Origin of the sequence: Lysinibacillus sp. NPDC059133, assembly GCF_042755925.1 — a bacterium.
GTDB lineage: Bacteria > Bacillota > Bacilli > Bacillales_A > Planococcaceae > Lysinibacillus.
Window position 1 is genome coordinate 34,107 of sequence record NZ_JBHZDH010000015.1, and the last position, 57,671, is coordinate 91,777.

Annotated in this window: 52 protein-coding genes (1 of these 52 only partly in view); 17 read left to right on the forward strand and 35 right to left on the reverse strand. The window is 37.8% G+C overall.

What is annotated here, in order from left to right; all coding sequences use genetic code 11:
- Positions 1-690: 690 nt before the first annotated feature.
- From ACFXN8_RS10410 to ACFXN8_RS10420, 3 genes are all read right to left on the reverse strand, one after another.
- On the reverse strand, positions 691-906 hold the full coding sequence (locus ACFXN8_RS10410; RefSeq protein WP_376074369.1) for a hypothetical protein: 216 nt from the start codon (positions 904-906) through the stop codon (positions 691-693).
- A gap of 867 nt (positions 907-1,773) precedes the next feature.
- The gene (locus tag ACFXN8_RS10415; protein ID WP_386844859.1) at positions 1,774-2,808 is read right to left on the reverse strand and encodes a DUF4179 domain-containing protein; all 1,035 of its coding nucleotides are present in this window, start codon (positions 2,806-2,808) and stop codon (positions 1,774-1,776) included.
- Positions 2,805-3,371 carry a sigma-70 family RNA polymerase sigma factor gene (locus ACFXN8_RS10420; RefSeq protein ID WP_386844861.1) on the reverse strand — a complete coding sequence of 189 codons (567 nt, stop codon included), beginning with the start codon at positions 3,369-3,371 and terminating at the stop codon, positions 2,805-2,807. Before ACFXN8_RS10420 ends, ACFXN8_RS10415 begins: the two co-directional genes overlap by 4 nt.
- Positions 3,372-3,986: 615 nt before the next feature.
- Here ACFXN8_RS10420 and ACFXN8_RS10425 point away from each other — a divergent pair.
- Together ACFXN8_RS10425 and ACFXN8_RS10430 are read left to right on the forward strand one after the other, a co-directional pair.
- Complete coding sequence (locus ACFXN8_RS10425) at positions 3,987-4,709, forward strand: response regulator transcription factor (RefSeq protein WP_386844863.1); 723 nt, start codon at positions 3,987-3,989, stop codon at positions 4,707-4,709.
- Positions 4,706-6,097: a sensor histidine kinase gene (locus ACFXN8_RS10430; RefSeq protein WP_376074373.1), complete on the forward strand. Its 1,392-nt coding sequence runs from the start codon at positions 4,706-4,708 to the stop codon at positions 6,095-6,097. The genes ACFXN8_RS10425 and ACFXN8_RS10430 overlap by 4 nt, the downstream gene beginning before the upstream one ends.
- 27 nt (positions 6,098-6,124) lie before the next feature.
- On the opposite strand, the gene ACFXN8_RS10435 is transcribed toward ACFXN8_RS10430, so the two are convergent.
- The 7 genes from ACFXN8_RS10435 to ACFXN8_RS10465 all read right to left on the reverse strand — a co-directional run bounded on the left by ACFXN8_RS10435 (position 6,125) and on the right by ACFXN8_RS10465 (position 13,086).
- The gene (locus tag ACFXN8_RS10435) at positions 6,125-6,487 is read right to left on the reverse strand and encodes a YxeA family protein (RefSeq protein ID WP_370045445.1); all 363 of its coding nucleotides are present in this window, start codon (positions 6,485-6,487) and stop codon (positions 6,125-6,127) included.
- A 1-nt stretch (position 6,488) separates the two neighbouring features.
- Complete coding sequence (locus ACFXN8_RS10440) at positions 6,489-8,357, reverse strand: FtsX-like permease family protein (protein WP_386844866.1); 1,869 nt, start codon at positions 8,355-8,357, stop codon at positions 6,489-6,491.
- Positions 8,344-9,111: an ABC transporter ATP-binding protein gene (locus tag ACFXN8_RS10445; RefSeq protein ID WP_376074376.1), complete on the reverse strand. Its 768-nt coding sequence runs from the start codon at positions 9,109-9,111 to the stop codon at positions 8,344-8,346. The genes ACFXN8_RS10440 and ACFXN8_RS10445 overlap by 14 nt, the downstream gene beginning before the upstream one ends.
- Before the next feature lie 422 nt (positions 9,112-9,533).
- Entirely contained in the window at positions 9,534-10,007 is a 474-nt protein-coding gene (locus ACFXN8_RS10450) for a glutathione peroxidase (protein WP_386844869.1), read from the reverse strand.
- Between the two features lie 18 nt (positions 10,008-10,025).
- Positions 10,026-11,360 carry an FAD-dependent oxidoreductase gene (locus tag ACFXN8_RS10455; protein WP_386844871.1) on the reverse strand — a complete coding sequence of 445 codons (1,335 nt, stop codon included), beginning with the start codon at positions 11,358-11,360 and terminating at the stop codon, positions 10,026-10,028.
- A gap of 13 nt (positions 11,361-11,373) precedes the next feature.
- Positions 11,374-12,519 carry a VanZ family protein gene (locus ACFXN8_RS10460; RefSeq protein ID WP_376074379.1) on the reverse strand — a complete coding sequence of 382 codons (1,146 nt, stop codon included), beginning with the start codon at positions 12,517-12,519 and terminating at the stop codon, positions 11,374-11,376.
- A 279-nt stretch (positions 12,520-12,798) separates the two neighbouring features.
- Entirely contained in the window at positions 12,799-13,086 is a 288-nt protein-coding gene (locus tag ACFXN8_RS10465) for a DUF6509 family protein (RefSeq protein ID WP_376074380.1), read from the reverse strand.
- A 167-nt stretch (positions 13,087-13,253) separates the two neighbouring features.
- On the opposite strand from ACFXN8_RS10465, the gene ACFXN8_RS10470 reads away from it, so the two are divergent.
- From ACFXN8_RS10470 to tatC, 5 genes are all read left to right on the forward strand, one after another.
- A complete protein-coding gene (locus tag ACFXN8_RS10470) occupies positions 13,254-14,438 on the forward strand; it encodes an alanyl-tRNA editing protein (RefSeq protein WP_386844874.1) in 1,185 nt (394 codons plus the stop codon).
- 299 nt (positions 14,439-14,737) lie between these two features.
- Positions 14,738-15,484 carry a gluconate 2-dehydrogenase subunit 3 family protein gene (locus ACFXN8_RS10475; protein ID WP_386844876.1) on the forward strand — a complete coding sequence of 249 codons (747 nt, stop codon included), beginning with the start codon at positions 14,738-14,740 and terminating at the stop codon, positions 15,482-15,484.
- A gap of 18 nt (positions 15,485-15,502) precedes the next feature.
- Entirely contained in the window at positions 15,503-17,215 is a 1,713-nt protein-coding gene (locus tag ACFXN8_RS10480; protein WP_386844878.1) for a GMC family oxidoreductase, read from the forward strand.
- Positions 17,216-17,551: 336 nt separating this feature from the next.
- On the forward strand, positions 17,552-17,755 hold the full coding sequence (tatA, locus tag ACFXN8_RS10485) for a twin-arginine translocase TatA/TatE family subunit (RefSeq protein WP_376074384.1): 204 nt from the start codon (positions 17,552-17,554) through the stop codon (positions 17,753-17,755).
- Between the two features lie 11 nt (positions 17,756-17,766).
- On the forward strand, positions 17,767-18,612 hold the full coding sequence (tatC, locus tag ACFXN8_RS10490; RefSeq protein WP_386844880.1) for a twin-arginine translocase subunit TatC: 846 nt from the start codon (positions 17,767-17,769) through the stop codon (positions 18,610-18,612).
- 14 nt (positions 18,613-18,626) lie between these two features.
- Here the strand turns inward: tatC and ACFXN8_RS10495 are convergent, their stop codons facing one another.
- The 9 genes from ACFXN8_RS10495 to ACFXN8_RS10540 all read right to left on the reverse strand — a co-directional run bounded on the left by ACFXN8_RS10495 (position 18,627) and on the right by ACFXN8_RS10540 (position 29,333).
- Positions 18,627-19,442 carry a metallophosphoesterase gene (locus ACFXN8_RS10495; RefSeq protein ID WP_386844882.1) on the reverse strand — a complete coding sequence of 272 codons (816 nt, stop codon included), beginning with the start codon at positions 19,440-19,442 and terminating at the stop codon, positions 18,627-18,629.
- Positions 19,443-19,928: 486 nt separating this feature from the next.
- Positions 19,929-20,651 (reverse strand): amino acid ABC transporter ATP-binding protein, encoded by a 723-nt coding sequence (locus tag ACFXN8_RS10500; protein WP_386844884.1) that lies wholly within the window; start codon positions 20,649-20,651, stop codon positions 19,929-19,931.
- Positions 20,644-21,303: an amino acid ABC transporter permease gene (locus ACFXN8_RS10505; RefSeq protein WP_376074388.1), complete on the reverse strand. Its 660-nt coding sequence runs from the start codon at positions 21,301-21,303 to the stop codon at positions 20,644-20,646. Before ACFXN8_RS10505 ends, ACFXN8_RS10500 begins: the two co-directional genes overlap by 8 nt.
- A gap of 85 nt (positions 21,304-21,388) precedes the next feature.
- Positions 21,389-22,186: a transporter substrate-binding domain-containing protein gene (locus tag ACFXN8_RS10510; RefSeq protein ID WP_386844887.1), complete on the reverse strand. Its 798-nt coding sequence runs from the start codon at positions 22,184-22,186 to the stop codon at positions 21,389-21,391.
- A 596-nt stretch (positions 22,187-22,782) separates the two neighbouring features.
- On the reverse strand, positions 22,783-23,790 hold the full coding sequence (locus ACFXN8_RS10520) for an asparaginase (RefSeq protein ID WP_376074390.1): 1,008 nt from the start codon (positions 23,788-23,790) through the stop codon (positions 22,783-22,785).
- A 117-nt stretch (positions 23,791-23,907) separates the two neighbouring features.
- Positions 23,908-25,347, reverse strand: coding sequence for a M20 family metallopeptidase (locus ACFXN8_RS10525; RefSeq protein ID WP_376074391.1), 1,440 nt, complete (start codon positions 25,345-25,347; stop codon positions 23,908-23,910).
- Positions 25,348-25,363: 16 nt separating this feature from the next.
- A complete protein-coding gene (locus ACFXN8_RS10530; protein ID WP_386844890.1) occupies positions 25,364-26,587 on the reverse strand; it encodes an MFS transporter in 1,224 nt (407 codons plus the stop codon).
- A 100-nt stretch (positions 26,588-26,687) separates the two neighbouring features.
- A complete protein-coding gene (locus tag ACFXN8_RS10535; RefSeq protein WP_386844892.1) occupies positions 26,688-28,652 on the reverse strand; it encodes a helix-turn-helix domain-containing protein in 1,965 nt (654 codons plus the stop codon).
- Positions 28,653-29,183: 531 nt separating this feature from the next.
- Entirely contained in the window at positions 29,184-29,333 is a 150-nt protein-coding gene (locus ACFXN8_RS10540; RefSeq protein ID WP_386844894.1) for an epipeptide YydF family RiPP, read from the reverse strand.
- A 161-nt stretch (positions 29,334-29,494) separates the two neighbouring features.
- On the opposite strand from ACFXN8_RS10540, the gene ACFXN8_RS10545 reads away from it, so the two are divergent.
- Positions 29,495-29,662: a helix-turn-helix transcriptional regulator gene (locus ACFXN8_RS10545; protein ID WP_386844896.1), complete on the forward strand. Its 168-nt coding sequence runs from the start codon at positions 29,495-29,497 to the stop codon at positions 29,660-29,662.
- A gap of 572 nt (positions 29,663-30,234) precedes the next feature.
- On the opposite strand, the gene ACFXN8_RS10550 is transcribed toward ACFXN8_RS10545, so the two are convergent.
- The 7 genes from ACFXN8_RS10550 to ACFXN8_RS10580 are packed head-to-tail and all read right to left on the reverse strand — an operon-like array spanning position 30,235 to position 36,001.
- Positions 30,235-30,594 (reverse strand): Na+/H+ antiporter subunit G, encoded by a 360-nt coding sequence (locus tag ACFXN8_RS10550; RefSeq protein ID WP_079562765.1) that lies wholly within the window; start codon positions 30,592-30,594, stop codon positions 30,235-30,237.
- Positions 30,572-30,856: a Na(+)/H(+) antiporter subunit F1 gene (locus ACFXN8_RS10555; RefSeq protein ID WP_079562764.1), complete on the reverse strand. Its 285-nt coding sequence runs from the start codon at positions 30,854-30,856 to the stop codon at positions 30,572-30,574. The genes ACFXN8_RS10550 and ACFXN8_RS10555 overlap by 23 nt, the downstream gene beginning before the upstream one ends.
- Entirely contained in the window at positions 30,856-31,338 is a 483-nt protein-coding gene (locus tag ACFXN8_RS10560; protein ID WP_386844898.1) for a Na+/H+ antiporter subunit E, read from the reverse strand. The genes ACFXN8_RS10555 and ACFXN8_RS10560 overlap by 1 nt, the downstream gene beginning before the upstream one ends.
- Positions 31,338-32,843 (reverse strand): Na+/H+ antiporter subunit D, encoded by a 1,506-nt coding sequence (locus ACFXN8_RS10565; RefSeq protein WP_386844900.1) that lies wholly within the window; start codon positions 32,841-32,843, stop codon positions 31,338-31,340. The genes ACFXN8_RS10560 and ACFXN8_RS10565 overlap by 1 nt, the downstream gene beginning before the upstream one ends.
- On the reverse strand, positions 32,836-33,174 hold the full coding sequence (locus ACFXN8_RS10570) for a Na(+)/H(+) antiporter subunit C (protein WP_370045412.1): 339 nt from the start codon (positions 33,172-33,174) through the stop codon (positions 32,836-32,838). The genes ACFXN8_RS10565 and ACFXN8_RS10570 overlap by 8 nt, the downstream gene beginning before the upstream one ends.
- 3 nt (positions 33,175-33,177) lie before the next feature.
- Positions 33,178-33,600, reverse strand: coding sequence for a Na(+)/H(+) antiporter subunit B (locus ACFXN8_RS10575; protein ID WP_376074399.1), 423 nt, complete (start codon positions 33,598-33,600; stop codon positions 33,178-33,180).
- Positions 33,587-36,001, reverse strand: a complete 2,415-nt coding sequence (locus ACFXN8_RS10580; protein ID WP_386844902.1) for a Na+/H+ antiporter subunit A — start codon at positions 35,999-36,001, stop codon at positions 33,587-33,589. The genes ACFXN8_RS10575 and ACFXN8_RS10580 overlap by 14 nt, the downstream gene beginning before the upstream one ends.
- 954 nt (positions 36,002-36,955) lie before the next feature.
- On the opposite strand from ACFXN8_RS10580, the gene ACFXN8_RS10585 reads away from it, so the two are divergent.
- Entirely contained in the window at positions 36,956-37,642 is a 687-nt protein-coding gene (locus ACFXN8_RS10585) for a histidine kinase (RefSeq protein WP_376074401.1), read from the forward strand.
- A gap of 53 nt (positions 37,643-37,695) precedes the next feature.
- Here the strand turns inward: ACFXN8_RS10585 and ACFXN8_RS10590 are convergent, their stop codons facing one another.
- Positions 37,696-38,901 (reverse strand): MFS transporter, encoded by a 1,206-nt coding sequence (locus ACFXN8_RS10590; protein ID WP_386844905.1) that lies wholly within the window; start codon positions 38,899-38,901, stop codon positions 37,696-37,698.
- A gap of 118 nt (positions 38,902-39,019) precedes the next feature.
- Here ACFXN8_RS10590 and ACFXN8_RS10595 point away from each other — a divergent pair, with 118 nt between their 5' ends.
- Positions 39,020-39,745, forward strand: a complete 726-nt coding sequence (locus tag ACFXN8_RS10595; RefSeq protein WP_376074403.1) for a DUF421 domain-containing protein — start codon at positions 39,020-39,022, stop codon at positions 39,743-39,745.
- A gap of 232 nt (positions 39,746-39,977) precedes the next feature.
- Here the strand turns inward: ACFXN8_RS10595 and ACFXN8_RS10600 are convergent, their stop codons facing one another.
- The 5 genes from ACFXN8_RS10600 to ACFXN8_RS10620 all read right to left on the reverse strand — a co-directional run bounded on the left by ACFXN8_RS10600 (position 39,978) and on the right by ACFXN8_RS10620 (position 43,650).
- Positions 39,978-40,760 carry an ABC transporter permease gene (locus ACFXN8_RS10600; RefSeq protein ID WP_386844907.1) on the reverse strand — a complete coding sequence of 261 codons (783 nt, stop codon included), beginning with the start codon at positions 40,758-40,760 and terminating at the stop codon, positions 39,978-39,980.
- Positions 40,757-41,650: an ABC transporter ATP-binding protein gene (locus tag ACFXN8_RS10605; RefSeq protein WP_386844909.1), complete on the reverse strand. Its 894-nt coding sequence runs from the start codon at positions 41,648-41,650 to the stop codon at positions 40,757-40,759. The genes ACFXN8_RS10600 and ACFXN8_RS10605 overlap by 4 nt, the downstream gene beginning before the upstream one ends.
- Complete coding sequence (locus ACFXN8_RS10610; RefSeq protein ID WP_376074406.1) at positions 41,647-41,850, reverse strand: PLDc N-terminal domain-containing protein; 204 nt, start codon at positions 41,848-41,850, stop codon at positions 41,647-41,649. The genes ACFXN8_RS10605 and ACFXN8_RS10610 overlap by 4 nt, the downstream gene beginning before the upstream one ends.
- Before the next feature lie 399 nt (positions 41,851-42,249).
- Positions 42,250-42,681, reverse strand: coding sequence for a protein-tyrosine phosphatase family protein (locus tag ACFXN8_RS10615; RefSeq protein WP_386844912.1), 432 nt, complete (start codon positions 42,679-42,681; stop codon positions 42,250-42,252).
- Between the two features lie 21 nt (positions 42,682-42,702).
- The gene (locus tag ACFXN8_RS10620) at positions 42,703-43,650 is read right to left on the reverse strand and encodes a carbohydrate kinase family protein (RefSeq protein ID WP_386844914.1); all 948 of its coding nucleotides are present in this window, start codon (positions 43,648-43,650) and stop codon (positions 42,703-42,705) included.
- A 253-nt stretch (positions 43,651-43,903) separates the two neighbouring features.
- Between ACFXN8_RS10620 and ACFXN8_RS10625 the strand changes: the two genes are divergently transcribed.
- Together ACFXN8_RS10625 and ACFXN8_RS10630 are read left to right on the forward strand one after the other, a co-directional pair.
- On the forward strand, positions 43,904-44,467 hold the full coding sequence (locus ACFXN8_RS10625; protein WP_386844916.1) for a GNAT family N-acetyltransferase: 564 nt from the start codon (positions 43,904-43,906) through the stop codon (positions 44,465-44,467).
- A 17-nt stretch (positions 44,468-44,484) separates the two neighbouring features.
- Entirely contained in the window at positions 44,485-45,402 is a 918-nt protein-coding gene (locus ACFXN8_RS10630) for an EamA family transporter (protein WP_376074410.1), read from the forward strand.
- A 73-nt stretch (positions 45,403-45,475) separates the two neighbouring features.
- Here the strand turns inward: ACFXN8_RS10630 and ACFXN8_RS10635 are convergent, their stop codons facing one another.
- Positions 45,476-48,076 (reverse strand): InlB B-repeat-containing protein, encoded by a 2,601-nt coding sequence (locus ACFXN8_RS10635; RefSeq protein ID WP_386844918.1) that lies wholly within the window; start codon positions 48,074-48,076, stop codon positions 45,476-45,478.
- Positions 48,077-48,804: 728 nt separating this feature from the next.
- On the opposite strand from ACFXN8_RS10635, the gene ACFXN8_RS10640 reads away from it, so the two are divergent.
- The 5 genes from ACFXN8_RS10640 to ACFXN8_RS10660 all read left to right on the forward strand — a co-directional run bounded on the left by ACFXN8_RS10640 (position 48,805) and on the right by ACFXN8_RS10660 (position 55,301).
- Positions 48,805-49,896: an extracellular solute-binding protein gene (locus tag ACFXN8_RS10640; RefSeq protein WP_386844920.1), complete on the forward strand. Its 1,092-nt coding sequence runs from the start codon at positions 48,805-48,807 to the stop codon at positions 49,894-49,896.
- 114 nt (positions 49,897-50,010) lie between these two features.
- Positions 50,011-51,081, forward strand: coding sequence for an ABC transporter ATP-binding protein (locus ACFXN8_RS10645; RefSeq protein WP_386844922.1), 1,071 nt, complete (start codon positions 50,011-50,013; stop codon positions 51,079-51,081).
- Positions 51,082-51,093: 12 nt separating this feature from the next.
- Positions 51,094-52,815 carry an ABC transporter permease gene (locus ACFXN8_RS10650; RefSeq protein WP_386844924.1) on the forward strand — a complete coding sequence of 574 codons (1,722 nt, stop codon included), beginning with the start codon at positions 51,094-51,096 and terminating at the stop codon, positions 52,813-52,815.
- A 27-nt stretch (positions 52,816-52,842) separates the two neighbouring features.
- Entirely contained in the window at positions 52,843-54,357 is a 1,515-nt protein-coding gene (argH, locus tag ACFXN8_RS10655) for an argininosuccinate lyase (protein ID WP_386844926.1), read from the forward strand.
- Positions 54,354-55,301: an N-acetylglucosamine kinase gene (locus tag ACFXN8_RS10660; RefSeq protein ID WP_386844928.1), complete on the forward strand. Its 948-nt coding sequence runs from the start codon at positions 54,354-54,356 to the stop codon at positions 55,299-55,301. The genes argH and ACFXN8_RS10660 overlap by 4 nt, the downstream gene beginning before the upstream one ends.
- Positions 55,302-55,509: 208 nt before the next feature.
- Here ACFXN8_RS10660 and ACFXN8_RS10665 read toward each other — a convergent pair whose 3' ends face one another.
- Together ACFXN8_RS10665 and ACFXN8_RS10670 are read right to left on the reverse strand one after the other, a co-directional pair.
- Positions 55,510-56,805, reverse strand: coding sequence for a transglutaminase domain-containing protein (locus tag ACFXN8_RS10665; protein ID WP_386844930.1), 1,296 nt, complete (start codon positions 56,803-56,805; stop codon positions 55,510-55,512).
- Positions 56,806-56,918: 113 nt separating this feature from the next.
- On the reverse strand, positions 56,919-57,671 hold the 3' portion of the coding sequence (locus tag ACFXN8_RS10670) for a transglutaminase domain-containing protein (protein WP_376078637.1). The gene runs 402 nt beyond the window's last position; only the last 753 of its 1,155 coding nucleotides appear in the window; its start codon lies beyond the right edge, outside the window; the stop codon is at positions 56,919-56,921.

The following is a 57,671-nucleotide window of genomic DNA, read 5'->3' on the forward strand; positions in this document are numbered from 1 at the left end:
TTTTCTCTCTCGACTTTTTTTTTTTTTTTTTTTTTTTTGTTTTTTTATAATTTTCTATGGTTATTATTTGCGCCGTATTAGGTTTTTGTTCTTGCACAAAGCCGATTCTGTGACATCCGCCGGAGGCTTTGGGCCAACGTGATGTTGGTCACTCAGTCGCGTATTGTTGTTGTTGTTGTTGTTGTTGTTGTTGTTGTTGTTGCTGTCGCTTCGCTTTCGCACAGATAAAACCGTGTTGCTGTTGCTTCGCTTTCGCACAGATAAATTGCCACAGGACGTGGCGTTCTTAGACTGAGTTCCTCTTTCTCAGCGGGTGTTTGGACACCTGTACCTGTCGCTACGCTTTCGGTACAAAAGAAATTTGCTGAAAGAAGTTAAATTTGATTTCAACGCTTGATATATCTCTTTGTAGTAAATTGCCGCTTGTAAAACTTAATTTCGACATCAAGTTCGATAATTCCTTCCATTTCGAGGAAAATGTCACTAATCGTATGTATTGAATAATTACAGTAGCGTTGAAATCTTTTTTCTTCGTGTATGATTTTCATCCAGTAGAATTGTTATAGAACATATGGAAAATTATGACGTTCATTTTATATATTTTCAACCATTTATACATAAAAAAGCACAGACTCGTACAAATGCAATGTAAAAGTCTGTGCTTTTATTGTGTAATAAACACAAGCATCTTCATTTCTTTTTAGGTGTAGGCAGTTTTAGTACTATGAAAATGAGTATAGTTAATAATAATAGAGCTAGAGCAATATTGATTGTATTAGATGGACCAAGAACTCTGTAAAGTAATTGAGCAAAAGTTGGTATCCCTAACCACTTGAGTATACCAGGAAGCACCAATATTCCAGATAAGAGTCCTAAAATCATCGGTGTCCAATACTTCCGAGCCAATACTTTCATCCCCTTTTGGTTATTTGATATCATCGACTAATTTACTTAAATTAGTTAGACAATATTTTTGAAGTCATTTATCAATAAACAAAATATTCTGTTTATTATTTATTCTACATCACAATTCCAGCTATTTCAAGAATTTTGCTATTATGTATTGGGTAATAAAAACGCTCCAGCGATCAGTAGTCAAACACTGGAGCTAGTTAGTGCTAATTTCCAGGATGAATTGTGGTGCTAATCCAACAAGAAATGTTAAAAACAAGATCATCATTGACAAATATATAAAAATTTTTATTCGCAAATAATACCGCCCCCTTCTTTACCAATATGTAAAGTATAAAAGTTGAATACTAATTTACATAAATAGCTTATACAAAATCAAACCTTAACATGATTAATGTTAAGGTTTGATTTCACAATAATTATACCAAACGTGTTATTTATTTATAGTTCTCGTCACATCGAACAAACCATTCCTTACCCGTTTTGGAATCGTAGCCAAATTAGGCAGGGCATCCCTTAAAGTAGCAACAACTTGTATGCTTTGAACAAAATGGAACATAAGTAATTATTTTTCCTGCAAAGGTATTTACGGGTTACTACCTTAAGAATTTTAATTCAAGTAATGAATGTATCCACCTTTTTTGAAATAATAAAGAAATGGTTATCGCGCCACTACTAAACATATAGCTATACGCTATTCTTAAAACTCTAGTGACGATTTACAATAAAAAGGGTCTTTGTGCTTGTTGATTGCACAAAAACCCTTTCGTTATCTTCCCTAGGTTATTATTTTTTGTGGATATTTAATCTCTTAGTGCGAATTTCACATGGTTGGTCTTCACACGCTTTCCACGGGTACTGTTATTTTAATGGAATTGTCACAGGATCCATCTCTTTTAATTCCGTGCCTTTTCCTGAGCCCAAGGAGAAATAAATAACAGGGACAAATGTAATGGATGTAGCAGTTGGATTGATAGCCTGGACAGTAGCACTTGATTTATAAGAAATACCACCGTCGCGACTTGAAGCACCATTTCCATTTACCACATACGTATTGCCTAAATTATCTCGTAGTTCTTCAAATTGAACTGTAACTTCCGGCCACTTTTTTATCACTTCTGGGTTTGCTTCATAATCAAAATTAATAACAGTAGACATATCATTTTTTTCAAGGGCTGTAAATCGAGCTGTGACATCATAGTTTGAAACAGTTTCATTGACTAGCTGTAGCTCACCTGCTAGCTTAGAGACCTTAAAATTAAATGCCCAATCCCCCTCCACTTTTGTATCGTTATCCGTGTTGAGAAAAGCTTCTGGTTTCCACGTCATTTCTAATTCATCTGGAGCTTCTTTATCAAAATCAGGTGTTATTTTTGCTAATCCAACATATTTATTATCACTTATCTTTTCCAGTCGACTACTTCCTACCGCACCTACAGCATCCTTAATATCAATGAACTCACCTTCTATAAATGGAAAAGTGCCTAAATCTATATCTGTTTCAAGTGCATAAGAAATTGTCAGTGATGTACCGTCATACACAGCATTTTCTATCATCATAGATAAGCCATTACTAGAGTGAACCTGTCCAATTTCCGTTGCGTAACTATCAAAGTCCTCAAACATTGTGTTTTTATTATCAAAATAGCTAGCAATGTTTTTCATAAACGGAATTTGTGAAGCAAGTGTAGGAAAAGTAATACTTACGGTCGTTACCATACTGATGCCAATTATTGCGGCCGCTGCTATATGACGCACCCATTTTGGCATACGCTTTCTCGTTGCTTTCTTTTTTAAAATCGTTTGTTTAAGGTTCATTTTTCGCTGTGCAGATAATTCAATTGGGTCAATTTGATCCACATCCAAGTCCAGCCACTCTTTATAACTTTTCGTCATATAAATACCTCCTTCAACTGTATTGTTGATGCTAGTTTCTTCTTCCCTCGATAAATTCGGTTTTCTACGGCTGCTTTTGATAAATGCAGTGCTTCTGCTATCTCAGCATTCGTTAAATGCAAATAATACCGCATCATGAAAATATCTCGATCTATATTTTCTAAGTGACTAATGGCTAATAGTAAATCGTTTCGTTGCTCCTTTTTTAAAAGCTCCTGCTGTATATCTTTTATATCAGGCTTTTGCAAGAGCTCCTCGTCTCCTTTTTCTCTTTGCTGTTGTTTTTCAAGCTTACGGAATAAATCTATGGCTTTATATTTTGTCAGCATCCCTATCCATTTTTTGAAATCCTCTGATTCGCCCTTAAATTGCTTTGCATTTTGCCAAATGGCTAGGAATACATCATTAACACAGTCATCAATAGAATCTTTATTAATACCGGAAAGAATTTTATATGCTATCGCATGTACGAAGCCAGAATAATGTTCAATTACATACTCAAGCGCATCTTCTTTTTGGCTTTGTAAACGGCTTATGAAGTTTTTAGATGTGCATCTCACCATTTCGCCCCCTTTATGTTTATTTGAAAAAGCTTCTTCACTAACTATATCGAAGCTCACTCACTAAAACTCTCAACTATTTCTGTGAAGAATGATGATTTCTTAAAAAACCTTCAGTAATGTTTCAATCTCCTCTTTCAAGCAAGTTTCATTTATAATGAGTCACATAAGAAACTTCAATCTGTTTGAAGATCCCAAGCTAAGATGGCCACTTCTTAAGGAAATTTATCACCCACGACTCTATTCTGATTAGTTAGATCAAACTTCTTTAGGACTCATCACAAAAAATCAGGGATGAAATTTGTTAAAACATGTACCATCTATATGAGTTGATTGGAGTGAAGACTTGGCGACCAGTGTCACAAATGAGATCCTGGAGCGAGCAAGTAGAGGAACGAAGGCTAAGAAGATTACGTCCTGTGATAACGCCTTCGTGACCAACATCTTTTTGATCCAAGTGCTCAGTCGGAACGGTAATCAACTCCACGGTATATTGAAGAATCTTTTTAGGGTTATAAGGAATTGTTTATCGCGCTACTGCTAAACTTATTAGCTATACACTATTCTTAAAATTCTAATGACGATTTACAATAATAAAAAAGAAAGGACGTGTGAACGATGCAAGAGCCAACTATTCTAGTGGTGGATGATGAGGCTGATTTAGCAAACCTTCTAAAAGTCAGCCTGCAAAAAGAAGGTTATAAACAAATTCATACAGCTGGCTCCATTCAAGAAGCCTGGATGAACTTTCAACAAACACAACCCGATATTGTACTTCTTGATGTAATGCTTCCTGATGGCGAAGGTTACGATTTATGTCGTCGTATTCGAGAGGTGTCGCATGTACCAGTGCTTTTCATGTCAGCGAAAAATGAGGAAATTGATAAAATTTTAGGACTTGCTATCGGAGGAGACGATTATATTACGAAGCCTTTTAGCCCTAAAGAGGTTGCCTATCGTGTGAAAGCACAGCTTCGTAGAGCGGGCTATCAAACGCTGGAAGCAGCGCCAGTAGCTTCCGAGAAGTCGATTCAAGTTGGTCCATTCTTGCTTAATGGGGATGAAACGGAAGTACATAAGGACGGCGTTTTATTGGAGCTAACGGCGAAAGAGATCGGCTTGATGGCTTGCTTTATGAATAATCCTAATCGAATTTTAAGTAAAGAAACGCTGTTTGAACGTGTATGGGGAGAGGACTTTTTCGGCTCAGACAATACCGTAATGGTACATATTCGACGTCTGCGTGAAAAGGTTGAAAAAGATGCATCGAAGCCTGTGTATATTACAACTGTAAAAGGGCTTGGCTATAAATTTGTCGTTCCAAAAGAGGCGCAAGTATGAAATGGAAATTAACAGCTAGATTCCTTCTTTCTGTGCTGTCGATTGTTATTATTGTTATTTTCTTGAATACAGCCATTTTAATTGGGTTTTTCATTTTTCAACAGGTAAAAGATTACGATCATACAACTTCGTATTCAGAGGAAAACTTCGTGCGCGAGTTCCAGCAATATATTGATATAAGTAATGGAACGCCAGCAATAAGCAAGGATGGACTTCAACAATTGCATCAGCGAAATGCCTGGATTCAATTACTTGATAGTAATGGACAGGTCGTTGAAGCCCATTTTGCTCCAGATAAAGCTCCTTCACACTATGCGCCGATTGACTTAATTCAAGTTTATAAATATAAAGAATTCGATGTGGATACTACCGTGTATGTGGGAAGTAAAGAAAGTATTAGTTATCTTATCGGCATCGAGGAAAGTGGCGTTACTAGATATGTCACTCATTTTTCTGGCTCATCAGTCTTACAGTTTATTGGCAAGTTTGGTTTGCTTATTGTCATTGCTGATTTATTAGTAGCTACACTCGTTGGGTGGCTTTTCGGTCGAACATTGACCAAACCTCTACATGCAATGATTGAACGTATTCGTCATTTAAAGAATCATGAGCATGTGACTAGTAAAGTGCCAGGTGGTGTGTACAAACCTGTTTTCGAGAATTTAAATGAGGTATCAAGAGAACTAGCTGCACACGAGCAGGAACGCAAACGACTTGAGATGATGCGTGAGGAATGGATTAGCAATGTATCACACGATATGAAAACACCACTTGCCTCGATTCGTGGGTATGCGGAGCTACTGAATGATGGAAAATTAACTACTGATGAACAAACAGAATACGTTCAGATTATCGAAAAACAATCATTGCATATGCAAGATTTACTGGATGATTTAAATTTAACTATGCGATTAAGACATCAGCAGCTGCCACTCAGCTTAACCGAAGTAAATATGGTGCAATTTATTCGTGAAATCGTTATTGATACACTCAATACTCCTCAATATGAGCAGGCCAATATTGAATTTAATGCAACTAAAGATGTCATCAAGCATCTCATTGACGAGCACTTTATGCGACGAGCGGTAATGAATTTTTTACACAATGCATTGCTTCATAATCCTTCCGACGTATCAGTTAATATTCTTGTTGAAGATCATTCAATTACGATTTCTGATAACGGTAATGGCATTTCTGCCGAAGATCTTGAACATATTTTCGAGCGCTATTATCGAGGGACAAATACTGAGCAAACACATGGTACCGGTTTAGGTACTGCTATTGCTAGAGATATTATTGAAGCGCACGGAGGAACTGTAACGATTACCTCTGAAGAACAACAAGGTACAACTGTCAGCATTCAATTACAAGAAGAAAAAAAGGAGTAGCCAGATACTAGGGACTACTCCTTCATCTTATTTCTTAAATTGATCTTGTACTTTTTTAGGTAGCTCATGGAATTTTACTTCATCATATGATGTAACTTCCGTTTCTTTTTTTACATAAAGCTTCATGTATGCATCGTGGCGTAAATTTTTCTGAGCTGAAAACTTTAATGTTTGCTCTTCACCATTTTTGTCATAAGCAGGTACCTCATACCAATATGACTTCCATATTTCGCCGTTACTTGCCTTGAATTCCTCTACTTCACCATCAGTAGTGATATGAACATAGTATGCTTCTTTATTTAAACGGTTAAAATCTACGGTCATCAGAACAACAAGTCCTGCTACGAACAATAAAAACAATGCTCCTATACCTAAGAAGACTTTTTTCATATTAATTCCCCTGTCTAACAATTTTATAGAATGAACGAACTGTAAAGATATAATATACGCCGTAAATTGCAGAATAAGCAATCATCCACAGTATTACTGGTTTCGTTATATCCATACCAAATAGTTGTGAAAAGGCTAGCAGCGCAAATGCACTATGTGCGATACCAACAACAAGTGGTGCACTAAAGATAACGGCAACCTGCCCTGCAACTGTTTTTAATATCTGTTTTTTATTAACACCGATTTTATTTAAAATCGCATATTTAGACTGATCTTCCTCTGCCTCAGTTAAAATTTTGAAGTAAATAATACTTCCTGTCGCTGCTAAAAATACTAATCCTAAAAAGCTTCCTACAAACAATAGTGATCCTACAGTAGCTAAACTAGCCTCATAACTTTGTGGAACACTTGAGAATCCTTCCTGCTGTTCAGTAGCTAGTTGATTGGAAATCTCCTTTGAAATAGCTTGTTGCTTCAAGTCATTATCCATACCAACTACCTGCATTTTAACACTTTCTGCATTTGTTGCAGCGAATACTTTATCATTAACAACGAGCACTGTACCAGCTGCAATAAAGTTTAATACACTCTCTGTATACATTTTATCAACATGGAATGATTCCCCGTTCTCCAATTTAAACCCTTCACCCGTAAAATCATGTGAAAAACGTTCATCGAAGCTTGCATCAAGTAAAACGGTTGAACCATTTGCAATGTGCAGTTCTTCATCTTTCCCCTGCAATTTTGCTAAATGATTATAGTCAGATTCCTTTAATAATGTATATTCAAAAAACGAAAATTCATTATCCACGCGTAAATTTTTCACAGAAAGCGATTCGTTGTACAAGACGTCTTCTTGAGAAAATTTTACCGTATCGCCCTTCCACATAAATGTGTTAGGTAGCATATGGCGTACGCTGGCTTCTGCATTGTAATACATTCCGAAAACGCCGCCGCCAGCTGTGATTGTTGTCGCACTTAAAATAGCGATGATCGAAAGCGATTTAGCATTTGCTCGAATACGGTACAATAATTGTGATACACCAATTAAATTCAAGCCTTTCCATGACCAAGAAGTTGCTTTTTTCAACGCCGTTAATACAAATACGCTAACACTATGAAATAATAGATATGTCCCTGCAATCGTTACACCTATAACCATTAGTGGAGTACCTAGCACTGTGAAAAATCGCCAAATATTGCTCGTAAATATATCTTCAGAGGCTGTATAATATCCAAATGCAATTAGCGCTGTCCCAAGAATAGCTGCTAAGAATGATGCACGTGGAATTTTCTCTCCTTGCTTCTCAGCATGGAACAGGTCAATCAATTTAAATTGATAGATGACACGATAGCCCTGTAAAGATGTGAATAAAAATAGTAGTGTAAAAATTCCTGCTGTATTTACTAGAGCCTCAGTAGAAAATGTTAAACTTCCTACAACATCATAGCCCATCAAACGTACCAAAATCATTAATAAACCTTGTGACATAAAGAATCCAAGAACAATTCCTAGTACTAGAGAGACAAGCCCAATCACTAAATTCTCGAAAAAGAGCATTAAGCCAATTTTTTGCTTACGCACACCAAGTAGCGAGTAAAGTGCTACTTCCTTTTTTCGTCTCTTCATAAAAAACGAATTAGAATACGCCATAAAGATGATAATAAAGAATAATAGCACAACAGATGATGCACTCATCAATCCTTTAATTTGCTGCGATGATTGTTTTAAGGCTGAAAGATCATCATTATATTTCAATGTCACAAACGTAAAGTAGATGACGATACTAAAGACCATCGAAGCGATATACAAAAAGTAATTCGACAAATTGCGCTGAATATTTTTACGCGCTAAACTAAATAACGTCATTTACTCCACCTCCGATGCCAGCAAGCACCTGTAATATCTCTTGGAAGAATTGCTTTCTTGTTTGAGTACCACGATGAATTTCCTTAGAAAGCTGTCCATCCTGAATGAATAGAATACGCTGGCAGAAGCTTGCTGCAAATGCATCATGCGTAACCATCATAATCGTGGCAGCTTGTGAATTATTTAAATCACTTAAACTTTCAAGCAAGTCTGTTGCTGATTTTGAATCAAGAGCACCAGTCGGCTCATCCGCAAAAATTAATTTCGGCTCTGTAACTAACGCACGTGATGAGGCTGTACGTTGCTTTTGCCCACCAGAAATTTGATATGGGTATTTATCGAGTAACTCTTTTATCCCGAACAGTGTAGCTATACGTTCTACCCTTGCGTTAATTGCCTTTGTTGGCACTTTTGCAATCGCAAGAGGCAGTACGATATTTTCACGAACTGTTAAAGAATCGAGTAAGTTATAGTCTTGGAAGATAAAACCTAGATTGTCGCGACGGAAATCTGCTAACTCCGCATCCTTCATGCGCGCTAAGTTTGTATCACCAATAATAATTTCACCAGTCGTTGGCGTATCAATTGTGGCTAACACATTAAGTAGCGTCGATTTCCCAGCCCCTGAAGGCCCCATTACACCAACAAACTCTCCTTTTTCTACTTCAAATGATATATTCGATAGCGCTGTAAATGTATTTGCGCCTTTGCCGTAAGTTTTTTCTACATTTTGTACCTTTAATAATGGCGTCATAAACGCTCACCTCTTCTTTCTGACTTTAGTATACGCCCTCAAACTTACAGCAAATTTGTCGCAAGCTTACAACAACCTTAAATCAAAGGCATAATGAGGGGTTGATTTCCGTTTCGACTGAAGTCGCCCAGTCTCCGCTCCAATCAACCTATCCACATGACATACGTTTTAACAAAATGTCATCCAACTTTTGAGTCTTATCGGAACACTTTTGGGATTTATCACCCAACTTTTGAATTTTATCTACCAACTTTTGAATTTTATCTACCAACTTTCACGTTTTATCTACCAACTTTTGAATTTTATCTACTAACTTTCATGTTTTATCCCCCAACTTCTGAATTTTATCGACATCTTCACCTTTCAAAGAGCAAAAAAAGATTCACACACAAACTTGTGCGTGAATCCTTCCTCTATCTTTTTTATGCTAATACTTTTTTAATATCATCCTCAAAGCTACTTGGTTTATCAGCTGATCCATAGCGGCCAACGACTTCACCATTACGATTCACAAGGAATTTTGTGAAATTCCACTTTACACTGTTGCCGAGAAAGCCTTTTGAATGCGATGTCAAATGCTCAAAAATAGAGTGTGCATCCTTCCCATTGACCTTCACTATTTCATGCATAGGGAACGTCACCCCATATTCCAAACGACATTGTGATGCCGCTTCCTCAGCAGTTGCTACCTCTTGCTTAAACTGATTTGATGGGAAGCCAAGAACAACAAGGCCATCATCCTGGTATTTTTTATATAGACCTTCTAATTCTTCAAACTGGGGTGTAAAACCACATTTTGAAGCCGTATTAACAATTAACATTGCCTTGCCCTTATAACGATCTAAGCTATATTCAGTACCATCTTCTAGAGCAACCTGAATGTCATAAATGCTCATTTTTAATAACCCCCTATGTTATAAACGCGCATTTATTCTGGCAACCTGCTGTAGCGGATCCCAAACACCATTGAATGGAGGCGCGTAGGCTAAATCTAAATCTAGTAAATCTGGTAACGTCATTTTATTGTATAAGGCTGTCGCAAACACATCGATCCGTTTATCAACACCTGCCGGACCAATAATTTGTACGCCTAAAAGCTGTTGATCTCGTTTACGAACAACAATTTTAATAAACATCCGTTGGGCACCTGGATAATATCCTGCAATATGACGCGCAGACAATTTAAATGCCTCATATTCAAAACCTAGCTCTTTAGCATTGCGCTCATTAATACCAGTCGTGGCAATCGTTAAATTGAAAAACTTTAAAATCGAAGTACCTACAATCCCACGAAACGGCGCAAACTTGCCCGACATATTGAGTCCCGCTAAACGACCTTGCTTATTAGCTGTCGTTCCAAGAGGTATATAATCTAAACGTTCTTTCACCATATTAAAATGCGTTGCACAATCGCCCGCAGCATAAATATTTTCAACAGATGTCTCTAAATGTCGATTGACGATGACTGCGCCATTTTTAGCTAGTGCTATGCCTGTACTCTCTAAAAATTGCGTATTCGGTTTAATCCCCACAGCCATAATGACTAAATCTGTATCAAAGACGCCATTGTCCGTCATCACACGCTCAACACGGTGATTCCCCTCAAACGCCTCTACTTTTGTATTTAGAACAAGTTCGATATCATTCTTTTTCGCTTCCTCATGAACATGTTGTGCAAGCTCTTCATCTAGAATCCTAGCTACATAGCTACCTCGTTGAATTAATCTCACTTTTTTGCCGCAAGCATGAATCGTCTCAGCCATCTCTAGTCCAATATAGCCTGCACCTATAATTGTTACATTTTCTATATCTGGCGTTAAATCGGCTAGTAAATCCTCTAGCTGAGGTATTGTTTTCACCGTGTGTATCCCAGTTAAATCTGAGCCCTTTTCCACTGGCATAATAGGATCCGCGCCTGTTGCAATCAGTAGCTTATCATAAGGAATTTCAAATGATTCCCCAGACGACTGTGTTCCAAAAACAAGCTTCTTGTCTACATCAATTCCGTTAACCTCATGACCAACACGGGCATCAATACCGTACTTATCACGAAACGTTTCTACATCTCTTGCTATAAGACGCTTTGTCGATGAAATACGCCCATCTACAACATAGGGCAAGCCACACTGCCCATATGAATAAATAAATCCACGTTCTACAGATGTAATCTCTGCTCCTGGTACATTTCGATAAATTTCCATTGCTGCTGACATTCCGGCAGCATCTCCTCCGATGATTACGTATTTCATCCAACAATCCCCCTTATTTTTTTCTCGTTGCTAGTAAGCCTGCATAATAGTCCATATAAAAACGGCGTTTACCTCCACTTACAATGACACGTATTACATGAATAGCAATAACCATTGTTAGAACAAAGTTCGCTATAAAGGCTAACAATGTAATGACAATTTGTAGTACATAAAATGGTGAATCCATATCTAATTTTATATGGCCTATCATTGTTATAATCTCCGAAGTACAGACTACCACGAGAATAGCAACACAACGGCGCCAAGATTGACTTACAATACTTTTGCCGTTTTCACTTATCATTGTAAATCGCATAAACTTCATCCCTAATGTTGCACCTTTTGTAAAGCTTGGAACAACACCAAAGAGCAACATATACAAAGCAATTTTTACTAAAAACTCGAAAATGCCATTATAACCGGTTACGACACTAACGAAGAACAAAATAACTTGCGCTATAAATAAATCTATTGCTAGTGCCAACAAAATAGATAATGGTTTGACAATATCTTTCTCGACCATTTCTGCTGTTTTAGCCGTCACCTCTTCATGAGATGGAAACAGCGCCCACACAACAGGGGCTAAGAAGAACCCTAATAGTGCACCAACACTGTTAAGTATTAAATCATCCACATCAAAAATTCGATACGCACAATTAAAGATGCCATAAATCCCTGTATATTGGGTTACCTCATAAAACAATGTTAGCAAAAAGCTAAATAGAAATGCACGCTTCCAGTACTCTCTTTTTTTAAGAAAATAACGCAAGTACACGCCAAACGGCATGAGCAGTAAGAAATTATAAAATGCCTGATAAAAAGCAGGCTGCTTTGGGATATAAATCCATGTTGATGGATTCGTCAAAACAATCCCACTACCCTTTAAAATATCAGTGACAAATTGAAAAGGATGTAAATTATAATGCACTGTATCTGGAGCTTGCAGAGAGCAAGTATCACGTGTTTCTGGGAAAGGCAATAAGACTAAACATAAAGCCGATAAGAAGTAAAAAATAAATGAGAACGTAATAATCGTTTTGGATACAGATAAGTAGCCATATTTCCGATACGTATAAATTAGCCAAGGTACAAATAGCACAAAGGTTGCGAAAATTGTTATTAAAAAAGCTACCATTATTGAATGTGTATAAACTGACATAGAACACCTCTTCGTTTAAAAATCCCCGTTTTTTTATATCTTAAACATAGTTTAGCTCATGAACACAACACGAATATTTCACTAATCTTAAATAATCCTTAATTTAAAAATAAGGCAGTCAAATATATTTTTGGTCATAAAGTTAAAATTCCGCATAGACTCCCAGGAGACAAACAAGAGTACGCAAATGTAGCTCATGCCTGCCCACTGAAAGAAAAGCGGAATTTTATCAAATAAGGAAATATTAATTTTTGTTAAAAAGACTTTTACGCAGGCATACTATGCTTTGGCGATTTCTTCTTTGCAAAATGCTAAAATCTCTTCTAGCTCTTCATCCTCTAATGCAAAATCTAAATACTCACCTTTAGCTTTTTCTAGGATGAAGTAATTTAAAATATATGGCTCTTCACCTTTTTCAGCAATTAGTACACGAAGCTCAATTCCTGCTTCATGATAAAGCTCATCTTCTTCATCAATATCTACATCTAAAATAAATTCATAACGCTTACCTTCAATAATGTTTGTTGGATCTAAAATTTCTTCCATTGAGAATTGTGTAATTTCCATTGTATGATCTCCTTTTAGTTAACCTGTTCTTTTATATATTAAATCAAATTCAGCATGGGTCAACTAGAAAACTCGTATACACTTGAAAGTAATTATGCCAAAATGAAAATAAAATAATTAAGAGATGTGATTCTCTTAAGGATACTCTACATAAAGGAGGCTTTTTCTTGAAAGAGCTACTATATTATCAAAATGTTATGCTACGTGAATTTGATGCAACAATTGTCAATAAAGGAACAGATATAGATGGCCGTAACTACGTGGTGCTATCAAATACTGCATTCTATCCAACAGGAGGCGGACAACCTCATGATACAGGTACTTTAAATGATATCGAGGTCATTGATGTTGTGAAAATTAATGATGAAATTCGTCACTATATTCAAGGCGATTCTTCAAATTTAGTTGGAAAAGTGCATGGACAGTTGAATTGGCAACGACGCTTTGATCATATGCAGCAACATGCAGGTCAACATATTTTAACAGCGGCCTTTGTCGAGCTTTTTGATGCACCAACTGTTAGCTTCCATTTAGGTAGTGAGCAGGTCACAATTGATATTGCTGTAGATGCCCTAACGGAAGAACAGCTTATGGCCGCGGAAGCCCGTGCCAATGAAATGATTCTAGAGAACCGTCCAATTGAAACGACATGGATTACAGAAAAAGAACTAGAGAACTACAGCCTACGTAAAGAGGTAGCCGTCACAGGAGATATTCGACTTGTTATTATTCCAGACTTTGATTACAACGGTTGTGGCGGTACCCACCCAACATCAACAGGACAAGTCAGCACAATAAAAATTCTTGGCACAGAAAAAATGAAAGGCAATATTCGTGTCTCCTTTGTCTGTGGTCACCGAGTATTAGCTGAGCTAGCCATGCGAAAGAAAGTACTAGCTGACGTTGCAAGACAATTAAGTGTACCTGAGGCTGAAGCAGCTACAGCACTTACAAAAATCTTAACAACACAGAAAAATACAGAAAAAGCACTTGTGGCGGCAAAAGAAGAGCTGCTAAATTATGAAGCAAAAGCGCTAGTTTCTAGTAAAAAACGTATTATTACCGCTGCCTTTACTCAGCGTACTATGCAAGAGCTTCAAAAATTAGCTCGGACTGTTGTCGCTGAACAGGTAGATGCTATCGTATTACTTGTTTCAGAAAATGAAGACAAGCTTCAGTTTGTCGCAGCACGTGGTGCAAAAGTTGAGAAAAGTATGAAAGACATCGCTGCCAAAGCACTGCCACTCGTTAATGGAAAAGGCGGCGGCAGTGATCATATGGTACAAGGCGGTGGCGAGCGTACTATCTCTACCGAGCAACTATTAGAAGCTATGCAAGAAATACTAAACTGACTTTTCGATAATAAATTACAACAAAGGAGCTTTTCCATTACTGGGGCGGCTCCTTTATTCATTTATTCACATAATCACTTACCACACATACTATTGCTGCTATCTCCCCCCACCGATTTTATCCACACGTTATCCACAATTAACGCACAACTTATCCACATTTCGTCTCGATTACATCTATTCGATGCATCCGTTGGATTAAATTAAAAATTTTTCCATGTATACCTGATTATTATTTCCTTTTTTTGCTGATTATAAAAAATAGAATAGTTTCTATACATTTTGAGGGGAGGATTTCGATGAGTCCGGAAAAGGATATTTCACGTCGTGATTTTTTAAAAACAACAGGGATCGCAGCAGGTACATTAGTCGGCGGTGGCTTAATAGGAGGTCTTGTAGGCTATAACATGCCTGGTAAAGGAACTGCCACGCTAGAGCATGGGCAGCATGGAACCGCTACTGAAGAGACCGGTTCGCCAAAAGCTAAAATGTTCTTTATGAATCAACGAGATTTTAATATTTTAGCAAATGCTACTGAACGTATTTTCCCTGAGGATGATTTAGGTCCAGGGGCAAAGGGCTTAGATGTGCCCTACTTTATCGATCATCAGCTAGCGGGGCAATACGGCAGCAATTCTAAAGAATATATGCACGGCCCCTTTGGTGAAGGCGCTCCAACACAAGGCTATCAGAGTCGATTAACTCGTGCAGAAATTTTTAAGCAAGGTGTTCAAAAGCTGGAGTCGGAAGCACAAAATCGTTATAAAAAGAGCTTTAATGATATCGATGGGAAGCAAATGGACGAAATTTTAACTGCCTTCCAGAAAGGTGACGTGCAAATGAGTGGTGTCACATCTGCTTTCTTCTTTACTTTATTACGAGCCGCAACATTAGAGGGCGCTTACTCTGACCCTATTTATGGTGGAAATCGCAATATGGATGGATGGCGTATGAAAGGTTTCCCTGGTCATCAAATGGCGTATATTACGCAAATCGAAGATCCGAAATTCCAAAAAATTGAGCCTAATTCATTAGGTAGCCACTAATATAAGGGGGGTTAGAAAATGGCAACAACATTACCAGGTGTAGACGTTGTTACAGTAGGGGTAGGTTGGACCGGCGGCATTGTCGCTGCTGAGTGCTCAAAGGCTGGCTTAAAGGTTGTTGGTTTAGAGCGTGGACAAAGGCGTGGCACTGAGGATTATCTAACGGTCCATGACGAGTATCGTTATGCAATTCGTTATGATATTATGCAAAACCTTTCTAAGGAAACGGTAAGCTTCCGTAATAATCGCAATATGAAGGCATTGCCTATGCGTCAGCTCGGTTCCTTTTTACTTGGTGAAGGGCTTGGCGGCTCTGGTACACATTGGAACGGTATGACGTATCGCTTCTTACCATATGATTTTCAAATTAAAACATTAACAGACAAACGTTATGGACCGAAAAAACTTGGACCCGATTTCTTATTACAGGATTGGGGATTAACATACGATGAACTTGAACCCTATTTCGACAAATTCGAAAAAACGGCTGGTATTTCTGGAGATGATAAAAATCCATTTAGCGGAAAACGTTCAAACCCTTATCCGACCGGCCCTATGAAAATGACACCAATGCTTACGCAATTTGAAACAGCTGCAAAAAAATTAAAATTATCGCCTTACATGGTTCCTTCTGCAAATTTATCAGAAGTTTATAAGAACCCTGACGGTGAAACGATTAATGCTTGTCAATATTGCGGCTTCTGTGAACGCTTTGGCTGTGAATATGGCGCCAAATCATCTGCAGAGATTACTGTTGTTCTTACTGCATTAAAAACAAATAATTTTGACTTACGCTATAATTCCAATGTTGTTGAAATCTTAAAGAAAGGCAATAAAGTAACTGGTGTCCGATACATCGATACAATATCTGGTGAAGAATTTATTCAACCAGCAAACGCTGTTGTACTTACTAGTTACGTCTTTAATAATGCCAAGCTCTTGATGGTTTCTAACATTGGCGAACGCTATGATCCTGCTACTGGAAAAGGGACACTTGGAAGAAACTATTGCTATCAAATACTACCCGGAGCAGCAGGATTTTTTGATGAGCAGTATAACACCTTTATGGGTGCAGGTTCACTTGGTATGAGCTTAGATGACTATAATGGTGATAATTTCGATCATAGTGACTTAGATTTTATTCACGGCGGAAGTATCGCTCTAACACAAACGGGTGCACGCCCTATCGGCTCGAACCCAACACCCCCCGATACACCAACATGGGGATCAGAATTTAAAAAGCAATCGATTCATTACTATACACGCTCATTCGGGATTGGTGCACAAGGGGCTTCGATGCCACATAAAGAAAATTATTTATCTCTTGATTCTACGTATAAGGATGCTTACGGCTTACCTTTAATGCAGTTAACGTACAACTTTACGGATCAGGATCGCGCACTTCATAAATATATTTCAGCACGTGCGGCTGACATTATGAAAGAAATGGGCGCCAAAACTGTTGTCCCAAATGCCGAAATCACTGATTACAATATTGTACCGTATCAAACAACTCATAATACAGGCGGGACAGTTATGAGTTTAAAGCCAGAGGACGGCGTTGTGAATAACTACCTACAGCATTGGAATGTAGAAAATCTTTTTGCTGTGAGTGCTGGAAACTTTGCACACAATAGTGGTTATAACCCTACAGGTACCTTAGGGGCACTAGCCTACCGCTGTGCAGAGGGTGTTGTGAAATATAGCAAATCAGGCGGTTCCTTAGTATAACTTCTTTCAGCGGGTGTTTGGACACCCGCTGAAATAGAGGAACTCAGTCTAAGAACGCCACGTCCTGTGGCAATTTATCTGTGCGAAAGCGAAGCGATAGCAATAGGATTTTATCTGTGCGAAAGCGTAGCGGCAGCAACACGGTTTTATCTGTGCGAAAGCGAAGCGACAGCAACAACAACAACTGAGTGATCAACATCACGTTGGCCCAAAGCCTTCGGCGGATGTCACGGAATCGGAAAGGAGTTCTTTGTGCTTGCACAAAGCCGATTCCAGACGTAATTATGCCGAGGCATAATTGATATACTAAACAAATTATTAAAAGGAGGCAAAACTATGGGAGGTCTTGGAGCAATTGGACTACCTGGATTAATCGTTATTTTGGTCATTGTTTTAATCGTGTTTGGTCCTAAAAAATTGCCGGAAATCGGCGGTGCAGTCGGTAAAACATTCGCAGAGTTTAAAAAGTCCACGAAAGGGCTTATCGATGATGAGGATGATCCGGCGAAAAAAGAAGAAAAAAAATCTGACGCTTCGTAGGAGGTTATCCTATGGATCCATATGAAGAAGGAAAAAGAAAATATTTAAGTCCACTTGATAAGAAAGAAGCCGAGCCTCTCACCTCTGTAGAGGCTTTTGTGAAAGTTCCAGTAGAGACAATTGAACAGGATATGGTAGTAAATGAACCCCTTTTTCCAATTGCATCGTTGCTTGAACATCTCACTGAACTACGAAAACAAATGATTAAAGGGCTTATCGTATTTATTCTATTTTTTATTATCGTATTCTCTACCATTAATATTTGGTTTCCTTATGTCACTCGAGGACATTCACTAATTATTTTAGGGCCTTTAGAGGTTGTGAAATTTTACATGACGATTTCCACAACACTGGCATTCGGGCTATCTTTGCCCTTTTTAGTTCATTTTTTGTGGAGTTTCGTAAAGCCAGGTTTAAAAGAAGAAGAAAGCCGTTTCCTCGGTCTTTACGCACCTGTCATGCTTGTACTCTTTTTATTAGGCGTAGCTTTCGGTTATTTCATTGTTAATCCACTCAGCTATTCATTTTTAGTGAGGATAGGGTCAACTAATTTTGATGTTATGGTATCAGCCAGTGAATACATGCATTTTTTAGTGATGACAACTGTACCACTCGGACTACTCTTTGAATTACCAATTGTAGCCCTCTTTTTATCGTCCATAGGGATCCTGACAGCTGAATCCATGAAAAAAATACGAGGCTGGTCTTATATCGGGATGGGCGTTGGTTCTGCTTTGATTACACCACCTGATTTTATTAGTCAGCTACTCGTATTAATTCCAATGATTATTTTATATGAAATAAGCATCTATCTCGTTAAACGTATAGAGCGTAAACAAATAGAAAGCACTGCGTAGCAAAGACGCAGTGCTTATTTTTTCTTTAATTCCATTACAAGAATCTCTGGTGGATTAAAAACTCGAATAGGTACTGTACTATTACCTAATCCTCGACTAACGGCCATAGTTGTTGTTCCTTCCTCAATAACGCCAGCCGTATATTTCGGGAATATTCCCTGTCCTCGTGCGAAAAGACCGCCAATACCAGGAATTCGAACTTGTCCACCGTGTGCATGTCCTGCAAATACTAAATCAATTCCAAACTCCACATACGTATTAAACACTTCTGGTCGATGCGCTAGTAAAATCGTTAATACATTTGGTGGAACATTTTTTGTTGCTATCTCTAGCATTTCTTTCGTTGTTCTACCCGATAACGGATCTTCGATGCCAACAATCGCCAAGCGCTCCCCGTCGCGCTCAATGAAGGCCGATTCATTGGACAATACATGTACACCTAACGATGATAGCTCGTCATAAATTACATTCACTTTATTCGTCGCTACTTCATGGTTTCCTAGTACATAATAGACATCCGCTAATTTAACTAATCCTCTAACAGCCTGCAAGCTTCGCTCCAAATTATAACGATTACTATCAACTAAATCACCTGTAATAAAAATCAGGTCAGGATTTGTTGTCTTAACCTTTGCAATGAGTTTCTCTTGCTGTTCGCCAAAGAGAGCATCCTGTAAATCTGTTATTTGCGTAATGCGTAGCCCATCAAAGCTGGCGGGCACTTTTTCTGATTCGAATTCATGCTTGCTTACAACCAGCCAATGATTGTTTACGTACAAAAAAATGACTATAAAAACAACAAAAAAAGCTACATATAATAATTTTTTCAATCGCAATCGCTCACTTTGTGGCTACTTTTTCATCAGATCAATTTCGCCTTGGCGTAATTGTAGCTGTCGCTACAGAAAACATTTGCCACTGACTCTTCGCTTTCGCGCAGATAAACTGCCACAGGACGTGGCGTTATTAGACTGAGTTCCTCTCACTGAAAAGGAACACATCTGCATTCATCTCACCACCTTCAGAGGTGGGAGCTTCTACTAAATGAAGATAAAAAATCTGACCCCCCTATTATAAGCATAAAACAAAGTAATTGTAAGCACATACGCATAAAATCATTAGATTGCACAAAAAGAGTAACCTAACGTATACTGTCGACTGACTGTCAAGCATCCTTGGTTTATTACACAAACACTGAGGGTTTTTGTATGGGCACCTCCATGTTTATCATGTATGGATACCTCAACAAGTGAACCAAAGTAAACAAAAAACGCATTTAGACACTCCTTTAATAGAGTCTAAATGCGTTATCTCATTTATAATACTTTTTCTAAAAAATCCTTCGCACGCTGTGTAGATGGTGATAAGAAAAACTCTTCTGGTGGTGCATCCTCAATTAACTTTCCGCCATCAAGGAATAGTATACGATCAGCCACTTCACGTGCAAAGCCCATCTCATGCGTTACGATTAACATCGTCATCCCAGTATCAGCAAGATTTTTCATAACCGCCAATACCTCTTTTACCATTTCAGGATCAAGAGCTGAAGTAGGCTCGTCAAATAAAATTACTTTTGGATCCATTGCTAGTGCTCTAGCAATAGCAACACGTTGCTTCTGTCCTCCTGATAGACGGCTTGGATATTCATTGCGCTTTTCAAATAGACCTACCTTCGTTAATAAATCTTCAGCCTTTTTGATAGCCGCTGTCTTATCCATTCCTTTCACATTAATCGGTGCGTATGTTAAATTTTCAAGTACCGTTTTATGAGGGAAAAGATGAAAATGCTGAAATACCATACCGACTTCTTCACGGATCTTCATCATGTTTGTCCCTTTGTCCGTTAGAACGTCACCCGCAATTGTAATCTTTCCGCTCGTTGGTTCTTCTAATAAATTTAAGCAGCGCAGGAATGTTGATTTACCAGACCCTGATGGACCAATAATAGCAATTACTTCTTTTTCTTTAATTTCTGTTGAAATACCCTGTAGTACTTCGTTTTGTCCATATGATTTGTGTAAATCTTCAATTTTAATCACTTTTTCTCATTCCTTTCTCAATTCGTCTACCAAGGAACGTTAAGACAAGCGTCATAATGTAGTAGATCACACCCGCAAATAGTAAAGGCTCAAGATAGCGATATGTTGAACCACCTACAATGTAAGCACGGCGCATAATATCAAGTGCACTAATAACCGTCACAACAGCTGTTTCTTTATTTAATGTAATAAACTCATTTACTAAAGATGGTAAAATATTTTTTACGGCTTGTGGGATAATAATATCTTTCATCATTTTCGCATATGGAATACCTAGCGCTTGTGCCGCTTCCATCTGTCCTTTATCAACCGCATTAATACCAGCGCGGATGATTTCTGAAATATAAGCACCTGAGTTTAACCCGAATGCAATAATAGCCGTTGGAACTGGATCAATTTGAATATCTAATAATTGTGGCACTGCATAATAGATAATCATTAATTGTAGTACGAGCGGTGTACCACGGAAAATCGATGTATAAAAATCTGCAAACCAACGCAAAACATTCACTTTACCAATTTTGCATAACGCTAGTAATATACCAACTATAAAACCGATGATTGATGCACCGATTGCAATTTGAAGTGTAACACCTATCCCTTTTAATATATAAGGAATAGAGGGAATGATAGCTGTAAAATCTAAATTCACAGTGCCCCCTCCTTTCTTGTTCTTTTTTCAGGAAATGAAAGATATAAGCGATAGCTCGAAATAGAGCTATCGCAGTTAAACTTGCTTATTTAACTTTTAACCATTTGTCTTCTAGCTCTTTAATTTTACCTTCAGCAGCTAATTCTTTTAATGCTTTGTTAATTTTATCTTTAAGATCGCTTCCTTTTGGAACAGCGATTGCTTTAAAGTCTTCAGGTTGTTCTTTAACAGGGAACGCTTCTAGTTTATCGTTCGTATCAAGATAACCTTTCGCTACGCCACTTTCTACAATCCCCGCATCTAAACGCTTAGACATCATGTCTTGAACAATTTCAGGAATACGAGTACGTCCTTCAACGCTAGCATCTACTTCTTTTGCAATTTTATTACCTAAAGTTTCTTGGATAGAAGCGTTTTGGACACCAATTTTTTTACCAGCTAAATCAGCCTCTTTTTTAATTCCACTATCCTTTTTCACGATGAACACTTGCTCTGTTTGATTATATTTATCAGAGAAATCTACAACTTTTTCACGTTCTTTATTAGGTGACATACCTGAAATAACAATATCCACTTTTCCTGCTTGTAAAGCTGGCACTAGACTATTGAAGTCGATATCTTGGACTTCTATTTCTGCACCAATCTTTTCACCAACTAAGTTAATTAAATCAATATCAAAACCAATAATATCTTCACCTTTTGCAGCGTCAACATACTCAAATGGTGCATAATCAGATGAAGTACCTACTTTTAATACTTGCTTTTGTTCTGTACCTCCGCTAGCATTTGAATCTTTATCGCTTGCCTTATCATCTTTTGCGCCACATGCTGCTAGTACACCAATTACTAGAATGAGCATGAGCATGAAAAATTTGTTCTTCATATTCAACGAACTCCTTTTATCTATGTTTTATTGTCTATGAAACTCTTGTTCTCGAAAATTACCAAATGGATATTTATTCACTATAGAGAATAAATATCTATCTGCTAATAAGATATACTCTTTCGAAGTAATAATCAAGCTAATCTGAAAATTTCCCGATAAAATATTATATGCATAATTTTCCGAAAAATCAATCCTTTTAGGTTTCCAAAGGGAATACCGACTACCGATGGATAAGCTCAGTAGCACCAGTAGCACCAGTTCCACTGTAGCGAATTCTGTTTTAAATACTTTAAACGTAGCTTCGTCCACAGCGTTGTCATAAGGGCATCCTTTCATGCTCAGTGACCGTTTGATACCGAATGTTTCAAGACTCTCAGAAATAAGTTTGTTATCAAACTATACATGTTTTATAGGAATCCCTGCTAATCTCATTTCAATTGCTTTCATTTTCACTTCTACTGGATAACTAACTCTTGTCCCCATAGAAAAACACCTTCACGTTGATTTGTTACGGTACAATACCCGTTTTTCAACGAAAGGTGTTTTTATTTGTCTCATTTTTTTAGGTCAGTCTTATTTTCGAATAGAATCCTTTATTGTTCCATTTTTCCTGTTATTACGGTTAAATCTCCTGCCAATGGCGTTTCAATAATTTCCTTAACCCTAGCTAAAGAATTTGTCTGTCCAAGTGCCCACATTAATTTGGCAACGATTGCTTCCGTATTCATATCTCCGGAAAAAATAACTTGATGCTGCGCTACTTTGCGTCCCACTTCATACAGGAGCAAGTCCTCCCCTTCTTCCAGACATTGGGTCGTAATGACAACAGCAATTCCTTTATCCGTCAGCTCTTCGATTTTCGTAAGCAGGCTTCTTTCTTCAAAAGGCAGCCCGCCGTTTCCGAAACTTTCAATAATAATTCCTTTATATAAGTCTTTTAAACAATCAAAAATCTCAGGCTTAGCGCCAGGATATAATTTCATTAGAAATACGTCCGTACATAAATTCATATTGAATACAACCTTCTGTTCACTAGGTGTGGGTTTCCAATTATATTTCACTTCACTTTTATTTACAGAAGCAACATATGGGTGATTGATACTTTCAAACGCATCATAGCTTTTTGTCCGCATCTTAATCGCACGAGTTCCTAGGATCACTCTACCATCAAAAACGATAAACACGCCGCCTATATCCTCGCAAGCGATTCGTAAAGCGTCCGCAACATTTTTCTTAGCATCAGTTTTTTTAAAGCTCATTGGGATTTGCGAGCCGGTTAGCACAACTGGTTTGTCCAGACCTTGAAGCATATAAGACAGCGCTGAGGATGTATAGGCTAACGTATCAGTTCCATGAGTAATTACAAATCCATCGTATTCATCATAATTTTTATATACTGATTCAGCAATTTTTACCCAATGCTCAGGCTGCAAATTTGTACTGTCTATATTCATTAAGATTTTACCGTCGATTTTTATGTTATCGAATGCTTCTGGAAGGAAATGCAACAATTCTTCAACTGATAATACTGGAGTAAGCCCCTCATTTCCTTCTACACATGCAATTGTTCCACCGGTAGTAAGTATTAATATCTTCTTCATAAGCAACATCTCCAAAGTAATTCGAAAGGTGTATTTATTAAACACAATAATAGCTTTTACTTTAATTATTACAATATAAATTTAAACGTTTTATTTACACACCGCCCGCACAATGAATTATCTTAGCTTTGGTGGCAGGAGATCTTTCGGGATTGGTGCTGAATAGGTTTGACCCCCAAGCCGTTTGTTATGCTCAGCCTTGGCCGCAGTAAGTATATCAGGAGATTGTATGATTTCAATGGCAGTTGCTGCCATAATTTCTCCGGCTTGGAGCATTGCTTTTTGTGCATAGGAAACAGCACCTTGTGATACAACCTGCCAAGTATGCGGTGCGGTTCCAATCACCCATGTCGCTGTATTACATTGCATGGTTGGGACAATCCAACTAACATCTCCTACATCAGTCGAAGCATACATGAGTTCTTCGGTTTTAGACAGAGGTGGGATAACCGTAGCAATCGGTGAAGCAAGAAGCTTCTCTTGTGTTTCAAAATCAAACTTCATAATATTTTGTTGAATATCCTTATTACTTAAAGTTTGCTGAATTTCCCGAGCAAAATCCATTTCATCTTGTGTATACGTCGGCAGTCCAATTTCCTGTATTTTCTCATACATGACATTAGCCATAGTAGAGTTTGGAATTAACTCTGAATAGCCTCCTTCAAATTTGTAGTTCATGCTTACACTTGTCATTAACGCTGCACCTTTTGCAATATCAACGACCCGTTCAAAAATCTCATCAAGCTGCTCCCGTTTGGGTGCACGAATGGAATACACAACATCAGTATGAGCTTGTACAACATTTGGTGCATCGCCGCCTGCATTGGTAATCGCATAATGAATACGTGCTTCAGGGATAATATGCTCGCGCAAAAAGTTGACACCAACATTCATTAATTCAACAGCATCTAACGCGCTTCGCCCGAGATGAGGTACAGCTGCTGCATGAGCACTTCGACCTTCAAAGGAGAATTTAACTGTATAAGTAGCAAGAAAAGACATATTTAAAGGGGCGGTATAATTGCCAGGATGCCAGCTGAGAGCGAAGTCTACATCGTTAAATAATCCCTCCCTTACCATAAATACTTTGCCACCGCCACTTTCTTCAGCTGGACATCCATAATAACGAATCGTTCCACTCAGTTTGTGCTGCTTTAAATATTCTTTTATGGCCACGACAGCTGCAAATGATCCTGTGCCTAATAAATTATGACCACATCCATGTCCATGTCCGCCTTTGAGAATCGGAACGTGCTTTGAAATCCCTTCTTGTTGGCTTAACCCTTCTAGTGCATCGAACTCACCTAAAATTGCAACAATCGGGTGTCCCGAACCGCACGAGGCAACAAAACCTGTATCAAGCCCAGCAACAGGTGATTGAACTTCGAACCCTTCTTTCATTAAGGCTTCTTTCATTGCATTAGAGGATTTCTCCTCCTCAAAGCGGATTTCAGGGTGTGTCCAAATAAAATCACTTAGCTCAATAAATTGTTGTCTTTTTTTGTTAATTACATTTTTGGCAAATTGGGAAAATAATATTGAAGTTGAATTTGACATATGAAATACCTCCTTATTAAGACACGCTTGATGATAGTTGCTCTGGTTGCTCAGGCTGCTTTGTTGTACGGAATGTAATAATTGCAATCAAGCAGACAATAGCAAAGCCAATTAGCATCCAAAATGCCATGTCAAAGCTTCCTGATGCATCAAAAATAAAGCCAATTAATGTAGGTGCTAAAAAGCCAGCTAGCTGTCCTCCTACATTTACAAACCCCATTGCAGATCCCGCCACTGAAGTTGGTGTATTTTTAAGAAGGATGGCGTTTAATAGAATAATGACAACAGCAATTGCGAAAGTTACGATTGTTTGAAATATAATAAAACTTGTAATAGATGTCGCTGTAAACATAAAGTACATTAGTACAGCGATTAGAACTGTACCGATAATACCAGGTATCTTTTCTTTCCCCTGTGGAATTTTATCCATAATAACGCCACCTAGTAACATACCTATAAGCATAGCAACACCTGGAATTGTTTGAACCCAACCAATGGATACTAAATCTAATCCGCGCACACTTGACAAATAGCTAGGAATCCAGCTTGTTAGCCCCCATTGAACCGTATAAATGGCAAAGAAGGATACAAAAATACTCCATAACAATGGCATTTTTAATACTGTCTTTAAAGGACTTTTACCTTGTTGTACCTGCATACTGGCTGAATCTTGACTAATTGCTTCATGTGGTACTTTTAAGAAAAAGAGATAAAGCACTACAACTAAGGCACCGATTAAGGCAACACCTATAAATAGAGGCCGCCATCCAAAAGAGATCAATAAATAGGCTGAAAGAATGGGTGTTAATATCGCCATAACACCACCACTTGACAATAAAATGGATTGTGCACGTCCACGTTCTTTATGCGGGAAGGTTTCTGAAATTGCTTTCGTTGAAGCAGGCATAAAGCCTCCCTCACCTAAGCCGAATAGGAAACGTATGACTAACAGCATAAATAAAGAATTGACACCCCCTGTTAATCCTGTAAATAGTGAAAGAAGCAGAACCGAAATTGTAACTATTTTACGGGGTCCGAATTTATCTGCCAACAAGCCTCCCGGTATTTGCATAATTGCATAACCTAGGAAAAATGTGCTTAATACAATTCCCGTATGTGTTGCATTAAGCGATAAATCTTTAGAAATATCAACGATCGCATAATTAATAACAAAACGATCGAAATTACCTAAAGCCCATCCCAAAAATAAAAGTGCTAAGATTACGGACTTATTCTTCATCCAATCCCTCCAAGCATTTAGAATATTTAGTTTATTGTAAAAGATATAAATATAGAAGAAGCTCCATAATTTTCATAAAAAACATAGAGCTTCTTCTATATCAAATAAGATGATTATCGTATAAATAGCATGCTAGTTGTATTCTTAATAAATGCTCGCGATTATCAAATGAAAGGTTTAAAATCTTTTCGATTTTACCTAGACGTTGATAAAGTGTATTAATATGAATAAATAATTGATTCGCTGTTTCTTTTGGAGAGGTATTACATGCAACATATGCCCTTAGCGTGTTAGCCAAATCATTTCTTTCCTGACTAAGAGGATCAAATATTTCATTTATAAAGCTCTCAATATACTCCTTTGATTGTGTCAAAAATAATGTATTGATTCCGAGACTATCATAAGAAATTACACTAGTATTTTGATTACGAGCCCCATAATCACATGCCTTTTGTGCTTCATCTGTTAGTTTTTTTATATATGCCAAATCTCGTTGACCAGTGCTAATACCAGCGTATAGAGGAACACGGAAAAATATAGAAAAGTTGCTAATCAGGGTTGATATTTCTTGTTTAATGGTTTTAAATTCCATCCAATCATTATATGGTACAAAAATGGTAATCTGATTATTTGTTCCAAATAAAAATATTCCATAGTCCCTTAGCTGCTTTTCGATAGCAACAATAAGCTTATGAAGCTCCAATTCAGAAGAAATAGAATGTTTTTCCTGGGCTATCATTACAACAATCATGCAAAAGGATTGATTAAAATGATAGTCTATTTTTTGATTTAATAGCTGGATGGCCTCCGTGCTTGGAACAGAGGAAATACGATGAAAAAATTCCTGGTTATGTTTCAAATAGCGATCCATCAACGACTGTTTTTTCAGAATCTCGTTGGAAATCATCATTGCACATTGTTCAAGTACCATACGATTTGTCTCAGAAATCTCCTGCTTAGCTTCAACAACTAGTGCTGCTATAATAAAATGATCAAGGATAATTGGTTGTGCGTAAAAAGCATCCCCTTCCATTTCAACATAATTCCCTTCTGGATAAACTTGGATTTTCTTAAACAGCTCATCGAAAAATTTATCGTCCCTTTTAGATGGATTGGTCTGAATTTCCTCATAATATATAAAATCATAATAAATCAGAGCCATTTGAAGGATGGACTGAATTTCTTTTACAATGGCTGGAATACCTTTGTTCGATAAAGAAAGGGACATTAATGTATCGTGAATTTGATTGCGAATGGATAAGTAATTTTCGCGTTCCTGGAGTTGTTGGTATATACGTGCATTAAAAATAGCCAGTGCCATTTGCGAGGCAAAGTGCTCCATTGTTTTCACATCTAACTCCGAAAAGGACCATTGTTTTTTTTGCTGATGAAGTAAAATAACACCCACCGTTTTTTCAGACAACTTAATTGGTACAGCAATGAGCCCACTAGATTGATAAAGCTTTTCTTCTGGTGCTAGTATTGCTAAATTTTTTTCAGAAACATCATTAAAGTATTGAGCGATTTCTGCTCGGTTAGTAAATAACTTTGATTCCCCCTCAGCAAAGATTTTTCCCACAATTGCTTCACCAATTTGAAATTTAGCATGGCGAATCTTTTTATTCAAACCGACTGTAGCGATATTTTCAAGTATCTTTGTTTGCTCATTATAGAGTGTTAAAATGCCTGTGGAAGCTGCCGGAATTGCAACAACTGCGTTTTGTAGAATATTCTCAAGTAGCGATTCCACTTTTTCATTTGTCACAATAGCTTGTAGCCCTTCTTGAAGTTTTTGAATTTCATTTTCTTTGTAATATACACTTTTTTTAATAAATATTATTTCAAATAAATCCTGAAAGTAGGCAAGCTCTTCTTCCGTTAGAGACTTATTCACTTCAAACAATACTGTCAATGTTTCAGCGTAGTAAAATGAGTAACGTTTACCTTGTAGTTCCTCCTGAACAATCCACTCAATTGACGGCTGCCAATCTTCCTTAAAACCAAGCGAAAACTTTGAAATCTGAAACTTCTTTAGCGTCCTACTGAAAAATAGTTGCAAATCCATAGTCATCACCATCCCTAATTTATTCAAGTGAATTTCTATTAATAAATCACAGGAAACCTCTTAACTTGTACGAAAAAATTAAGACCCTATTTGGATCTGTTACAATATTAGAGAACATCACCTCATTATTGCGTCTATCTATTCAATAGATGATTTTCATTATTATAGAAATTTTAATAAAAAACCTCCCTTACTTAGGATAAGGTTCTCCTCAGCAGAGCTAAGGCCTAACCCCCCCCAACCATTTTGAGGGTACTTTTTCCTTTTGCTCTTTTAATTCATTTTTTATTGACTCAGCGAATTGGAGAGATTGTAACTAAGATAGTCACTATTGGTATGACCTCTTATTGTATATAAAAAAACTACTTCAATACGAAGTAGTTATCTCTCATTAAACCCCCATTTTGATCCATCTAGTTTTACAATGGTCACAGGATGAAGTACACTTTGAATCCAAATTGATTGTTACCGTTCTATTGTACATAAAGTAATTAAAAGGAGAGATAGACTCTCTCCTTTATGTACTTCTAATTAATGGGCACTTCCGGCAATCCGGCGACCTTCTTGTGATTTTACGAAATACCAAAGGTCATTAACTTTAACTAATTTTTTGGATTCGTTTACTAGACTCTTAAATTCTAAGTCTTTTACAGTTTCACTATGTTTGTTTTCCTTTTTCATGTTGCTCCCTCCTTTTAAATTCTATGCTAAATTCCCAAATAATCAAAATCAAAATTTGTTGTTTTTTCTGCAAATTTTGATAATTCGTTAAATTCATGCTTAAAACGGGCTATGTAAAGCAGAATAAAATCGAAAATTATTAAAATTATACTCAGCAACAATTGAGGGAACGATTTGATTTAACTCAAGAAGATTTAGCTAGGGAAATAGATATTTCTAGACAAACTATTATTTCTTTGGAGAAAGAACATTTTAGTCCTTCGATTATTCTTGCTTTTAAGCTGACTAAATTATTCAATTGTCAGATTGAGAATATCTTTATTTATTAGGAGAATTAACTATGAAAAAAAGTGATTTTTAAATACTAGTAGGAACAGTCGTGTTGCATATTTATTTTCGGGTATTATTTGTACAATAATTGGTATATTCATAAATAATCCAGCGATTACATCTAATTATTTTTCTGAAAGTTATATATTATTAGCGATTGGAATTGGCCTAATTATGCTTACGTATGTGGCTCCACATAATATGATGAACGTTCTAAAAAAATTGTTGGTAGGGCTATGTATATAAATTATTTTGTATTATTTATCATGTTGTTCGTTTTATATTTACTTATTAGTTCGGATATTTGGGTTTTTAGTGGAGTTCAATTTTTACTTATTATATTTTCGGTGATGGTTATATCCATACTGGCTAGGCTACAATGATTATTTATACTAAAAAATATTAATAAAGGTTTTGAAACAAGGAAACGTAGCCAGTAAAGCAGCCGGAAAACACTGTGAATTCAACGATTAATCTTGCATACATAAACAATGGCTTAAAGAAAAGGCGTAACAAAGTTGGAATCGAATTTTCGACAAGCAAAGACCTCCAAAAAATGGAGGTCAGCCACTTATTTTTCATCTGCAAATAGCTTTTCCTTTAACTCATCCTCCCCTGACCCTTCTGCTAAAGGTACACGAGAGCGATACGCTGCACGACATATTAAATGCCCCGCTACAGGAGCTGTTACAAAAACAAAGCCAATTCCTAAAATTAAACGTACACTAACATATCCATCATGTACCCAAAAGTAAATAAATGCGCCTAATAGACATGTTAAGACAGACAATGTCGAACTTTTCGTTGCAGCATGTGAACGCGTGTATACGTCAGGTAAACGAATCATCCCAAATGCACTAATAACACTGACAATGGAGCCAATCAATATAAGGATAACTGCCGCCCATTCAATCATTTGATTTACGTTCAACAATCACACCTCTTTCAATATATTTCGTAAACGCAATCGTGCCGATAAAAGCTAAAATCCCTAATATTAAAATGGCTTCTAAATACGCCTTTGTTTTTAATATAATGGAGACGATTGCGATTGCTGAAAGTAGGTTAACACCTATTGTATCAAGTGCAATGGCACGGTCAGGCAACGAAGGGCCTCGAATCACACGAAATAGCGACAACGCAATCGATACACTGAATAATGCAAGAGCCAAAAGTAAAATTTTATCAATCATTAACGTGTCACCTCCATGATTGCTTGTTCAAATTTCCCTATTGAACGAATGACAGCTTCTTTCGATTGTTCAATATCCATTGCATGAATATAAAACAGATCTCCTTCTTCAGAAACTTCCATCACGACTGAACCTGGAGTCAGGGTGAGCAACAACGCAAGAGCTGTTATTTCCCAATCTCCTTTAAGCGCTGTTTTATACGTAAATATTCCAGGAGTAATAGTGAGCTTCGGCGTAGTAATTTGTCTTAATACGCTGTAACTCGATAATAGTAGCTCCCAATTAAAGAGCCATAATAATTTAATGATTGAGAACACACGTCTTAAATAAAATTGTGTGCCATAAAAGCGGTGCATCGCATATAAAATCCCTATTCCGACGATAAACCCCATTAAAAATGTCGAAAACTGCGGTATAACTTCATCCTGTAACAAGAGCCAAAGTGTTGCGATAAATAAATTCAAGATAAATTGCATCGCCATTATTTATTCACCTCGCCTTGCCATGTTGTGCCATCCAGCACTGCATCAATATAGATCGATGGCGTATAGAGCGTCTTTGCTGCATCTGTTACATACGGAGCCATCCATTCAGCTCCAATTCCTAAAGCAATTGTACAAGCTACCAACAATGTTAATGGTAAGACCATACGCTTTGGTAACGGCTTTTCATCCTCTAGACTAATAATCGTTTCACCAAAGAATGAGGAGAGAAATATTCGTAATAGTGAATACAAAACAATTAAACTAGATAAAAACCCTAGCCCTAGTAGAACAAAATTGCCTCCTTCAATAGCTCCTTGTCCAATTAAAATCTTACCTAAAAAGCCACTCAATGGTGGTATCCCAGCAAGAGAACACATGACAATAAAGAATAACCAGCCAAATAAAGGGTAATTTCGAATAAGCCCACTCATTTTATCAATAACCGTTTCACCGGTAACATACATCATCATGCCAACTGCTAAAAATAGCATGGCCTTAGCTACCATATCGTGCATCAAATAGTATGTTACGCCCTGTAAGGCAGACTCTGTACCGATCGCTAGACCAGCTACTATAAAGCCAACACCAATAAGGACGTTATAAGCGGCAATTGTTCTTACATCTCGCCCTGCTAGTGCTCCCATACATCCAGCAATAATCGTAACTCCCGCCATAATTCCTAGCACCATATGAGTCACTTCAGTATTAGTTGGGAAAAGTAATGTAAAGGTACGGACGAGTGCATAAATTCCAACCTTCGTTAATAATGCTGCAAAAAGTGCAGCTATAGCGGTTGGAGGTGCGCTGTATGAGCCTGGAAGCCAGAAGAATAATAATAGACCAGCCTTCAAGCTAAAAACAATTAAGAAAATAAGAGCCACAGTCGTGATCAGTGGGTCAGCTCCTAGCTCCATAACACGGACAGAAATATGTGCCATATTCAACGTTCCAACGGTTCCATATAAAAAAGCTAATGCCACTAGGAAAATCCAAGATGCAACAATATTGATTAGTACATATTTTAGCGCCTCACGTAGCTGGACTTTTTCGCCACCTAAACTAATGAGGGCATAAGAAGCAAGTAACATCACCTCAAAGCACACAAACAAGTTAAAAATATCTCCTGTTAGAAACGAGCCGTTAACTCCCGCTACCATAAGTAGGACAAACGGGTAGAAATACATCTTTTCAAAGCTCTTACCGATTGTAAACATGGCATATAACAGACAAATGGCTGCGACAATATTCGCCACTAATACAAGAAGCATTGCGAACGAATCAGCAACAAATGAAATGCCGAAAGGTGGTGCCCAGCCACTAAAATCAATACGCATTACACCTTGTTTCTGAATCTCTTGTAATAAAATGACACTAATAAGGACAACAAAGCTTAATGTCAATATACTAATGATGCGCTGTAAAAAAATATTGTCACGTAAAAACACAAGTAAAATCGCCGTAATAACCGGCACAATTAATGGTAAAACAATCATATTACTCATCCGGCGTACCTCTCATTTCGTCAAAATTCGCCGAACCGTTCGTTTTATAGGCTCTGTAACCAAGAACAAGCACGAACGCTGTCACCGCAAAGCTAATCACGATTGCCGTTAAAATTAATGCTTGCGGCAGAGCGTCTGTGTAGGGACCTTCAGATTCCTCTAAAAGTGGTACATTCCCCTTCTTCAGTCCACCCATCGTTAAAATCAGTAAATGTGCCGCATGCGATAATACCGCCGTTCCTAAAATCACACGTAATAACTGTTTCGAGAGGATTAAGTACGTCGCAACAGCTACTAATACACCAACTAACACTAGTATTAAAGACTCCATTGGCTACTCATCCTCACTTATACTTAAAATAATTGTGACTACAACACCTACTACCGTTAAAGCCACACCAGCCTCGAAAATGGTTACAGTCGAAAAGCCCATCTTCCCGAAGATCGGTACATTTATATAACTATGTGTCTGCGTTAAAAACGGAACATCAAAAAATAATGAGCCGATTGCTGTGCCTGTCGCCAGTAATACGCCAAACGCTGCAACTTTTTTAAAATCAAATGGCATCCCTTTATGCACTGTTTCAATGTCATACGCTAAATACAGTAGAACAATGCCAGAGGCTAGCACGAGACCACCTATAAAACCTCCACCCGGCGCATGATGCCCTGCAAAGAATAGATAAATACCAAGAGTTAAAATAATGAATACGACCGTCTTTGTGACTGTACGTAAAATAACGTCATTTATTTTCATGATCCGCTTCCTCCTTTCGTGGCTTTAGCTTCGTTAATGTATACACCCCTAAGCCAGCAATCAGAAGAACGACAACTTCTAGCATCGTATCAAATGCACGGAAATCGCCTAATATGGTGTTGACGATATTTGAACCACCCGCTAGTTTATAGGAATCATTGAAGTAAGTAGATACTGGCTCAAATCGATCGAAATGGACAACTGCCAGGCCTACTAATGTAACTGTTGCGCCAACGAAAATGGAGATAATCACCTTAGACCATTGCATTTTTTTACGAGAGGCTTCAGGCATTAAATCAGGTAAATATTTAAAGCATAGAAGGAATAAAGCAGTTGTCACAGATTCAACGACTAATTGGGTTAATGCTAAATCAGGAGCACGGAAAATTACAAAGAAAAATGCGATTGAATAGCCAAGTACGCCATTCAACAACATGGCTGTTACGCGGCCTTTAGCGAAAATCATCCACACTGCAGCGAACATCATGACAAACACTAAAATGAGCTCATAGGACTCAATTGGGGAATCCTTCGCAAAATTAAATGCAGTAGCATCCGACCATATAAAATATCCTGCGATAAGAGCAACAAAGAATACATATATATAGACAAAATAATGCGTTAAATTACCTGTCATATAACGATTCGTAAGCTTTGCAGAACTATTTTCACCAAACTCAATCAAACGATTGTAATACATATTAAACGTATATCTTTGCGGGAATATCCGATACAAAGGCTTCCAGCTTTTTAACGTTTTAAATAAGATGATCCCCATAATAATGACACCAAAAGTCATTAACAATTCAGCATTAATGCCATGCCAAGCATGAATATGCGGTGTTAATTCACTAGTTGATGGGAATGTTGGATAAATACTTGCCATAGCAGGCTCTAAAATATAATGCCCTAGCACGTTTGGAAAGAAGAAGATTCCCACTACAAAGACGCATAGAATGATTGGCGAAAGTAGCATACCTAACGGAGCTTCATGCGGTTTTTTATCCAACTTATCAAGCTTTAGTTTTCCGAAAAACGTTCGACTGATTAAAATCAAACAGTAAACAAATGTAAAGATACTTGCCACCCATGCCACTATTGGAAAGAGCAGTCCTAAATCAGTTATTGAAAAGGCCTCGACATCGCGAATAGCTAGTACCGCGGTGAAAAACATTTCTTTACTTAAGAAGCCATTAAATGGAGGTAAACCGGCCATAGAAAATCCGCCAATGACTGCAATTGTGAAAGTTACCGGCATTAAGGCCATTAATCCCCCGAGACGGCGAATATCGCGTGTGCCCGCCTCATGATCGACAATACCAACCATCATGAATAGTGCACCTTTAAACGTGGAGTGATTAATAAGATGAAACAACGCTGCAAAGCTTGCCTGCGTGTAAAGAACGGTATCTGCAGCATAGCCGTAATAATGACCAACGGATCCTAGTCCAAATAAACTCATAATTAAACCGAGCTGACTAACCGTTGAAAAGGCCAGTAACGCCTTTAAATCTGTTTGCCGCACAGCATTAAATGAGCCCCAGAACAACGTTACAAGGCCAATCACACTGACTAGCCAGAACCAAACCGCCTCTCCTCCAAATACTGGAGAAAAACGCGCAACTAAGTAGATCCCGGCCTTTACCATTGTTGCCGAGTGTAAGTAAGCACTGACAGGTGTTGGTGCCTCCATCGCATCTGGTAGCCAAATATGGAAAGGAAACTGTGCAGATTTTGTAAATGCACCGATTAGAATAAGAATTAACGCTGGGATAAACAGTGTATGATCTCGTATGATTCCTACATTAGCTACAATTTCACGAATACTAAATGTACCCGATGCTACATAGAGCATTAGAAATCCCGCTAGCATTGAAAGACCACCAAAAACGGTAATTGTCATCGCTTTTCTTGCACCAGCACGAGATGCTTTTCGATGATGCCAAAATGCAATTAACAGGAATGAAGATACACTTGTTAGCTCCCAAAATGTGTATAATACCATTAAATTATCTGAAAAGACGACGCCAAGCATAGCGCCCATGAATAGTAATAAATAGCAGTAAAAATGGTGAAGAGATTCTTTCGTTGATAAATAAAAAATAGAATATAAAATGACTAAACTACCTACACCCGTAATCAGCAAGCCAAAAATCATACTGAGTCCGTCGAGATATGTTGTGAAATTTATATTAAAAGAGGGAATCCACTCATATGTATGAATAAACGTTTTACCCTCGGCAATTTGAGGAATGTAGCGCGCGAGTAAAAGAAACAAGATGAATGGAACGGATAAAACAAACCAGCCAAGATGTGCAACACGCCTTAGTCGCCTATAAAGTAGCGGAATAAGTGCAGCACAAACAAATGGTAAAAGTATCGCAATGAGAACTGTAACCAAGTGAAAACCTCCTACTTTCAATTTCGTTCAGCAACTGTTGGTTGAGATGGTGCGAAAAACTGTATATATGAGAAATAACCGATAATAAAGTATTCCCAAATCTACTGAAGTTACTACTGTTTTATACTTTGCTTCACACACAAAAATCTATAACAATTGCTGGAGAGCGTTTAACTTCTTTCAGCGGGTGTCCAAACATCCGCTGAAAAGCATCACGCAGGCTTAAGCACAAAGCAGATTCCGGACGCAATTATGCCGAGGCATAATTGATATAACTCACTGAAAAATACTAAAGCCTTTATGCTTCTTGCCATCCCAAAGACGGCAGATATTGGGTGAATAAAGCTAACTAACATATCAGAAATTCTCTTGAAATTTGATTTTTATCACGTAATAAAGTGTGTACTCCTTGAATTGGAAAGTAAGTGGTATGTGTTGAAGTAATAGACAATAATAAATAAGGACAAATCTAGTTCATTTCAACATTCAGCGCATATTTTATGGGTGATAGTACTGCATAAAACCAGGGGAACTTTTTAGTCTATAAGCTTCATATCTTGGGAAGCCTGAATAACCAATAGCGTATTTCCTTAAAGCCTTTAGAAAATAGCATGACTTTTAAAGAGATAAAATGTACACACTATTCCTGTCACTATGGCGTACCAAGTCACTTGACTATCTTTTTAACAAACTGCATAATAGTGTGGCATATAGAAGCAAATTGGTTTAGATGCACGAAATGCATAAATCAAATAACTGTAAAGTATAGAGATAACCTAGTTTACTTAAGGTTTTCCCAATATATTATCATTAACCTTTATACGTTTTTTAGTATACAATATAAATGAGCATAATGCACTGTATCAGTATCGATTTTAGCTGTTTTAGGATAATTTTTTCGAAACCGACAGTGAAATTGACAAAATAACGACAAGATAAGAGGTGTTGATTTTTATGAAGCATGTAAAAGGGCGTTTAGACGAAAGTATATTAGTTTGTGTTTACTATGGGCTTAACGGCGAGCGATTAATACGACGTGGTCATAAAATGGCTACAATGCTAGATTGTCCACTCTATATCCTTTCGGTCGATTCGCAACCCCTTGATGCATTTGACGCAGAGAAATCTAGCTACATTGAGCAATGGAAAAAGTTATCTGATGAGCTTGAAATTGAAGAGTTCATATTACAAGATAATGAAAAGCGTCCCATACAAAAAGTTATTGCAGAAGTGGCAAAAAATTACGGAATTTCTCAAATTATCGTAGGTCAAAGTGCACAAAGTCGCTGGGAAGAGATTACAAAGGGTTCCTTCCTAAACGTTTTATTAAAAGAGGTTCCTTTTGTTGATTTTCATATCGTAGCTGTCCAACGTCCAACTGACGACGATGCGAACGATACATTTGAAAAAGGTGTGCGTGCTTATTTAATCCAAGATCATGAAGACTTTAAAGTAGCATTTACATGTCCTAAATATGTATCCATTGAAGGTATATTCTTCAAAGAGATTGGTACTGACTTTGATAATGGTATTTTTAAATTCACTTACAATGATAAAATGCATGAAGTTCACATATCAGAGGGCTATATACTAGATAAGGAAAAACTTCCATCTGAATTTTTATCACCATTACGTCAATAATAAAAACGCGTTCCCTTGAGAACGCGTTTTTATCTATCCCTCTTACCTAAGTCTTACACCGTCGAAGCTGGTTTATCTTTAGGTAAGAAAAATGCTACTAGTAATAATAATGGTAGCAAAGATACGACCATCATCGTAAAATCAATACCCCTATGATCCATTAAGACACCAATGACCATCGCACCTATTGCACCCATTCCGAAAGCAAAGCCAGTTGTTAAACCAGCCATTGTACCAATTTTTGTCGGAACAAGCTCCTGTGCGTAAACCACTGTTACCGAGAAGCTGATCATAATGAGTGTACCGATAATCACTAAAAATAGCATAGCTGCCCATAATGGTACATAAGGCAACGCTAAACAAAATGGCATCGGTACAACGACGGACAGTAAAATAACGTTTTTTCTACCAATTCGATCTGATAATGAACCTCCGAAAAATGTACCAACGACGCCAAATGCCATAAAGGTGAATATTAAAATTTGGCCAAGTTGAAGACTAACCCCATAATGATTCATTAAATAAAACACATAAAAACTTGTAATATTAGTTGTATAAAATGATCTCGCAAAAATAATAGTAAATAGTAACGTCAACGCAATGCCTACTTGTTTCTTTGTTAATGGAGGCAAATTAGAAACTAATACTCGCTTTTTCTTTGCTATACGTTCTTGCTCCAACTGCTTTTTATACCACGTTGCAATTTTACTTAATAGTAGAATACCAATTGCTGCCACTACTAAGACAATTGCGGCACCACGTTGTCCAAAAATAGCAAAAATATAAGCACTAATTAGTGGTGCAAGTGCTTGCCCAGAGTTACCTCCGACTTGATAAATCGATTGAGCAAGCCCTCTTTTTGAGCCTGCTGCCATAAAGGAAACACGTGAACCCTCAGGATGAAAAATAGCTGAGCCAAATCCTATAAATAATACCGCGATAATAATTATCCAATATTGTGAAGTGAACGCTATAATGGCAATGCCTATGAATGAACTTGCCATACCAATTGGTAAAGCGTAAGGCATCGGCTTTTTATCGCTAGCAAAACCAACTACAGGTTGCAAAACAGAGGCAAACATATTTAATACAAACGAAATCAGACCTATTTGTGTGAAAGTTAGCCCTAAATCACTCTTCAATATTGGGAACATCGCCGGAATAACAGCTTGCATCGTGTCATTGATAAGATGGGCAACAGCTATTGCGATCATAATGGGATAGACCGGATTATTTAAATTTTCTATTTTCTTATTCATGTCGCCACCTACTTTCCAATTTTATTCAATCTCCATTTATAAGAGATCGTCGCATACTATTAACCTTTTTGCACAAGCTATTCATTGAAATAGCAGTTTTAAGGGAGTTGATTTATGTATGAATATAGACGAATTTTTTAAAGCTGATTTTTGGGAAATGATACTTAGGTCCACCCTTTCCTTCTTTGCGTTACTCATCGTAACCCGATTACTAGGGAAAAAACAGCTTGGACAACTTACATTCTTCCACTATACAACAGGTATCACATTTGGTTCCATTGCATCAGAAATAGCAGCACAGGCTGAGACACCCTTTTTAGATGGACTTATTGCCCTTATTTGGTGGAGCGTTTTAACATATTTAATGACCATCATTACCATTAAATCTAAAAAAGCTCGTGTGATTGTTGATGACAAGCCAACAATCCTTATTCAAAATGGAATTATTTTAGAGTCTGCCTTAAAGAAGAATCGCTTGCATATGGATGAATTAGCGATGATGCTAAGGGAACAAGCCGTATTCTCTGTACAAGATGTACAATACGCATTACTTGAAACTACGGGTAAACTAAGTGTACTACCAAAGCCTGCTGAACAACCAGCTACAAAACAAGATGTAAAGGCCGATGTTACACCACCAACCTATATACCAACAGAAGTAGCTTCAGATGGGAAGGTTATTTATGAAAACTTAGTTGAACTTGAATTAACCGAAGATTGGCTTATGAAAAAGCTGAAAAAGCAAAACGTCCAATCTGTAGAAGATGTTTATTTTGCTCAGGTTCAAGCAAACGGCTCCCTCTATATAAGCATGAAGGATAAAGCAAGACGATCAAGCTCTTAACAGCTTGTCTCGTCTTGCTTAATCTATTTTTACAATATCTAATTATTAGTTTTTGATGGCCCCCCAGGTAGGGCGCCCAGTCGGTGCGGAAATCAACCTTACGTTATGATGATGAACCCAAAATGCAGAAGTTAACATTAGACATGACGCTCCAACATCAAAAACAATTCTACAAAAAACACTGTAGCTGCCGCTGCTTTGCTTTCGCTACTGAAAGACTTGCTGAAAGATGTTAAATTTTCGTCATCGAAGCATTTTTCTTCATTGTCAAAATTCCTATGCTTATACAAATTATCGTGATAACTAATGTAATAGATAGGCTCCACCAATAATCGGACATCTCCATCGTACCCCTCATTAATTGAACGCCATATACCGGTAATTTCCACGGTGATATTGTCCAAAATGTCCCAACTAAAGCATCCACTATTTGCCCAATAAATATAAAAGCGAATGCACATGCTGTTGCTACCACTGTTTTAAAAGTCGCACTCATCATTAATGTCACTGCTATCACGAAGAGTAGCCAAGAAAAATACGTGAAAAAACTTGCCACAAGTGGCCCTATCTCTAATGTTCCATAAAGCACGACCGTATAGTATATGCTCGCAGCGAAACCAGCTAAAATACTAACAAGGCCAACAGTACTCATGACGATAAATTTGCTCATAAAATAAGCGCTGAACGATATAGGACGGACATACAATAAAGTAGCCATTCCACTTGTTCTTTCTTTACTAATGGCTCCTACGAAAGTAGCCATTAATACGAGTAAACCTATCGTTTGAAACTGTCCAATGGAGGCTTGTATTAGGTCAACCGGCATTAATTCAGGCATCAACATTTCAAAGCCTTCTGGTACGTTACCAACAGCATTTAAAATATCCATCATATAATAGTTTGTTAGTGGATCACTCATACCGAGCAATGCAAATACAAGAGGTATCCATAAAAACTTCCAGCTTCGCCAAGCTTCTCTGAATTCCTTTTGCAGAAGTACAGTAAATCCTCTCATGTTTTTCTCGCCACCTTCAAGAAAATCTCTTCAAGTGATGCTGTTTGTCGCTCCACTTTTCGTATCTTATTAGGGCAACTGCTTAAATGTTGAAGCAGTTCCTGCATACTCGGTTTTTCATCAATAATTTCTATATATACATGACTGCCCTTAACTTCTCCAATAAGTTCAGATTGACTGGCAAAAAGTTGTGCCTCTTTTTCAGTGCCAAACTCTACAACATAATTTGGTTCATCGAAACGTTGTCGAACTTCACGTAATGTTCCCTGTTCTACTAGCTTCCCATCACGTAAAAACAATAATTGATCTGTCATCTCTTCGGCATCATTTAAAATATGTGTCGAATATAAAATAGTTGTTTCTTGCTGTAAGCCCTTTAATAAATCAAGAACTTCCCTACGACCTACTGGATCCAACGCAGACACAGGTTCATCTAGTAAGAGTAATTTAGGCTTATGCACAATTGCTTGGGAAATACCTAGTCGTTGCTTCATGCCACCGGAAAATGTAGCAATCTTCTTATTTAAATCATTACCTAGACCTACAAACTCAAGTGTTTTTTGTGCTTCTACTTTTGCTTTTTTTGCAGGCACACCATTTAACTTTGCAGCCATTTCAGTAAACTCTAACGCACTTAACCAAGGATGGAATTGCGGATATTGTGGCAAGAAACCAATGTTGGCTCTTACATCACCCTCCAGCATTTTTACACTTCCAGAGGTCGGTTTTAATAAGCCTGTTAGCATCGATAATGTCGTTGTTTTACCAGCTCCATTGGGTCCAATTAAAGCTGTCGATGTATTTTTTTCTAATGTGAACTCGATTTCGTCCACAACTACTTTCTCTCCAAATTGCTTTGTTAGGCCTGTTACCTGAAATAATATCGTCATGATTGTTTTCTCCCCACTATAAAGTACGCAATCGACCCAAGATAACTAGTAAAAATGATAAGAAACACCCATAAAATTTTAGGCCCGTTTGTTGCATGGATTTTACGTAAATCAACTAGAGCTACAATCATTAAAATAATTTGGACCACAATTAGTGGTGCTATAACTGCCCATGGAACTTTCGCTAACTCCTCCATCATAGAGATCACCTCACCATTGTTATATTATTACTATAACAAAATCTGTTCTAATATGTATAGCACAATTTCATATGTAAAATTGTTTACTTTTTTTGATAATGGTTATGAGGACTATTTAAAATAACGTTGTATTATTCAAAGTTAAGAATGAGCCACTTCGCTCGTGTTGCTCGCTCCAATCAACCTATGCACATGACATACGTTTTAACAAAATGTCATCCAACTTTTTAATTTTATCGGAATACTTTCAGGAATTATCGCCCAACTTTGATATTTTATCGATCAACTTTTAATATTTATCGACATCCACCTTTTTCAAAAATCATGAACAGTTTATTCACCTAACTAAAAAAGAAGATGTACCAAGGTTGAAAAAACCTTCTTGGTACATCTTCTCATTTATTTATATAACTTCTGCAAAGCATCTGCCATTTTTGGACGAATTGTTACTTGTGGACGCGCGTTCTTTACAGCCGCTTCCGCTTTCTTTAGAGAATCGGTCATGCTAAGCTCCATTAATACTGCAGTAGCAGCCACTCCTGCGCGACCTCCCCCACTTCCGCAATGGAAGTACACTTTCTGCCCATTCTCATAGGCAGAAACGATTTCTTTCGCAACTTTTTGAATAGATGGTGCTACTTCTATGTCCTCATCAGCAATCGGCATATGCTTGTACACATATGAAGCCGCCTCCTGCTCCTCATTAGATAAACCATTTACGCGAACATCAATTACAATATCCACCGTTTCTTGTTTAAAAGCTACATCTGCATCTTTCGCACCGCCAAAGAATAATCGATCTTTTACTAATACATCGTAATTTTTCTCCATTGTACGCCACGCTCCAAACGACTATTTAAGTAAATGCTTAATATCATCATAGTATGGAAGAGCTGTTAATGCCCCTGCTTTAGTGGCTGCTAAGGCACCTAGCTTATTGCCAAAACTTGCACAACGAACAAGTTCTTCCTCCGTTGTAGGTAAACCATTGTAATGAACATCGCGTAATACGCCAGCCATAAATGCATCCCCAGCACCTGTAGTATCTACTGGCACAACCTTTTCCGTCGGTACATGAATAACCTCACCATTTAATACCGCATAAGTGCCATTTTCCCCTACTGTTACTAAAATAATGGGCACTAAATAACTGTTTAATTGCTCAATGCCCTCTTCCAAGCTCGTTGTTTCTGTCAGGAAAAATAATTCTTCATCAGTGACCTTTAAAATGTCTACGTGCTCAAAAAATGACGTGATCGTTTCACGGCAAACTTGCTCACTACTCCAACGTAGAGGGCGTATATTCGCATCCATTGCGATAATTGCCCCTTTTTCCTTTGCCATCTCTACCGCAGCACGTGTTGTATCAAGTGCTGTAGGATGGAACATAGTTCCCGAGCACACTGTTAAAGCAGATGCATGTTTAAAAGCTGCTTCGTTTAATTGTATTGCTTCTACTTGTAAATCTGGCGTTTCATCGACATAATCCTTAAAAATTCGCTCACACGCTTCTGTTAAATGTACATAGACACCACTAACACGCTTCGCAGGGTTAAATACAGCATAATCCAGGTTTACCCCTTCTTGTGCAAGACCATCTCGAACGAATTGAGAGCCTTCGTCATCTCCTGTGATCGTAATTAATGCAGATGGAGCACCGATACGGCTAATTCCCGCAGCAACATTTACCGTTGCACCACCCATATATTTAGTAAAAGATGTGTTAGTTACATCATCAGCGATATAGTCAATAAAAGCATCTCCATAAACTAATATATAATCCTTATCTTCCTTTGTCATTGTTGTCCTCCCGAAACTCTAGTCATTATAGATTAACACGAAATCAGATATCGTATAAAGTTTTAAACTTTCGGAAAAATAATCAATTATGCCTTGGCATAATTGCGTCCAGAGGCTTTAACTTCTTTCAGCGGGTGCCAAACACCTGCTGAAAGAAGTTAAAGCTGCCGTCAGAATATCACCATTTATTCAAAAACTTGAGTCATCCTCTATCTTTGTTATACTTGCCTATAGAAAGGTAGGGATTTTGACAATGAGTATTACAATTCGACAAGCGCAACCGCAGGATACCCATGCCGCTGTACCATTAATTATTGATGCGATTGGTGATATTGCCAACCGTTTAACAGGAGAACAGACAGTTAAAGCAGTGGAACAAGAGCTTACTGTACTATTCAAGCGTAAGGATAATCGACATTCCTATTTAAATACTTTTGTTGCCGTTGAGAATGAGCAAGTACTAGGAATTCTTGTTTACTATAATGGTGTCGAAGCCATTCATATGGATGCGAATCTCGTAAAATGGCTTGAGGAAAAAAATGCGCCATCCATCATCATCGATCAAGAAGCGCATGAAGATGAATATTATATTGATACTATTTGTGTAGCACCAGAAGCTCGTGGTAAAGGAATCGGAACATTATTACTGCAATTTGCCATAGAGGAAACACAAAAACGAGGTTATACAAAATTATCATTAAATGTTGAAATGGAAAAAGAGGACGCTCGTCGCCTTTATGAACGTATGGGCTTTGTTATTACAGAACCATGGTCCATAATCGATGAACCATTTCATCATATGGTGAAGCAATTTTAGGAAGTGAAACAAAAAACATGAAGAAAAATTTATTTTATCCTCTTTTAATTGTCATTGCCTCTAGTAGCTACGGAATACTATCGACAATTGTCAAAGTAGCTATGCAGCATGGCTTTACAACAGGAGAGGCAGTATCAAGCCAATATATTATTGGCTTTATGCTTGTTGCAACTATTTTTATAGTGACACAAAGACAATTACCAAAGCTTTCTAAAAAGGGACTGCTTATTTTAGTGTGTGCCGGGATATTTACCGGTACTACAGGGATTGTATACGGAGAATCATTAAAGTATCTACCAGCCTCTCTTGCCGTAGTAATGCTCTTCCAATTCACGTGGATAGGCTTATTAATAGATTGCGCACTTCATAAACGCTTACCAAGTAGGACTGAAGTGATTTCAATTATTGTATTATTCGCTGGAACTATTTTAGCTGCTGGTGTACTAAATGTAGATTTAAGTGATATTCCTATTCAAGGCTGGCTGTTAGGCTTTGCTGCTGCCTTTACTTTTGCTTGCTTTATCCAATTTAACTCTCGTCACGTGGAAGGTATTACAACTACATCACGCGTGTTGATTGTTTCCTTTGTCGCTCTTATAGTGATTAGTATTTTCCTAAACCCTGAAGTTCTTTGGAACGGTAAATTATTTGCCGGTGGTTTATGGAAATTTGGACTAGCACTAGGGCTCTTCGGTATTATTTTGCCGATTTATTTATTCTCTATAGCTGTTCCGAAAGTAGGAGGAGCTCTTGCCTCTATTTTAAGCGCTATGGAGTTACCCGTTGCTGTAACTGTTTCAGTTATTGTTTTACATGAACCTTTAACTTCTTTACAAATAGCGGGTATTATTTTGGTTATTCTAGGTATGATGCTACCGACAATACTTTCGCAGCGACGACAAAAGAATAAATCTTTAGAGCCTAATAGTAAGTAAATACTTTAATCTAAATTAGAAAGGGAGATGTATCACATTTTTTGATACATCTCCCTTATTTCTGTATTAACTTTTATAAACCAAGCGCTCTATACACGCACGCCGTAAATTCTGCGCGTGTTAAGTTATCATTTGGTCTAAAATTACCGTTGTCATCGCCTAGTGCAATGTTATGATCTGCTAGAGTAGCAATATATCCACTCGCCCAGTGTGATGGATCGACATCCTTGAATGTACTATTGCCTTCTGGCGTTAAGCCAAATGCAAGCACCAATATTTTTGCCATTTCGGCACGTGTTATAGAAGCGTTTGGTCGAAACGCTCCATTTGAACCGTCCACGATACCCGCTCGTTGTAGTCGTGTAATTTGTTCATAATTCACATGACTTTTAGGGACATCCAAAAAGGATACAGCTTCTCGAATTGATGCTGGTTGTAACGCACGGTCAATCATAAGCACCACGTGTTGACGTTGAATCATATCATTTGGTCGAAAAGTGCCATCTGGGTAACCTATAATAATGCATCGCTTGGCAACTTCTTTAATCATATCTTGTGCCCAGTTATGATCAATATCCTTGAAAGTAATGTCACAGCGCTTACTATCCTTCATCCATCGAGCATATAATGTGAGATCTTCTGTAACGACATCTTTTGCAAAGTCCCATTCTTTTGTGAATTTTTCATTTTTATACCAGCCGATAAATAGGTAGCCTTCCTTCTTCGGATTAGAAGGGGCTTTCACTAAAGCTTTATATGGCACTGTTTGCGACGAAACTTCACTGCCACCATTTGAATCAAAAGTAACAGTATAGTCCTTTGTCCACTTCGCATACAAAGTTATGTCTGCGGTTACTTTATCTTTCGCAAAGTCCCATGCATTATTAAGCTCTTTATCCTTATACCAATCAACGAATTGATAGCCTTCTTTCTCCGGAATAGACGGAGCTTTCACGAGGTCGTTATAGCCAACCGTTTGTGACGGCACTTTACTTCCTCCATTAGAGTCAAAAGTGACTTTATAGTTTGGCGAACCTCCGCCCGATCCTCCACCAGCCCCCCCTCCCGACGTATGATCCTTTGTCCATTTCGCATACAACATAACATTTTTAGTCACTACGTCTTTTGTGAAATCCCATGGTACTGTCAATTCGTTATCTTTGTGCCAGCCGTCGAATGTATAGCCTGCCTTCTTTGGAGCGGCTGGTGCTTTTACTAATTCACTATGTCCTACAGATAGGGATGGGACTTCGCTTCCGCCATTGGCATCAAAAGTAACGATGTAGCTTGCTTTCGACCATTTTGCGTATAGCGTTATATCTTTCTTCACTACATTTTGATCGAAATTCCATGCTTCTACCAGCCCTTTATCTTTATACCACCCCACAAATGTGTACCCTCCTTTTACCGGAGTGGATGGGGCTTTTACTAAATCACCAGGCTCTACTGTTTGAGATGGAACTTCATTTCCGCCATCGGTATCAAACATGACAATGATGGGACTCCACTTAGCGTAAACAGTCATTGGTTTGGATACAGTATTACTCCAATTTATCGTATAATCTTCATCTTCAAACCATCCTAAAAAAGATTTCCCACTCTTAAATTGAAATTTAAAAGGAGTTGTAGCCCATTGGAATTCATGTGCTCCTTGGAAGGTTATAAAATCTAATTGATTATAAGCAAATGCATAGTTTTCTATCGTTTTTACGCTTGCGGGGATCTCTATACTTGTTAATTGATTACTAAAAAATGCTCGCTCTCCTATCGTTGTTACGCCTGAGGATAGTTTTATACTTGTTAATTGATTATAAGCAAATGCACTATTCCCTATGGTCGTCACGCTTGGGGGTAGTTCTATACTTGTTAATTGATTTTCAGAAAATGCACCGATTTCTATCGTTGTCACGCTTGGGGGGATTTTTATACTTGTTAATTGATTATAAGCAAATGCATATGGTTCTATCTTTTTCACCCTTGAGGGGATCTCTATACTTGTTAATTGATTTTTATAAAATGCACTGCTTCCTATCGTTGTCACGCTTGAGGATATTTCTACACTTGTTAATTGATTATAAGCAAATGCACTCTCTCCTATCATTGTCACGCCTGAGGGGATTTCTACACTTGTTAATTGATTATCAGAAAATGCGCGATCTCCTATCGTTGTTACACTTAAGGGGATTTCTACACTTGTTAATTGATTTTGAGCAAATGCACCCTCTCCTATCGTTGTCACGCTTGACGGAATTGATACACTTGTGAAACTTTTATTAGCAAATGCTCTGTATCCTATTTCAATAACTGGTTTACCATTGATTTCACTAGGAATTACGATTTCTGATTTATCGCCTCGATATCCTATAATGGCAACACCATTGCCTACATCATTTGTTAAGTATTCATCTTCATTATCCCCTAAAGTATCTCCCTCATTATTTTTCTCAAAGATGGTACTACTCTCCGCCTCATCATTATTCGGCACAACAATATCTTCACTATCTGCATTTACGGTTTCGTCTTCGTTGTTTGGTAATTCGCTCTCATTTTCATGTTCACTTGGCAATACAATGTCATTCTCGTCATTACTTATCGCATAAACGGATAGACTACCCAATGATAATTGCGAAAACGCCAAAAGCATGATAGCTAATAATATAAAGACTTTTTTCATCTTGTAATCTCCTTTCAACACTTTAAAATAAAAAAATACCCATTAAATGGATACCCCTTATGAAGCAGTTATAAACTTTATTAATATATTAAAATCAATATTTACTTTTTTATATAAGAACGATAAAGCGGCTTAAACCGCTTTAAGCATTTTTGAGGGTCCCAGATTGCAACCGAACTTACCTGCTTGCATGAATACCGTACCTTCTTAAGGAAATTAAAAAAGTGAAACCCTTAACACCGGTTTTACGTGAATATCTAGATTTAACTAACCCCCTTAAAACCCTTTACTCAAAATTAGAAATACATAAATTTAATTTTATAGATGTCCTTATTTTAAAGCGTAGCATGCATTTCATAATCACCAAAATCAACTTTTGTTCACTTTTGAACATATTCTGATAATCTACTCTGAAATGCTTTAAATCTCGCTACTTTAAAGGGTTTTCGACTCTAGATCACTTATACCCCGGTATAAGTGCGTCCGGAATCGGCTTTGTGCCTGCACAAAGAACTCCTTTCCGATTCCGTGACATCCGCCGGAGGCTTTAACTTCTTTCAGCGGGTGTTTGGGCAACCGCTGAAAGAAGTTAAGCACCATTGCTATCTAGTATTTACTTAGCTATGATGAATCTAATTACAATTTTTTAATTATTCTAACATTAATGCCAGGTTTCAAGATTATACTGATAGTATGTAAGTTTTTCACTATTAGGGAGGGGGAAGATTATGCAGAAAAAACGTGTCTTTGGTTTTTTGCTTGTGCTGATGGTCATTGTCTTAGCTGCTTGTAGTAGTGACAAGGCTGCTACAAAAGATAGTGACAAAACGTCCAGTTCTGAAAAGACCGATGTAGCAGCTAAGCCATCTGGAAAGCTTGTTATTTATACAGGGCGCGATGAAGAGATGGTGCAAAAGGTAATCGATCAGTTTAATGAAAAGTATCCGGACATTGAAGTGGAATTTTTAACGATGGGCGCACAGCAAATTTTAGAACGCCTACGTGGTGAAAAAGCAAATCCTCAGGCTGATTTTTGGTGGGGCGGTACGCAATCTGCACTAACTGTCGGCGCCAATGAAGATTTACTTCAAGCTTGGAAGCCTAGCTTTAGCGACTCCATTGATGCGGCTTATAGAGATGCAGATGGTCGGTGGTTTGGTGAAATGTTACTACCAGAAGTCATTATGATTAACAGTGATGTATTAAAGAAAGAAACGGGCCCACAGGATTGGGATGATTTATTAGATCCAAAGTGGAAAGATAAAATTTTAATTCGAGGTGTATTAGCATCTGGGACGATGCGTACTATTTACTCATCTATGATTTTACGTCAAGGCGCAGATTCACCTGAAAAAGGCTACGATTGGTTATTAAAATTAGATGCCAACACGAAGGAATATACACAAGATCCAAATGCACTTTATTTAAAGATGACACGACAAGAAGGCAGCGTCTCTTTATGGAATTTACAAGATATTTTATTAAAGAAATATACGACTGATTATCCGTTCGATTACATTTATCCGAAGAGTGGTGCACCGATTTTAGTTGATGGCGTTGCTGTTGTCAACAATGCCAAAAACTTAGAAAATGCGAAGCTCTTCGTAGAATTCTTATTTGAAAAAGGAATTGTGACTCAACTAGCAAAAGATTACTATCAAATTCCTACTCGCTCAGATATCGATAAAGCAGCAATGCCTGAGTGGTATAAAGAATTAGATTTAAAAACGTTTGATATAGATTGGCAGCTCATGACTGAGAAAGAAGCTGAATGGATGGAGCATTGGGATAACAATATTAAAGGACGCGGGAAAAAGTGACCGATTAATAAGTAATTCAAACATCTACGAATATTGTTCATATCTTTAAGCCTCGAGTATATTTCGCTCGAGGCTTCATGCAACTAATTTTCTAACGAGAAAGGAGCATTTCAGTTGAAAAGTGTCAAAATAGAAAATGTCTCTAAGAAATTCGGTCAAATTCACGGCGTAAAAGATTTAGATCTTCATATTAAAGCTGGTGAATTTTTCACTTTCCTCGGTCCAAGTGGTTGTGGAAAAACGACAACACTAAGGATGATAGCCGGATTTTATTACCCGACGGAGGGGAAAATTCTTTTTGATGATTTTGATGTGACAAGGCTTCAACCTAATAAACGGAACATCGGTATGGTGTTTCAAAATTATGCCCTCTTTCCACATATGACGGTGAACGAAAATATCGCCTTTGGATTACAAGTACGGAAATTCTCGAAGGCGGAGATTAAGCAAAAGGTTGACCGTATTAGAGGGCTTGTCCATTTATCGCAATATGGTAATCGGAAAATTAATGAATTATCTGGCGGGCAGCAGCAACGGGTTGCATTGGCAAGGGCGCTTGTCATAGAGCCTGATATTTTATTATTAGACGAGCCATTGTCAAATTTAGATGCTAAACTACGCGAAGAAACCCGCGTTGAAATAAAACGTATTCAATCTGAGCTCGGTGTTACAACCATCTATGTTACGCATGATCAAATGGAAGCGATGTCCATGTCAGATCGGATAATGGTCATGGAAAATGGGAACGTCAGACAAATCGGTACTCCACAAGAGATTTATAATCGACCTTCAAACCGCTTCGTAGCAGATTTTATTGGTGAGACAAACTTAATCGAGGGGACAATCGATGCTGTTAACGGTAACGATATACACGTAAAAACAGCGAATGGACTTGTTCTCACTGGGCGAAAGCAACAAAGCTCCCCCACTTTAACGCATATGATTGGAGACAAAGTGTTTATTTCTATTCGTCCTGAATCTATTCATCAAGGTACTGGTGAAAACACAATAACGGGTAAAATCACTTTTGTTGAATTTACAGGAATTAGTGTGAACTACATTGTGGAATGTCTAGATTTTTCACTTAAAGTAATGATTATTAATATGAATGGTCAATTCAAAAAAATTGGTGAAGAAATCACTCTAACTATAGCCCAAGATTCACTGTATTTTTTAGGAGAATAGGAGGGTACTAGCATGGAAAAAACACACCACAATCCTTCTGAAGGAAATGCATGGACACGTCTAACTAGCTCGAATTGGTTTGTCTATATTTTAATTGCACCTTTATTTTTAGTGTTGTTTGCCTATGTAGTATACCCGTTCTATCAAACTTTTAAAGAAAGCTTTTCTGGTGCTGACGCGCTATCTACTTATAAAAACTTTTTTAATATAGCTAGCCCAGCAAATTTAGAGGCATTGTGGACCAGTATATATATATCCGTTATCAGTGTTATTTGCTGTGCAATCGTCGGTGTAACCATGGCATTTCTACTGGAACGCTATAATTTCCCAGGCAGACGGATACTTTCTGTTTTAGTATTGGTACCCATGGCTCTTCCGCCACTAGTAGGTGTACTGTCCTTTACATTTTTGTATGGAGAGAGTGGGATTTTCCCACGTGCATTTCAACACCTATTCGGCTTAGAGCAAGTACCCTTTTCATTAAAAGGCATCTGGGGGGTTATCGTAGTACATACATTCACGATGTACACTTACTTCTACTTAACCGCCTCAGCAGCTATAAAAGGTCTTGATCCAGCTTTAGAAGAAGCCGCTACTAGTTTAGGTGCCGGGCGTATTCGGGTATGGACAAAGGTTATTTTGCCCATGTTAACACCTTCGATTGTTGCCTCATCCTTACTCGTCTTTATGATATCTATGGCATCTTACACTGCACCTTTAATGTTCGGTGTCGAACGCACAATGACCATGCAAATCTATTTATCACGTACGAATGGGAATTTAGATATGGCAGCGACACAATCTATGATTTTATCCTTTGTGTCCATTACCTTTTTAATTGTGATGCGCTGGTATCAAAACCGTCGAAATTATCAGAACCTCAGTAAAGGTATTAGTGTGCATCGATCTGAAGTGTCTTCCAAAAGCATGAAAATGATGGCGACTATTGCGTCTTTCATAGGCACATTAATTTTAATTTTGCCGATTTTAGTGCTGATATTAATTTCATTTTCCGTTGATGGTGCATGGAAAACACAAATTCTCCCAACCGACTATACACTGGATCATTATCAAGCACTTTTTACAGATGAACGGACGTGGCGACCAATTTGGAACTCCATTCAAATGGGAATCGTTGCAACACTCGGCAACATCCTTTTCGGTGTTGCCGCAGCCTATGCTATGGTTCGGCTAAATTTTAAAGGTAAAACATTACTCGATATTTTAATCATGGTTCCTTGGGCATTGCCGGGAACGGTTGTAGCTGTCAATTTGATCGCAGCCTTTAGTACAGAAAATATATTCGCCTTTAATCAAGTTCTTGTCGGGACGTTCTGGATCTTGCCGTTAGCTTATTTTATTAGGCATTTACCTCTTGTTTTCCGATCGACATCGGCATCACTTGTTCAATTAGATCAATCTATCGAAGAAGCATCACGGAGTTTAGGTGCAACATGGTGGTATTCATTTAGACGTATTGTACTGCCACTTACCTTTACGGGCATTTTGGCAGGTACGTTACTTGCACTTGTTCAAAGCTTTGGCGAATTCGTAGCGTCTATTCTTATTTACAGTACGTCGACAATCCCATTATCAGTGGCGATATTCCAAAAACTATATTCATTTAAATTTGGAACTGCTTGTGCATATGGTGTCTTACAAATTTGTTTAATTTTAATTGTGCTTATTATTTCTGAGAAGTTATCTAAAGGCAGTGCTGGTTCGGCCATATAACTGCTAATCTAATAGGAGGCAATTCATATGTTTGAAGATTTCCGCAACAAAACCCAGCAAGAAGATGGGATGATCTTCCCTTCTAATATTTATCGTGAAATTGTCTTACAGCCGGCTTATGATGAAGCCAAGAAAAACTTTTTAACATTTATGCTACAAATCAATATTGCACACTTAAAAATGTTAGAAGAACAGGGATTAGTAAAAAAAGAAGAAGCTAAAGAGATTGGTATTGCTCTAAAAAAACTAGACTTGAACTATTTTCGTATAGAGGATTACAGCCCGCGATATGAGGATTTGTTTTTCCGCATCGAAAATAAATTAATAGAGCTTGCTGGCGATGTTGCAGGAAATCTTCACATTGGTAGAAGTCGTAATGATATGGGCATTGCCATCTATCGAATGACTTTAAGGAAAAAATTGTTGTTGCTTATGCAAGAATTACTGACATTACGGGATGATTTAATCGCAGCCGCTGAGGAGCATGTTGATACGATTATGATTGGCTATACACATACGCAGCAGGCACAGCCAACAACCTTTGCACATTATTTGAAGGCTGTCATCGATCAACTTGAACGGGATTTTGAACGTTTACAGCATGTCTATAAAACGGTGAATCGCAGTAGTATGGGCGCAGCGGCCTTAACGACTACAGGCTTCAATATTAATCGAAAGCGTATGCGTGAGTTATTGGCATTCGATGATATTATCGAAAATGCGTGGGATGCTGTTGCCGGTGCAGATTATATCGCAGAAGCAGCGAGTATCGTTCAGCTTGCGGCTCTTAATCTCGGCCGTACATCCCAAGATTTTCTACTATGGGCTACACAAGAATTTAATGCATTTACGTTGGCGAGCCCGTACGTACAAGTTAGCTCGATCATGCCACAAAAGCGCAATCCTGTTTCAATAGAGCATACACGTTCATTGCTATCAGCGGTTGTTGGTGACGCTAGTACAGTATTACAGATGGTACATAATACACCTTTTGGAGATATCGTAGACACTGAGGATGATATGCAACCATATTTATGGCGCGCCATCGACCGTTTAATTGGTATTTACAAACTATTTGGTTCGCTAGTTGTCACGATGGATGTAAACAAGAAAAAGCTAAGAAATCGAGCAAAAAATAGCTTTGCCAATGTCACAGAGCTTGCCGATACGTTAGTGCGCTCTGAAGGGATTTCATTCCGGCAGGCACATAGTATTGTTAGTAAATGTATTAAAGTATTGCTCTCTCACGGTGAGGAATCTCTAGCAAGTCTTACATGGGGTCTTGCCAATACACAATCCAAATTAATTACTGGTGACCCATTAAAAATTTCTGAGGAAGATTTTTACAACACATTAAAACCAGAGACTTTCGTTGGTGTACGTACATTACTTGGTGGTCCTGCGCCCGTAACGATGAAAGCATCTCTTGAACGCTCCAAGGCAAATTCTCAAAACCTTTATGAGTGGATTGGTTTGAAGGAGTCTATGATTGTTGAGGCTGAAAAACTATTAACAGTATTTATAGAGGAATGGAATCAATGATGGGATGGCTACTTATTATTGACGGTGGTGCTACAAAAACGGCATGTGCGCTCGTACATGCCGAGTCTGGTGAGATAAACTATACAACATCAACAAGTGGCTCAAATTATCAAGCAATTGGTGCTGCATCTGCTACAGAAATATTGCAAGCATTATTAGCAAATGTGCAGGACTTTTTGCAAAAGCAAGCTGACTCCACTATTGCTGTCGCTACCTTTGCAATGGCTGGGATTGATTCTCCCAAAGATCATGAAGTCGTATCAGCGATCGTTCATAGCGCAGTATCAGCATTACAACTAAAGATAGATACGCTTATTATAGAAAATGATGCACAAGCCACTTTACTTGGTGTTACTGCTGGACAGGCAGGCGCATTACTCATTGCTGGAACAGGAGCCATTGCGTACGCATTTGATGGTACACAAATAGTACGTGCAGGTGGCTGGGGGCATCGCGCGGGAGATGAAGGCAGTGGCTATTGGTTAGGGCAAGAGGTTATACGCGCCATTTTCCGCATGGAAGATGGGCGTGGTGAGCCGACCTTATTAAAAAATGATGTCTATGATTATTTAAGGATCCAAGATGTTACAGAGCTAGCTTCATGGCTGTTCCATCCATCCTACACGAACGCACAGCTTGCAAAAATGGGGGCATTTTTAGCAGATGCCGTGGCCAAAAAGGATTCATGCGCCATTCAAATATCCATGCGTGCTACCCATGAATTAGTACTCCTTGCATGCGCCGTGTTGAAAAAAGTTGATTATCAGGGCGAAGCATTTAGCCTTTATTGTAATGGTGGTGCTATTAAGCATAATCCATTAATTTTTAAAACTTTTTCACAGGAAATGAAATCGATGTATCCGCAAATTGAAGTTTCTCTATGTCAGCATCAACCTATCCATTATCTTATAGAGCGAACAAAAAGGGCCTATGACAGTTTGTAATGTCATAGGCCTTTCATGTTGTTGAAAACTATTATGTCAATGGAATTAAGGTGTGTATTTAAACAAAGTACTACTCTTCTGCAAAACGAGGGGTTGATTTCCGTTCCGACTGGGCGCTTTCTTGGGGGCGTCCAGTCTCCACTCCAATCAACCACTACACCTAAAATGTACCTTCCGGCATGTCACTCATATCATTTTCGTTGATACGTTAAAGTGACATTTTCTTTAGTTCATTTGTCGTGAAATATAAATAGCTGTCCTTCACAAATAAATCTTTCGTTTCTTCCTTATTTAACATTTGTTCTCCGCTTCCATCCGGACGAATCTTCGTTAAATACGCTCCATGTGAATAATTACTAAAATATAGCCAGCCATCTGCATAAACGAGGTACTGTGCACGCGAATTAGAGACGCGTTTCGATTTACCTGTTTTTAAATCAAGGACATACAATTTATTATCATCAGAAACATTACTATAAAATATTTCTTGCCCTACCCGTGCAGCGAAATCTACATTGTGAAAGTAGTTATACATTGCACTCATGGCTTTCGGGTAGTCTTCTGCAATCCACGTATGGTCTTTGGCCATCGTTCGATCATCTACTAAAAAATATTGATAGCGTATCGCTCCTTTACGATCAGGCACCGGATCATTCCATGTAGTATCGAGGTGGTACCATTGACCATCCAGCTTTACTAAATTCCATGCATGCCCTTCCTGTCCGACATAGCCTACTATATATTTTGTTTCTATACCTAGCTTTTGTAACATCGAATGAGCCAGCAATGCATAGCCCTGACAAACACCACCATGTTCCGCAAGCACTGTATAAGCACTATGTGGACTTGATTTTGTTTGATCCGTATAGGCGGTATTGGCAACGATATAATCATTGACAGCCCTAACCTTCTCTACATCACTTAATGATTTTTTATGGATAGAGGCTACAACCTCTTGAACATTCATTTCAACAAATGCCGACTGCTCTGGTGTCATTAAATAGCTTTGCTCCCCAAAGATTTTGGCCGTTCTTCCTCCATATTCAAAACGAATTGAGTGTTTACTAATATGTCCGTATACATAATCATCTCGTTTAATAGCATTTTCATAGGCTTCTTCTACTAACTGTTCAATTCGTTGTGTATTGCCTTTATATTGAATCTCAAACGTAGGTGAAAAACTACTGTAGTACGCATACATCGCATCAGCCATTTCCTTTGCGTTTGTTACAACTAACTTTGCTTCAGGTTTTTTGACTGCAGGAGCTGTAACGGCTACTCCTTCTTCTGGTTTTTCTTCTATAGGTGTGGCCGTTTCAATGGAGGTACTCTCAGAAAGTTTAGCAGTAACGTCTATGATTTTTTCCTTTGTTGAAAGAAGCATCGTTTCTATCTCATCATTATTTGCCCAAGTTATCACTTGTTGTACAACTGCCTTACCAGCCGTATAAATGGGGTCAATAAAAATAATGATCATTACAATAATGGCTAATTTTTTCCACAAAATCCTCACCTCCAACCGTTTTCCTGTATTCATTATATACAAAAAAAGCACAAAGAACTCATTGGAAGTCCTTTTGTGCTTTCATTTTATCAATAGGTAAGAATATTTGTAGCTTATTTTATTTTAAGCTTCTGTTCTTTGCCATTAATACTATAAACTAAATAATTATCATTAACTCTTAAATTAGTAACTGCTTGCTTTACGAGCACCTCAGTTTTTAATGTATTAAGATTTAATTTTGTTAAGTAACCACCGTTACTGTAATCGCTGAAATATAAAAAGTTATCTGCTCCTGTAATATACAAGGCACGTTTATCTATAACCTTTGTTTTCTTACCACTTGCTAAATCAAGTTTATACAATTTATCTTTATCTGCTGTATTACTAAAATACAGTGTATTTTTAACCTGATATGCAAAATGAACATTTTGCATATAGTTATATTTTGTACTTGTGGCAGCCGGATAATTTGATGCTATCCATTTATGATCTTTCTTTAGCTGCGCATCCGTTACTAAGAAATAATCGTACGAAGAAGCGCCGTAACGATTTGGTATTGGATCATTCCATGTTGTATCTAAATGATACCATTGACCATCAACCTTCACTAAATTCCATGCATGTGCCTCGTTACCATTAACAGTACCAACAACATACTTTACGTCGAATCCAGCTTGTTCCAATAATTTATATGTTGTTAACGCGTAACCCTGACATACAGCTTGTCCTTCCATTAACAATGCATAAGCACTATGGGGACTAGCCTTTGTTTTAGTACCATATGTAGTATTTGACACGATATAATCATTAACCGCTTTTACTTTTTCGAATTCTGTCATTGAAGGCTTAATAAGCGTTTTTAATAG

Coding starts and splice junctions, on each gene's coding strand:
- ACFXN8_RS10415 (WP_386844859.1), bottom strand. CDS start 2,808: ATGACGAAAAGTTATAAAGAGTGGCTGGACTTGGATGTGGATCAAATT.
- ACFXN8_RS10420 (WP_386844861.1), bottom strand. CDS start 3,371: ATGGTGAGATGCACATCTAAAAACTTCATAAGCCGTTTACAAAGCCAA.
- ACFXN8_RS10425 (WP_386844863.1), top strand. CDS start 3,987: ATGCAAGAGCCAACTATTCTAGTGGTGGATGATGAGGCTGATTTAGCA.
- ACFXN8_RS10430 (WP_376074373.1), top strand. CDS start 4,706: ATGAAATGGAAATTAACAGCTAGATTCCTTCTTTCTGTGCTGTCGATT.
- ACFXN8_RS10435 (WP_370045445.1), bottom strand. CDS start 6,487: ATGAAAAAAGTCTTCTTAGGTATAGGAGCATTGTTTTTATTGTTCGTA.
- ACFXN8_RS10440 (WP_386844866.1), bottom strand. CDS start 8,357: ATGACGTTATTTAGTTTAGCGCGTAAAAATATTCAGCGCAATTTGTCG.
- ACFXN8_RS10445 (WP_376074376.1), bottom strand. CDS start 9,111: ATGACGCCATTATTAAAGGTACAAAATGTAGAAAAAACTTACGGCAAA.
- ACFXN8_RS10450 (WP_386844869.1), bottom strand. CDS start 10,007: ATGAGCATTTATGACATTCAGGTTGCTCTAGAAGATGGTACTGAATAT.
- ACFXN8_RS10455 (WP_386844871.1), bottom strand. CDS start 11,360: ATGAAATACGTAATCATCGGAGGAGATGCTGCCGGAATGTCAGCAGCA.
- ACFXN8_RS10460 (WP_376074379.1), bottom strand. CDS start 12,519: ATGTCAGTTTATACACATTCAATAATGGTAGCTTTTTTAATAACAATT.
- ACFXN8_RS10465 (WP_376074380.1), bottom strand. CDS start 13,086: ATGGAAATTACACAATTCTCAATGGAAGAAATTTTAGATCCAACAAAC.
- ACFXN8_RS10475 (WP_386844876.1), top strand. CDS start 14,738: ATGAGTCCGGAAAAGGATATTTCACGTCGTGATTTTTTAAAAACAACA.
- ACFXN8_RS10480 (WP_386844878.1), top strand. CDS start 15,503: ATGGCAACAACATTACCAGGTGTAGACGTTGTTACAGTAGGGGTAGGT.
- tatA (WP_376074384.1), top strand. CDS start 17,552: ATGGGAGGTCTTGGAGCAATTGGACTACCTGGATTAATCGTTATTTTG.
- tatC (WP_386844880.1), top strand. CDS start 17,767: ATGGATCCATATGAAGAAGGAAAAAGAAAATATTTAAGTCCACTTGAT.
- ACFXN8_RS10510 (WP_386844887.1), bottom strand. CDS start 22,186: ATGAAGAACAAATTTTTCATGCTCATGCTCATTCTAGTAATTGGTGTA.
- ACFXN8_RS10520 (WP_376074390.1), bottom strand. CDS start 23,790: ATGAAGAAGATATTAATACTTACTACCGGTGGAACAATTGCATGTGTA.
- ACFXN8_RS10525 (WP_376074391.1), bottom strand. CDS start 25,347: ATGTCAAATTCAACTTCAATATTATTTTCCCAATTTGCCAAAAATGTA.
- ACFXN8_RS10530 (WP_386844890.1), bottom strand. CDS start 26,587: ATGAAGAATAAGTCCGTAATCTTAGCACTTTTATTTTTGGGATGGGCT.
- ACFXN8_RS10535 (WP_386844892.1), bottom strand. CDS start 28,652: ATGGATTTGCAACTATTTTTCAGTAGGACGCTAAAGAAGTTTCAGATT.
- ACFXN8_RS10540 (WP_386844894.1), bottom strand. CDS start 29,333: ATGAAAAAGGAAAACAAACATAGTGAAACTGTAAAAGACTTAGAATTT.
- ACFXN8_RS10555 (WP_079562764.1), bottom strand. CDS start 30,856: ATGATTGATAAAATTTTACTTTTGGCTCTTGCATTATTCAGTGTATCG.
- ACFXN8_RS10560 (WP_386844898.1), bottom strand. CDS start 31,338: ATGGCGATGCAATTTATCTTGAATTTATTTATCGCAACACTTTGGCTC.
- ACFXN8_RS10565 (WP_386844900.1), bottom strand. CDS start 32,843: ATGAGTAATATGATTGTTTTACCATTAATTGTGCCGGTTATTACGGCG.
- ACFXN8_RS10570 (WP_370045412.1), bottom strand. CDS start 33,174: ATGGAGTCTTTAATACTAGTGTTAGTTGGTGTATTAGTAGCTGTTGCG.
- ACFXN8_RS10575 (WP_376074399.1), bottom strand. CDS start 33,600: ATGAAAATAAATGACGTTATTTTACGTACAGTCACAAAGACGGTCGTA.
- ACFXN8_RS10585 (WP_376074401.1), top strand. CDS start 36,956: ATGAAGCATGTAAAAGGGCGTTTAGACGAAAGTATATTAGTTTGTGTT.
- ACFXN8_RS10590 (WP_386844905.1), bottom strand. CDS start 38,901: ATGAATAAGAAAATAGAAAATTTAAATAATCCGGTCTATCCCATTATG.
- ACFXN8_RS10595 (WP_376074403.1), top strand. CDS start 39,020: ATGAATATAGACGAATTTTTTAAAGCTGATTTTTGGGAAATGATACTT.
- ACFXN8_RS10600 (WP_386844907.1), bottom strand. CDS start 40,760: ATGAGAGGATTTACTGTACTTCTGCAAAAGGAATTCAGAGAAGCTTGG.
- ACFXN8_RS10605 (WP_386844909.1), bottom strand. CDS start 41,650: ATGACGATATTATTTCAGGTAACAGGCCTAACAAAGCAATTTGGAGAG.
- ACFXN8_RS10610 (WP_376074406.1), bottom strand. CDS start 41,850: ATGATGGAGGAGTTAGCGAAAGTTCCATGGGCAGTTATAGCACCACTA.
- ACFXN8_RS10615 (WP_386844912.1), bottom strand. CDS start 42,681: ATGGAGAAAAATTACGATGTATTAGTAAAAGATCGATTATTCTTTGGC.
- ACFXN8_RS10620 (WP_386844914.1), bottom strand. CDS start 43,650: ATGACAAAGGAAGATAAGGATTATATATTAGTTTATGGAGATGCTTTT.
- ACFXN8_RS10625 (WP_386844916.1), top strand. CDS start 43,904: ATGAGTATTACAATTCGACAAGCGCAACCGCAGGATACCCATGCCGCT.
- ACFXN8_RS10630 (WP_376074410.1), top strand. CDS start 44,485: ATGAAGAAAAATTTATTTTATCCTCTTTTAATTGTCATTGCCTCTAGT.
- ACFXN8_RS10635 (WP_386844918.1), bottom strand. CDS start 48,076: ATGAAAAAAGTCTTTATATTATTAGCTATCATGCTTTTGGCGTTTTCG.
- ACFXN8_RS10640 (WP_386844920.1), top strand. CDS start 48,805: ATGCAGAAAAAACGTGTCTTTGGTTTTTTGCTTGTGCTGATGGTCATT.
- ACFXN8_RS10650 (WP_386844924.1), top strand. CDS start 51,094: ATGGAAAAAACACACCACAATCCTTCTGAAGGAAATGCATGGACACGT.
- argH (WP_386844926.1), top strand. CDS start 52,843: ATGTTTGAAGATTTCCGCAACAAAACCCAGCAAGAAGATGGGATGATC.
- ACFXN8_RS10660 (WP_386844928.1), top strand. CDS start 54,354: ATGATGGGATGGCTACTTATTATTGACGGTGGTGCTACAAAAACGGCA.